The sequence below is a fragment of the Facklamia miroungae genome (assembly GCF_012396555.1).
Classification (GTDB): Bacteria; Bacillota; Bacilli; order Lactobacillales; family Aerococcaceae; genus Facklamia; species Facklamia miroungae.
Map to the genome: position 1 here is coordinate 1 of NZ_JAAXPS010000011.1, position 47,661 is coordinate 47,661.

Annotated in this window: 42 protein-coding genes and 1 pseudogene; 38 read left to right on the top strand and 5 right to left on the bottom strand. The window is 34.9% G+C overall.

Going from position 1 to position 47,661, the window contains the following annotated elements; translation table 11 throughout:
• Nucleotides 1-57: 57 nt before the first annotated feature.
• The 6 genes from HF969_RS10210 (at nt 58) to HF969_RS09770 (ending at nt 2,751) form a co-directional block, all read left to right on the top strand.
• The gene (locus HF969_RS10210) at nt 58-180 is read left to right on the top strand and encodes a hypothetical protein (RefSeq protein WP_425591399.1); all 123 of its coding nucleotides are present in this window, start codon (nt 58-60) and stop codon (nt 178-180) included.
• Between the two features lie 271 nt (nt 181-451).
• Nucleotides 452-877, top strand: coding sequence for an NUDIX hydrolase (locus tag HF969_RS08495; protein ID WP_342706702.1), 426 nt, complete (start codon nt 452-454; stop codon nt 875-877).
• A 255-nt stretch (nt 878-1,132) separates the two neighbouring features.
• Nucleotides 1,133-1,222, top strand: coding sequence for a hypothetical protein (locus HF969_RS09965; protein WP_245694860.1), 90 nt, complete (start codon nt 1,133-1,135; stop codon nt 1,220-1,222).
• Between the two features lie 107 nt (nt 1,223-1,329).
• The gene (locus HF969_RS08505) at nt 1,330-1,785 is read left to right on the top strand and encodes a cupin domain-containing protein (RefSeq protein WP_342706704.1); all 456 of its coding nucleotides are present in this window, start codon (nt 1,330-1,332) and stop codon (nt 1,783-1,785) included.
• Nucleotides 1,786-1,976: 191 nt separating this feature from the next.
• Complete coding sequence (locus HF969_RS09765; protein ID WP_210727918.1) at nt 1,977-2,423, top strand: nucleotidyltransferase domain-containing protein; 447 nt, start codon at nt 1,977-1,979, stop codon at nt 2,421-2,423.
• Nucleotides 2,407-2,751 carry a DUF4111 domain-containing protein gene (locus HF969_RS09770; protein ID WP_210727919.1) on the top strand — a complete coding sequence of 115 codons (345 nt, stop codon included), beginning with the start codon at nt 2,407-2,409 and terminating at the stop codon, nt 2,749-2,751. The genes HF969_RS09765 and HF969_RS09770 overlap by 17 nt, the downstream gene beginning before the upstream one ends.
• A 474-nt stretch (nt 2,752-3,225) precedes the next feature.
• On the opposite strand, the pseudogene HF969_RS08515 reads toward HF969_RS09770, so the two are convergent.
• Nucleotides 3,226-4,196 (bottom strand): annotated as a pseudogene (locus HF969_RS08515) (IS30 family transposase).
• A 287-nt stretch (nt 4,197-4,483) separates the two neighbouring features.
• On the opposite strand from HF969_RS08515, the gene HF969_RS08520 reads away from it, so the two are divergent.
• From HF969_RS08520 to HF969_RS08560, 9 genes are all read left to right on the top strand, one after another.
• Nucleotides 4,484-5,161 carry a GMP synthase (glutamine-hydrolyzing) gene (locus HF969_RS08520; protein ID WP_245694859.1) on the top strand — a complete coding sequence of 226 codons (678 nt, stop codon included), beginning with the start codon at nt 4,484-4,486 and terminating at the stop codon, nt 5,159-5,161.
• Between the two features lie 128 nt (nt 5,162-5,289).
• Nucleotides 5,290-6,693 (top strand): HEPN domain-containing protein, encoded by a 1,404-nt coding sequence (locus HF969_RS08525; RefSeq protein WP_143406574.1) that lies wholly within the window; start codon nt 5,290-5,292, stop codon nt 6,691-6,693.
• 245 nt (nt 6,694-6,938) lie between these two features.
• On the top strand, nt 6,939-7,973 hold the full coding sequence (locus HF969_RS08530; RefSeq protein WP_090290398.1) for a phosphate/phosphite/phosphonate ABC transporter substrate-binding protein: 1,035 nt from the start codon (nt 6,939-6,941) through the stop codon (nt 7,971-7,973).
• Between the two features lie 83 nt (nt 7,974-8,056).
• A complete protein-coding gene (gene phnC, locus HF969_RS08535; protein ID WP_090290399.1) occupies nt 8,057-8,824 on the top strand; it encodes a phosphonate ABC transporter ATP-binding protein in 768 nt (255 codons plus the stop codon).
• Nucleotides 8,817-9,641 (top strand): phosphonate ABC transporter, permease protein PhnE, encoded by an 825-nt coding sequence (gene phnE, locus HF969_RS08540; protein ID WP_090290400.1) that lies wholly within the window; start codon nt 8,817-8,819, stop codon nt 9,639-9,641. Before phnC ends, phnE (HF969_RS08540) begins: the two co-directional genes overlap by 8 nt.
• Before the next feature lie 9 nt (nt 9,642-9,650).
• Nucleotides 9,651-10,460 carry a phosphonate ABC transporter, permease protein PhnE gene (gene phnE, locus HF969_RS08545; protein ID WP_090290401.1) on the top strand — a complete coding sequence of 270 codons (810 nt, stop codon included), beginning with the start codon at nt 9,651-9,653 and terminating at the stop codon, nt 10,458-10,460.
• Between the two features lie 318 nt (nt 10,461-10,778).
• Nucleotides 10,779-11,276 carry an HD domain-containing protein gene (locus tag HF969_RS08550; RefSeq protein ID WP_090290402.1) on the top strand — a complete coding sequence of 166 codons (498 nt, stop codon included), beginning with the start codon at nt 10,779-10,781 and terminating at the stop codon, nt 11,274-11,276.
• Between the two features lie 358 nt (nt 11,277-11,634).
• Nucleotides 11,635-12,831: an SIR2 family protein gene (locus HF969_RS08555; RefSeq protein WP_090290403.1), complete on the top strand. Its 1,197-nt coding sequence runs from the start codon at nt 11,635-11,637 to the stop codon at nt 12,829-12,831.
• Complete coding sequence (locus tag HF969_RS08560) at nt 12,821-14,698, top strand: ATP-binding protein (RefSeq protein ID WP_168427199.1); 1,878 nt, start codon at nt 12,821-12,823, stop codon at nt 14,696-14,698. Before HF969_RS08555 ends, HF969_RS08560 begins: the two co-directional genes overlap by 11 nt.
• A 1,000-nt stretch (nt 14,699-15,698) precedes the next feature.
• Here HF969_RS08560 and HF969_RS08565 read toward each other — a convergent pair.
• Complete coding sequence (locus HF969_RS08565; protein ID WP_168427200.1) at nt 15,699-16,625, bottom strand: HNH endonuclease; 927 nt, start codon at nt 16,623-16,625, stop codon at nt 15,699-15,701.
• Complete coding sequence (locus HF969_RS08570; protein WP_090290406.1) at nt 16,609-18,192, bottom strand: AAA family ATPase; 1,584 nt, start codon at nt 18,190-18,192, stop codon at nt 16,609-16,611. The genes HF969_RS08565 and HF969_RS08570 overlap by 17 nt, the downstream gene beginning before the upstream one ends.
• A gap of 1,737 nt (nt 18,193-19,929) precedes the next feature.
• On the opposite strand from HF969_RS08570, the gene HF969_RS08575 reads away from it, so the two are divergent.
• From HF969_RS08575 to HF969_RS08595, 5 genes are all read left to right on the top strand, one after another.
• Nucleotides 19,930-20,562: a GntR family transcriptional regulator gene (locus HF969_RS08575; protein ID WP_090290407.1), complete on the top strand. Its 633-nt coding sequence runs from the start codon at nt 19,930-19,932 to the stop codon at nt 20,560-20,562.
• 267 nt (nt 20,563-20,829) lie between these two features.
• A complete protein-coding gene (locus HF969_RS08580) occupies nt 20,830-21,201 on the top strand; it encodes a GrdX family protein (protein WP_090290408.1) in 372 nt (123 codons plus the stop codon).
• 12 nt (nt 21,202-21,213) lie between these two features.
• The gene (locus HF969_RS08585; protein ID WP_090290409.1) at nt 21,214-22,500 is read left to right on the top strand and encodes a glycine/sarcosine/betaine reductase component B subunit; all 1,287 of its coding nucleotides are present in this window, start codon (nt 21,214-21,216) and stop codon (nt 22,498-22,500) included.
• A 16-nt stretch (nt 22,501-22,516) separates the two neighbouring features.
• Nucleotides 22,517-23,812, top strand: a complete 1,296-nt coding sequence (locus HF969_RS08590) for a glycine/betaine/sarcosine/D-proline family reductase selenoprotein B (RefSeq protein ID WP_090290410.1) — start codon at nt 22,517-22,519, stop codon at nt 23,810-23,812.
• Between the two features lie 145 nt (nt 23,813-23,957).
• On the top strand, nt 23,958-25,052 hold the full coding sequence (locus tag HF969_RS08595; RefSeq protein ID WP_090290411.1) for a YkvI family membrane protein: 1,095 nt from the start codon (nt 23,958-23,960) through the stop codon (nt 25,050-25,052).
• Between the two features lie 149 nt (nt 25,053-25,201).
• On the opposite strand, the gene HF969_RS08600 is transcribed toward HF969_RS08595, so the two are convergent.
• The gene (locus HF969_RS08600; RefSeq protein ID WP_090290412.1) at nt 25,202-25,789 is read right to left on the bottom strand and encodes a TetR/AcrR family transcriptional regulator C-terminal domain-containing protein; all 588 of its coding nucleotides are present in this window, start codon (nt 25,787-25,789) and stop codon (nt 25,202-25,204) included.
• A 173-nt stretch (nt 25,790-25,962) separates the two neighbouring features.
• On the opposite strand from HF969_RS08600, the gene HF969_RS08605 reads away from it, so the two are divergent.
• Both HF969_RS08605 and HF969_RS08610 read left to right on the top strand, forming a co-directional pair.
• Nucleotides 25,963-28,026, top strand: coding sequence for an efflux RND transporter permease subunit (locus HF969_RS08605; RefSeq protein WP_090290413.1), 2,064 nt, complete (start codon nt 25,963-25,965; stop codon nt 28,024-28,026).
• 2 nt (nt 28,027-28,028) lie between these two features.
• On the top strand, nt 28,029-30,029 hold the full coding sequence (locus HF969_RS08610) for a coiled-coil domain-containing protein (RefSeq protein ID WP_090290414.1): 2,001 nt from the start codon (nt 28,029-28,031) through the stop codon (nt 30,027-30,029).
• A gap of 175 nt (nt 30,030-30,204) precedes the next feature.
• Here HF969_RS08610 and HF969_RS08615 read toward each other — a convergent pair whose 3' ends face one another.
• A complete protein-coding gene (locus HF969_RS08615; RefSeq protein ID WP_090290415.1) occupies nt 30,205-30,801 on the bottom strand; it encodes a hypothetical protein in 597 nt (198 codons plus the stop codon).
• Nucleotides 30,802-30,980: 179 nt separating this feature from the next.
• Here HF969_RS08615 and HF969_RS08620 point away from each other — a divergent pair, with 179 nt between their 5' ends.
• From HF969_RS08620 to HF969_RS10080, 16 genes are all read left to right on the top strand, one after another.
• On the top strand, nt 30,981-31,316 hold the full coding sequence (locus HF969_RS08620) for a response regulator (RefSeq protein WP_090290416.1): 336 nt from the start codon (nt 30,981-30,983) through the stop codon (nt 31,314-31,316).
• Nucleotides 31,267-31,710, top strand: coding sequence for a LytR/AlgR family response regulator transcription factor (locus HF969_RS08625; protein WP_090290417.1), 444 nt, complete (start codon nt 31,267-31,269; stop codon nt 31,708-31,710). The genes HF969_RS08620 and HF969_RS08625 overlap by 50 nt, the downstream gene beginning before the upstream one ends.
• Nucleotides 31,703-32,413 (top strand): sensor histidine kinase, encoded by a 711-nt coding sequence (locus HF969_RS08630; protein WP_090290418.1) that lies wholly within the window; start codon nt 31,703-31,705, stop codon nt 32,411-32,413. Before HF969_RS08625 ends, HF969_RS08630 begins: the two co-directional genes overlap by 8 nt.
• Before the next feature lie 86 nt (nt 32,414-32,499).
• Nucleotides 32,500-34,329, top strand: a complete 1,830-nt coding sequence (locus tag HF969_RS10140) for an ABC transporter ATP-binding protein (protein ID WP_143406575.1) — start codon at nt 32,500-32,502, stop codon at nt 34,327-34,329.
• Nucleotides 34,329-36,143 carry an ABC transporter ATP-binding protein gene (locus HF969_RS08640; RefSeq protein ID WP_090290420.1) on the top strand — a complete coding sequence of 605 codons (1,815 nt, stop codon included), beginning with the start codon at nt 34,329-34,331 and terminating at the stop codon, nt 36,141-36,143. The genes HF969_RS10140 and HF969_RS08640 overlap by 1 nt, the downstream gene beginning before the upstream one ends.
• Before the next feature lie 166 nt (nt 36,144-36,309).
• Nucleotides 36,310-37,203, top strand: a complete 894-nt coding sequence (locus HF969_RS08645; RefSeq protein WP_090290421.1) for an SDR family oxidoreductase — start codon at nt 36,310-36,312, stop codon at nt 37,201-37,203.
• Between the two features lie 204 nt (nt 37,204-37,407).
• A complete protein-coding gene (locus tag HF969_RS08650; protein WP_090290422.1) occupies nt 37,408-38,856 on the top strand; it encodes an ABC transporter substrate-binding protein/permease in 1,449 nt (482 codons plus the stop codon).
• Nucleotides 38,856-39,584, top strand: a complete 729-nt coding sequence (locus tag HF969_RS08655; RefSeq protein ID WP_090290423.1) for an amino acid ABC transporter ATP-binding protein — start codon at nt 38,856-38,858, stop codon at nt 39,582-39,584. Before HF969_RS08650 ends, HF969_RS08655 begins: the two co-directional genes overlap by 1 nt.
• A gap of 104 nt (nt 39,585-39,688) precedes the next feature.
• Nucleotides 39,689-40,267 (top strand): uracil-DNA glycosylase family protein, encoded by a 579-nt coding sequence (locus HF969_RS08660; RefSeq protein ID WP_090290424.1) that lies wholly within the window; start codon nt 39,689-39,691, stop codon nt 40,265-40,267.
• A gap of 30 nt (nt 40,268-40,297) precedes the next feature.
• Entirely contained in the window at nt 40,298-41,065 is a 768-nt protein-coding gene (locus HF969_RS08665; protein WP_090290425.1) for a nucleoside phosphorylase, read from the top strand.
• A 73-nt stretch (nt 41,066-41,138) separates the two neighbouring features.
• Entirely contained in the window at nt 41,139-41,516 is a 378-nt protein-coding gene (locus HF969_RS08670) for a hypothetical protein (protein ID WP_090290426.1), read from the top strand.
• A gap of 386 nt (nt 41,517-41,902) precedes the next feature.
• The gene (locus tag HF969_RS08675) at nt 41,903-44,011 is read left to right on the top strand and encodes a M28 family peptidase (RefSeq protein ID WP_090290427.1); all 2,109 of its coding nucleotides are present in this window, start codon (nt 41,903-41,905) and stop codon (nt 44,009-44,011) included.
• A gap of 213 nt (nt 44,012-44,224) precedes the next feature.
• Nucleotides 44,225-45,565, top strand: coding sequence for a type I glutamate--ammonia ligase (gene glnA / locus HF969_RS08680; RefSeq protein WP_090290428.1), 1,341 nt, complete (start codon nt 44,225-44,227; stop codon nt 45,563-45,565).
• A gap of 116 nt (nt 45,566-45,681) precedes the next feature.
• Nucleotides 45,682-46,128, top strand: a complete 447-nt coding sequence (locus HF969_RS08685) for a GNAT family N-acetyltransferase (RefSeq protein WP_090290429.1) — start codon at nt 45,682-45,684, stop codon at nt 46,126-46,128.
• A gap of 60 nt (nt 46,129-46,188) precedes the next feature.
• Complete coding sequence (locus HF969_RS08690; protein WP_090290430.1) at nt 46,189-47,004, top strand: hypothetical protein; 816 nt, start codon at nt 46,189-46,191, stop codon at nt 47,002-47,004.
• A gap of 132 nt (nt 47,005-47,136) precedes the next feature.
• The coding region (locus HF969_RS10080) for a LysM peptidoglycan-binding domain-containing protein (protein ID WP_168427202.1) at nt 47,137-47,661 on the top strand (525 nt) is incomplete at its 3' end.

Consider the following 47,661-nt stretch of genomic DNA (forward strand, 5'->3'; position numbering starts at 1 on the left):
GGAAACTGTTTGGACAATTCTCCGATGGAGAACTTTTTCGGGCTACTAAAACAAGAAATGTATTATGGAGAACCGCTGACTAGTTATAAGAAACTAAAGAATAAGATCAATCAATATATTCACCACTTAAATATAAACTCCAATTTTTGGGGTTCACATCAATTCCTAACGACTTTTTAATTAATTAATCAACTATTTTTTATGTTAAAATAATGAAAAAATGTTAGGGAAAATAATGAATAAATCAGCAAAAAAAAGGTTAGAAACTTTAGAAATGATAGGTCATCTACCCAAAGAAAAAAAGATAAATTTTAAAAATTACAAATTTAACATTAAAAAGATAAGAAAGATTTTGAACAGTTTTCAGAAAAAATAAAGCGTGAAATTGGGGGATGCAGTTTTTATAAGTGAAAGTTATTTGATAAAAGAGATATTGAAGGAGATTTAAAAAATGGAGAATAAATATTCAGTAAGTAATCATTTTGGTGTGTATGGTACTGTTACCGATAATGGAAAGATTTTATGCATACATAAAAATGCAGGGCCTTATAAGAATAGATATGATTTACCGGGGGGAAGTCAAGAAAATTGGGAAGGATTAACAGAAACATTATCTCGAGAATTTGTTGAAGAGACGGGATATACAATTAAAAAATATTCGAATCCAAGAGTTTATGATACTTTCGTTCGAGAAAAGGGAAATTTAAATGTTGTCCATCACATTATGGTTTTTTATGATGTTGAGCTAGATAATAACATCGAAAAACAAGATTTACCTTCGTGTTTTTTAGATGGATTTAATGACTCTGATGGTATTGCTCGGGTACCTTTCGAAAACTTTAATGAAGCAAATTCTTCTCCGCTTCTTATAAATTAAAAAAAGAATATGAAGGCAGGATGGAAATTGATAAGTCTCAATTTTTTGATTGGCATGTAATTGAAAAAAAGATAGAAAGCTAGATGATATTTAATTAAATTAAAGTGAAGAATTTGTATAGAGAATTTAAAAAGGGTCTCAAGACCTTATTACTGCTTTAAAAGGTATAAATTTTAGTGTTTTTAAACGAGAGATTTTGGCTTATTAGGACCGAATGGTGCGGCGAAAACAACCACAATTAAAATTCTATCAAAAATTTTGCTTCCTTCTGATGGGAATGTTGAAATAGTTGGAAACAGTGTTTATGATGCAGAAAAATTAGAGAATCAATCAATTGTGTTTTAGATGGAGAGAGAATTTTATACTGGCGCTTATCAGCTAGAGATAATTTATATGTTAAAATAATGAAAAAATGATAGGGGATTAATATGAATCGATCAGTAAAAGAATGAATAGAAACTTTAGAAATGGAGGCTCATCCGGAAGGTGGCTATTTTCGTGAAGTTGAAAAATCAGAGAGCAAGATAGAGGTAGATGGAAAAGAACGCGCACTTTACACTAGTATTTATTTTCTGTTGGAAAAAGGGGACCCATCACATTTTCACCCACTAATTGCTGATGAGATATGGTACTACCACTACGGACAATCATTAACAGTTCATATGATTTCACTAGAAGGTGTTTATTCTCAAGTCACTTTAGGATTAGATGTTGCGAAGGGGCACGTGTTACAATATCGTGTGCCTAAAGTGACCATATTCGGTTCTACTGTTGAAGAGGGGTTTTCACTTGTATCCTGCATGGTTTCTCCAGACTTTGAATATGATGATTTTGAGTTATTTACATACAATGAACTCATCGAGCAATACCCAGAGCATGAAGAAATAATCAGAGTATTAAGCAAATAATAGATTAAGACCAACAGCATAGCTCATTCTCTTAGAAAAAAGTTCAGTAATTGTTTAAGTTTCTTACATTCGAATAAAAAATAAGACCCTAGCGTGGAGACACAACATAATAGGTCTTTTTAACTAAATAAATTATATTAAAATAAAGGGTGATAAAATAAAAGAAAGTTAAATTTTGAAGGAGGGTTAACATGTTTTCATTACAAATAAGTGAATTGCTTAAAGAATTTATTGAACAATCCAGAAATATCTTGAACGACAATTTAGTTAGCGTGTATTTACATGGATCCGCCGTTATGGGTTGTTTTAATAATCAGAAAAGTGACATAGACCTAATTGTTGTAGTCAATCAACCACTAGTAAATAGTGTAAAAAAAGAATACATGGACATGGTTATAAAATATAACGATTTAGCACCTGAAAAAGGGATAGAAACTAGCATAATCCTCAGAAAGTTTTGTGATCCATTTATTTATCCAACACCATATGATTTGCATTTTTCCAAAATACATTTAGAACGATATAAAGCCAACCCATATAAATATGTTCTTAATATGAATGGTGAAGATATAGATCTTGTAGCCCATATTACGATACTCAAAAAAAGGGGTATTTGTTTGTATGGACTTCCTATTTAAAGAAGTGTTTGCGGATGTGCCAAGCTGTTATTATTTAGATTCTATATGGAAAGATGTTGCTAATTCTAAAGATAACATAACAAAAGATGCGATGTATTATACCTTAAACCTAGTGAGAATTTTGGCTTATATAGAAGAAAAACTTGTTCTTTCTAAAAAAGAAGGTGGAGAATGGGCTATAAAGCACTTGCCAGTTGAATATCACAGATTAATTAAAGATGCCTTATGTGAGTATTCTAAAAATGAAACTATTATCTATGATAAAGTTGTTTCTAAGCGTTTTGCTAAATATGCAATAACAAAGATTCAAAAATCATTAACTAGATAAATTTTGTGTGTTGATAGTTAGCAATCAATCCGAATAGATAGAGAATTTATACCTATAATGTTTGATGTTATCTCATAAATTTTCTTGTGGAAGTGGTAACTTTCTAAAAGAAACTTATATTTCTCTTTGTAGACTAGAAAATGGAATTCCTAGAGATTTTATGGGAACTAGAGGGAAATGGGAAAAATGCACAATCCTATTAATGTTTCTATTAATTAGTTTTATGGAATTGAAATCATTGATTTTGCTGTTTCACTATCAAAAGTTATTTCCTGTTAGAGATTGTTGTCAAGATTTTTTACGGAAAGAAAAAGTATCTTCTTAGTTTTGGAAAATAGTATTTAAAAAGAATTCATTTGTCAAATTAAGCTAGAAATCTCAATCTATTAAATAGCTTTGCTTGGCTAGTAATAATTACTCAGTATTGATTTTGGGGTCAAGGTGGAAAGCATAGCGAACCTTGACGCCGAAATCTTACACTGAGACAATATCTGAGCCATGCATAGCTTGAGATACATGTTCTAAAAACACCTCCAAGGGTGTCCGATAATTGAGAGATTTCCTTGGAATTCTATTTCTACGGTGACTGACGGCTTGTATAAATTCCTCATCCAGTTCATTAAAGTCTGTTTGCTTAGGGAGTCCGTCCCGTCTCAATAAACCATTGGAATGTTCATTAAGTCCCCGCTGAGAGGGTGTACCTGGATCCGCAAAATAGATATCAATATCATGGGGATTACTGATTTCTTTCCACATTGAGAATTCTTTACCACAATCAAAGATGATTGATTTGAATAGGTATCGTGGTACCTCCTGTAGCCACTCATCCAACCGCTTAAGAATATCTTCGGCTTTTCTTCCCTCTGGTTGGAGAGAAATAATACATTTTGATAGCGTTTCAACTAAGGTAATTACACATGACTTGTGATTCTTTCCAACGATGGTATCCCCTTCAAGATGGCCAAATTCTTGCTTATAATTCGGATGATCTTTCTCCCTATCCTTTATCCCATGGCGAAAAGCTTGTTTGCCTCGCTTTTCCTGATGGTGATTTGGCTTACGCTTTCCTTGCATAGGTAAGTCTTCAACGTTAAATCGATCATCATCTTTTATTAAACGGTAGAGGGTTTTGATGGAGCAGGGTATATCAGACTCACCCCGGCCGATAATCGTGTCTGGTGTCAACCTAAGGTTAATTTATCCTTAATTTCTTGGATATGTTGGGTAGATAGTTTAACTTTTTTGCGCCCACAATTCGCTTTATTCTGTTTATAGCGGGCATAGTAGCTGATAGCACTACCGCCTGCTTTCAAGAAGTTAACTACATTATAGATTGTTTGTAGAGCACGCTGAAGGTGCTTTGCGATGTCTGAAACTTTGTGTCCTTGATGATAATAAGTCTCTATCCAAACGAGCTCATCTCTGGTAAGATGGGTGTAGGCCACTTTTGGTCACTTCTTTGTTATTTTGTAGGAATTTAACAAATTGAGTGTACCAAAAATGGTTTTATTTTTCATTGTAGCTTAATTTTACAATTCAGGAAAGTTTATGTAAAATTAAACTAGCAAGTTGTTCTGCTTCATTTCGTCAGTGATAATTGAGTTATCAAATATTTGAAGTTAACAGCTGTGAAGAAAAAATTTAGTTTATTAGTAGTCCTTTCTCTATTGGTATCTGTTTTTTTAACGTATTTACTGTAAGTGCTCAGGAAGAAACAACTGAAATTGAGAAATTGAAAGTTGCTTTTGTTCCATCACGTGATTCTGAAGAAAAGCGAATGATTATCGGTAATGAATTTATTGAAGTGTTTGCTGAAGAGGCACGTAAATTAGAAGGCGTGGACTTCTTAGCTCAAGGAACCATCTGGCCCGATATTTTAGAAAGTGAAGACGGCATCAAGGCCCACCACAATGCCGGTGGTTTACCAGAAGATATGAATTTTGAATTAGAAGAACCTGTACGGATTCTCTTCAAGGATGAAGTGCGTATTGTAGGAGAAACTTTGGGACTCCCTCACGCTATGGTTTACCGTCAACCATTCCATGGAACAGGCTTAGGTGTTCGTTGTTTAGGGGAGATTACCCGTGATCGTTTAGAAGCAGTCAGAGAATCCGATGCTATTCTACGTGAAGAATTTGCCAAGAACGGTTTGGCTGAAAAAGTATGGCAATACTTTACCGTGGTTCCTGATTTCAAATCAACTGGTATCAAAGACGGTAAACGTACTTATGACTGGCCAGTCATTGTGCGTGCAGTCAATACCAAAGATGCCATGACAGCAACTGTTGAAAATATTCCTTTCGACTTAATGCAAAAAATTGTTGACCGTATTACCCATGAAGTGCCAGGAGTCAGTCGTGTGCTTTATGACTTCACACCAAAACCAACAGGAAGGATTGAGTGGGAATAATTGTATCCAGCACAAACCTTTATTTTTAAAGGTTTGTTTTTTTTTGAGTCAATATTGACTCAAAATTCTCATGATTCTATAATTAATTTTAGTAGGAAATTTGAAAGAGGTAATTTTATGGAAATTAAATGGTATATAGAATGAATACAAATACTCTTTTAGACAAATTTGAAATGGATGTTTATTGGAAGATAGATGAAGTGGATATATATGGTAAATTATTTTATGAAATTGAAAAAATTTATGTAGAATTTCCAAATGCTGATTTAGAATTTGATAGAAAGTTTCCGAACTTAGTGGGAAATTCTATTAATAAAATTATTTCACTAGTTGATTGTAGAGTTTATCAAACTAAACGGGGTAATAATTGTTTTTCAAAGCTAAGTGCTAAACTTATGATAATTGACTCAAATCCTTATTTTTCTATTGAAGAAGTAGCTTTTAATGAAATTTACTTTTCTTTCAACTATCTACCCGCATTTATTAATAAAAAAGCAATTAAATATGAAGATGGGAGTTTTATAAAAAGTACGGAAATAGAACAAAAAATTATTTGTATCAAAACAATTCAAGCTAAATTAAAGGAGCATATTTCCCCTAGAATATCTTCAAAAATTACCCTTTCAGAGGGGCTTGTAAATCGATTATCTACAGATTATGCATACAAATTAATTTATGATGAATTAAAGTTATGGAAAAATATAAAAAAAGATTTAGACATGTTGAAACAATTATTCACTTTATTTTTTGGTTTTTCGATTAGTTACTCTTATTTTTATTTTTTAAGCGATTCAAAAGATTTGTTAGGAAAAAGAGTTCCTTCAATTGGAAGAATTTACTTCCCCCAATCTGTAAAAACAATAAGTATGAATTACCCACATACTAATTACAACTATGATTTACTATTAGAGAATATCGAAAACATAGTAAATACATATTATGAAAATTATGAAGATTTAAAAACTTCAATATTAAATATGAATGCCAATATAGATTTCAAAAATCTAGTTGAAACTCAATACTTCGATGCCATAACTAGTTTAGAATCATTCCATAACAAATACATGGTGTCTAATAGAAAATTAAATGAAGACTTTTCCAAAAATTATGAAGGGCTTAAAAAATTTATTAAAGATAACTTTAACGAGCCTGATAGCAAAAGACTATTTAGTAGTTTATCGCACATCAAAGAGAAAAATTTTAAAGAGAAAATCGTGGATATTTTGAAAAATATTCCAAATGAACTAACTGACTTAATTGATTTCAGTAGTTTTAACTATGAAGAAGATAATATAGGGAATTTTATAAATGACTGTAAGAAAACACGTAATCACCATGCTCACGGAAATTATGATGATAAGCCAGGGGTTTTCAAAGGGGAACTATTACTTAAAGCTACAAAGATATTAAATATTATCAATGAATATAACCTGATGAACAAAATCAATGTTCCTAATGATGTAATAATAAGTGGTATATTAGCAAACAAAAATTATAGTAATGTATTAAATAGAAAAAATAAGTTTTTATAATTAAATACATATATTATGAAAAAAATTTTTTAATAAAAATTTCTGATAATGTACATATCATTTTGTAAACCGTAAGAAATTGTAGAATATTTATATAATATTTTACTCAATATTTTGAATTTAATAAACTATTCTTATACTAAGTTCATTTCTTTGTAAAGTTTATGTAAAATTGAACGAGCAAGTTGCTCTGTTTTATTTAGTCAGTTATAATTGATCTATCAAATATTTGGAGGGAAACGTCCGTGAAGAAAAAGTTTAGTCTATTAGTAGTCCTATCTCTATTGGCAAGTGTTTTTTTGAATGTATTTACTGTAAATGCCCAAGAAGAAGCAGTTGAAATTGAGACGTTAAAAGTTGCCTTTGTTCCATCTCGTGATCCAGAAGAAATTATTACGACAACCGAGCCTTTAAAACAGCTCTTAATTGATGAGTTAGCTAAAGAAGGATTCAGTGTTAAGAATGTCGAAATTACTGTAGGAACATCTTATGAAGCAGTCGGCGAGGGTATGGCTGCAGGAACAATTGATGTTGGTTTAATTCCCGGTGGAACTTATGTCTTATTCGAAGACGATGTGGACGTAATTCTTACATCTACTCGTCAAGGTCTATCTAAAGATTCTGAGAATCCAGCAGACTGGAATGACGGTCAAGCAACAGAATTAATTGAAGATCAAGTTTCTTACTACAAAGGCTTAATTATTGCAGGACCTTCTGAAAAAGGTCAAGAATTAGCCGAGAAAGTAAACAATGGGGAAGAATTAACATGGGAAGACGTAGATTCTGCTAAGTGGTCAGTGATGTCATCCTCTTCTTCGTCAGGCTACATTTACCCTTCCATTTGGTTAGGAAAACAATTTGACGGTAAACAAATTTCTGATTTATCAAATGTTGTTCAAGCAGATTCATATCCTTCTTCTATTGCTCGTTTAGCATCAGAACAAGTAGACGTAGTGGTTGGTTTTGCTGACTTACGCCGTGATAATGAGGAAGCATGGATGAAAGATATGGGACGCGAAGCGAGCATTTGGGAAGAAACAAATGTGATTGGAGTTACTCCAAATGTATACAATGATACTGTTTCTGTAAGTAAGACTTCAGAAATAATGACAGACGAATTAAAAACAGCCCTTCAAAATGCTTTCATTAATATTGCTGAAACTGAAGAAGGTAAAGAAGTAATTGCTATCTACAGTCACGAAGGCTATAAACCAGCAAAAGCTGAAGATTATGAAACAGAACGCGAAGCACAAAAGATTTTACGCGAACAAGGTGAATAATAAATACAGTTCAATCGATTAAAGTACAACACCCACTTGATGGTGGGTGTTTCTTTGGTTGAAAGAGTAAAAAGGAGAACGCTATGATCAAATTTGAACAGGTCTATAAGAGATATCCGAAGGGTGTTTTGGCATTACAAGATATTAATTTAGAGATTGATCAAGGAGAATTCGTCGGAATTATCGGTTTATCGGGTGCAGGAAAATCAACACTCATCCGAACCGTTAATAAGATGCATTCTATTTCAGAAGGCAAATTAACGGTTGATGGAGTGGATGTCAACGGTTTAAAAGGTAAAAGCTTACGTCAATTTCGCCGTAAGATAGGGATGATCTTTCAGTCCTTTAACTTAGTGACTCGGGCAAAAGTCATCACCAATGTCTTATCAGCTTTTGTGCCTGATTTACCTTTTTGGCGCGTCTTGATCGGTTTTTACAAGAAGGAAGAAGAATTAAAAGCCTTGGAAGCTTTAGACCGGGTAGGAATTCTTGACAAGGCATATACGCGAGTAGACCACCTATCGGGTGGTCAACAGCAGCGGGTGGCACTTGCTAGGACTTTGGCTCAAGATCCGCGGATCATTCTAGCCGATGAACCTGTTGCTTCTTTGGACCCTGTCACTGCTGCTGTGGTGATGCGAGATTTTCAAAACATTAATAAGACTGATAACATCACTGTCATCATTAATATTCACCATGTGGAATTGGCTCTTGAATATTGTGATCGTATTATTGGCATCAGAGAAGGAGCGATTGTTTATGATGGGCCTTCAAATGAAGTCACCCAAGAAGTCCTCGATCATATTTATAAAGGACAGAGTATAGAAGAGGAACGTGGGGCCAATGAATAATCAACTACTTTCATTTATGCGATCGAAAGAAATAGTTCTATCAAATGGTAAGAAGGTCTATAAGAAACGTTCATATACCCTGTTAATTGTATTATTGATTGCTTTATTGATTTATTTGTCAGCTAAAATGACTGGGTTTGATCTCCAAGTATTAATAAAGCGTGGAGAAGAATTCTTCGTTATCTTAAAACGGATGGTGCCACCTAATACGGCCTATTTTAACGAGGTAATACCTCCGCTGCTCGATACGATTAAAATGTCTGTACTGGGCACATTTATTGGTGCGCTTTTGGCAATCCCTTATGCCATGTGGTCTGCCACCAACTTAACCAGAAATCACTGGATAACCAGTCTTTTGAAGTTATTGTTGAGTCTAATCAGAACCTTACCAACATTAGTGACCGCTCTGATTTTGACTTATATTTTTGGGTTGGGGACTTTTGCTGGAACCCTAGCGATTGCTCTATTCACCTTTTCTTTTGTAACTAAACAACTTTATGAGGCAATTGAAACAGCGGACATGTCGCCCTATGAAGCCATGGAAGCTTTAGGAGCGAATAAATTGTATAGTTTTCTTGGAGCGATAAAACCTCAAGTGCTTCCGAGTTATTTATCAGTGGTCTTGTATACTTTCGAAGGAAATGTCCGCCACGCTGCTATTTTGGGTTATGTTGGAGCAGGAGGAATCGGTATTATTCTTGATGAGAATTTAGGTTGGCGAGAATATCAGAATGTCGGAATGATCCTGCTTTGTCTGTTCTTAACGGTAGTGGTTATTGAAAGTACTAGTCGCTATCTAAGAACAAGGTTAACTTAGGAGGTAGTCATGGTAGATAAAATTAATCAAATGTATGAAACCAAAGATACTCAGCGTTGGCAAGCACTTGCTTGGACTCTGTTAGTAGCGGGACTGGTTATCTGGTCTGCTTCAACCATCAATGAGGTTGGGATAGCTAAGCGGGGCATAACTTTTGCTCTGAGTATTATAAAAGGAATTGTTAATCCGGACCGGGAACTATTATTCAACATGACGAAACAGTCTGTTCCCTATTTATTATTAGAGACGATGGCGATTGCCTTTTTAGGGACTCTGGTCGGAGCAGTTTTCTCATTTCCTCTTTCCTTTTTAGCATCGAGTAAAGTGGTTCCGGTACCGGTTGTAGTGATTACCCGTTTTTTGGTGATGGCGATTCGAACCATTCCAGCCTTTGTCTATGGTCTAATGTTTATTCGAGTGACTGGTCCAGGACCTTTTGCAGGCGTTATGACGATCTCAGTTACTTCCATTGGTATGTTAACCAAGTTATTTAGTGAAGCCATTGACGATATGGACAAGTCCATCTTGGAAGCGCTAGATGCAGCTGGCTGCAATACTTTCGAGAAGATTCGTTGCGGTATTATTCCACAATTATGGTCCAGTCTGATATCAACGATTATTTTTCGTTTTGATATGAATTTGCGGGATGCTTCTATTCTTGGTCTGGTAGGAGGGGGAGGAATTGGTGCACCCCTTAAATTTGCCATGTCCTCCAACCGTTGGTCGCAAGTAGGAGCCATTCTAGTAGGACTCGTTGTGCTCATCCTGGTAGTTGAATTTTCTTCTTCGTCTATCCGTAAACGGTTGACAAATGGTTAAGTAGAAGATAAAACGCGGACTTAGGTATTTAATTAGCTTAATATCGGACTGAACTAAATAATAGTACAAAACTTAAAAACACTCCCATTGGATTCATGTAAAATGAATATGATGGGAGTATTTTTGTATTAAAAGAGTCTTTAATTCAGATGAAGCGAAACTTATGTAAATATTCCGTTTAAAATCATAGGTTTTAATTATATAATTAAGAAAACTGCCGAAACTTATCCAAAAGAGCAAGTAAGAAAATAAGTAACGAAAGAAATTAGAATTCATTTGGGAGGAAGTGCGTTTCTATTATAAAAGATAATGAGTTGAATGAAGCACTACTATTTACTGCAGATTACTTTATCCGAAGTAATCATAATCAAGGAAAACCTACTTTTTTTACATTCGATAAGAGTTGCTCAACTTGCTCTCAAAATGAATTATGAGAGAGAAATTGTTATTGCTGCTGCATTGCATGATCTTATAGAGGACACAGATTGTACAATTTTAGATATTCAAAAGAAATGGGGATCATTTATTTCTAAAATAGTGGATTCATTGACAGTTAAGAATAATGAAATGACTAAATTAGAAGCATTTCAAGATTCTCTAGAAAGAGCAATCATAGTAGGAAAAGAAGCGTTAACCGTTAGAGTTTTAGATGTTATCGATAATATGGATTATTTTGATCTTGCTGATGAAGAAGATAAAAAATATCTTCGAGAAAAGTATAGTTGTTTGTATGAAGTCTGTAAAAGAGAAATACCAAAAGAAGCATCTTTTCTATATTTTCAGGATCAGTTGCAAAGAATGTTTTTTAAACATTAGCAATAACTTTTAATGAAGTATTAGTTATCAGTTATTTGACATTGAGAATACTATATAGCGTTTCTATAGCTGTATTAATAATTGGAATAATTGTAATAAAAGTAAGCTGAGATGGTGGATATTAATCGACTTTGCAATATATGACTGAAAAATTTTTTGAGGGTTAGGTCTTGGTGTCGTGAATAACTTAGACTGTTTAATTGATGAAGTGCTTAAAAAGTAAAATACTAATGATAGATATAATTAACACAGCAGATTTAGAATTTAAAAAAATTTTTCAAAGCAGCAGATAAATTAAGGGGAAATATAGATGCTGCTGAATGTATGAAAAATTATAGACGATAAAAAGGAGAATTTCATGGGAATGAAAAATAGATTTGAAAATGAGCAAGAAAACACTCTAGATGTTTTTACTCCTGATAAATTTGATAAATTGATAAGAGGAAAAAGCATAAATTTTTTAATTGGAGCTGGAGCAAGTACGCCTATGTATCCCACTTTAAGCTTTGGAGAGGGTTACCCAACATTTGAAGATTTGATAAGCCACAAAGATTTAGAACATTACACGAGAATCTTTATGTATACATATTATTTTAAAAAATGGATAAAACCAATGGGGTTAGATCGCACGAATTTTTATGAGAAGTATGGAAAATGCAAAACTTTAGAAAGCTACCGAAGGTTTATTTCGTTGCTTTATAGCTTCTTGTTGAATGAAAGTAATGAATTACCTAAAAGGATAAATATTTTTACTACAAACTATGATTTAGTTTTTGAAAGAATTTTTGATGAGTTTTTAATAGAAAGACCATTAATTTATTTTAATGATGGATCGAGAGGGTTCTTTAAAAAATATATTAGTAATAAAAATTTTTATATGAATGTTACTCATAGTGGATATAATGATAATTTTAGAAGAGAAGTTCCAACAATTAATTTATTTAAGTTACATGGATCTATGTCATGGACTGTAGATGAAGATATAAGTAAACAAGACAGAATTTTTGTAGAGGAAAACAATCAATATTTAAAAGATCTAAAGAATTCTGTTAAAGATATTAATATTTCACTTGAAGATATTGAGCAAACTGTTAATAACTGTCTTTCTCAAGATATAGATCTTTTAGTTAGTAATCTTAATAAGCTAGTAGGTCAGTTAAACTTAACTAATGAATCCTTAGAAAGGTTTTATGAAGACTACTCTAATTTATCGATTATTAACCCAGATAAATATAAGTTTTCAAAAACTGTATTAGAACAACATTACTATCAATTAATTCGCTCTTTTAGCTATGAATTAGAGAAGAAAAATTCTATTTTAATTGTTTTCGGATTTTCCTTTGCAGATGAACATATTAAAGATGTTTTTGAAAGGTCTTTACTTAACCCAGACTTATTGGTCTTTGTGATTTCTTTTTCAGCTTCTGGTCAAATAGAATTAAAAGAGAAATTCAAAGGATATAACAATATTATTTTCTTGCCAGAGAACTTTAGTGAATATCAAGGAGATTTTGAGTATTTGCTTTATTTATTAGGTGATAATGATGAAAAATAACTATGTTATTGGGAATGTAATTTCAGTTAACGGACTAAAAATAAACATATTAATGAATGAACAATCAAACCTAGAATCGTTTCACTATGATGGGAACATTTACGATGGGATATCGGTTGGCAGTTATATAGGGATAATAAGGGGTTCAAATAAAATTATTTGTAGAGTAGATCGTGAGTTTTTAGAAGATAAATATAGAGAACCTTCTATACATGAGTTTTCTAGAGAAAGATTTGAGCGAGTAGTAGAAGTTAGCTTAATTGGAAATATGTACAGAGGAAATTTTGAGTTTGGTATTAAAAGATTTCCAATGATTTTCAATGAGGCAGTTCTTCTAACTGAACTAGAAATAAAGGATATACTCCAAAAAGATGCTTCAAAATCTAATCATAGAATGTCAATAGGTAAAAGTGTAAATAACGATATAGCAATAGAAATTGCGTGGGATAAATTATTTAACACACATGTTGGAATCTTTGGGAACACTGGTAGCGGTAAATCAAATACACTTGCAAAAGTATACACAGAACTTTTTAATAAACAATGTTATGAAATAATTGATAATTTTGGAGGAAAAAGTAAGTTTGTAGTTCTTGATTTTAATGGAGAATATGTGAAAAATGGGATATTGTCTAATAAAAAGAAGGTGTTAAATCTATCAACTCGTAGCAATAGAGGAGATAAAATTAAACTTAGATCAAATGTATTTTGGAATATTGAAAACTTATCTATTTTGTACTCAGCGACAGAAAAAACTCAGCAACCATTTTTAAAGAATGCAATTAACTACTACTTGGATAAAAATAGTTATAATATAACGGCAGAAAAGATTATTACAGGAATGGGAAGTGCTTTCTACAATGTTTTCTACCAAAATAATAATAAAGAATTATTAAACTTGCTTAATAAATCATTGGAAATTATTGATTTCAATCCAAAAGATAATTATTTTGATGGCGATAAACCACTTGATTTATCATGGCTCAATTCATCATGGCATTCAACAAACAAAACATATTATATTAATAATCGTTATTTCAACAATAGAGATAATGTTCCAAGATCAGATATTTCTAGTAAAAGAGATGATTTTGAAAAAGCACTTTCTACTAAAGTTGTGTTCTCAAGGATTGAAAACCTATCTTCGACACAAAAACTTAAAATAGCTACAAATACTTATTTAATATATTCTTTGGCTTTTGGTAAGGTAAATTTTGAATTTATCAATCCTCTAATTTCTAGAATTGACTCAAGATCTAATTTTATAGAAAAGACTATAGAGATAACAGATGACAATGTAGATGAGGATTATTTAACGGTTATTAGTCTGAGGAAATGTAATTCTGAGGCAAAAAAGATGATTCCTTTATTAATCGCTAAACAATTATATGAAGCACATAAAGTTAATGATGAAGATTTTGAAATTAAGTCTACAGTTCACTTAATTATTGATGAAGCCCATAATATTTTATCTTCTCAATCTGCTCGTGAGGCTGAAGGATGGAAGGATTATAGGTTAGAAGTGTTTGAAGAAATTATTAAAGAGGGGAGAAAGTTTGGATTTTATTTAACCTTAGCGAGTCAAAGGCCAGCAGATATATCACCAACTATAATGTCTCAGTTACATAATTATTTTATACACAGATTAGTTAATGATCAAGATTTAAGGATGATTGAAAACACTGTTAGTTCATTAGATGAAACATCTAGAAAACAAATACCATCTTTAGCATCTGGGCAATGTGTAATTACAGGCACAAGTTTCGATTTGCCTTTATTAATACAGGTTGAAAAATTATCAGAAGAAATTTCTCCAACTAGCGAAAATGCAAACTTAATAAAACTATGGTTGGCGAGAGAAGAATAGATTAGATATAAAGTTATATACAAACATCTAATGAACTATAGATTTAAAAGAAGCTATTATCTTTTTTAAGTAAAAGAATCTTATTGATGGAGCATGGAAGTGGAGTTACAGAAAAAAACTAAACCGTTGTTAATAAAAAATATATACAGATTGAAATTCCGTGAAATGTTTTTTGTGCCTATTATATTTTTTATAATAAGACTGGGAGTATGATTTTTAAAAGAAGAGTAGCGTAACATCATCTTTAAAGATTTCCAGGTTTAACTTCGATGAAATGAATAGAAGTGGATTCTAAAATTTATAAAAGTTGATGTAAAACTTATTAAGTTTTGTTATTTTAGGTTTTTGTAATTAATCAAAGTTATTTTTTATATTTTGGTAATCTTTTAGGAGTTAATATAAAATGGAGAGTTAATCACCTTAGATCATCTCTTATACAATAAGATTATCGAATATTTTAGCCAAATAAAATGTTTGTTGCTAAAAAAGTATTGAATTCGTTAAAGTCAAGATATTAGTGTCATTGATTTTCAAGTTAAAATCTTCGATGGCTAATCATAAGAAAGTTTATAAGAAAAAATGTTTTTATTTATATCTTAATTTAATGCATTCGTTATTAGACAATATAAGAGCACGATATTTTGGAGATTGACTAACTGTGTTTTTGTTTATACTACTCTATTAGAAGAGGGAAAATTGATAATTTAGAATATCAGATCAAAAAGAGATACCGAATTATTTGAAAGTTGATGAGGGATGTGAGCTTATTTACTGAAGCATTTATGAGTAACAAAATTTAGAATTTCCGAATGATTATATCAGTAAAATATGTAAGATCCGAAATGATTCGAATCTTACATATTTTAAAAATGATGATAATTATCTATTATGGAATCCAACAAATAAATCTCTCGTTAATTCAATTATAGATACCAAATAGTGCTAAATACTGCGAGTCATATGAATATTCCACATTTAAATAACCAAATATATCGTAAGATTAATGCGTTATTTTAAATAATTGTTCCATATCATTTGTGCTTAGATCATCAAAGGTATTAGCTAGCTCTTTTAAAAATAAGATTTGATATGAATTTTTTGTATGATTTGAAAGTTGATATTCTTTTATTTTTTCTTCTATGTGTTGAATAACTCTGCCCTTACCATCAACATTATTTAATGAACAATAATAGTTAGTCCATGTATTGATATATTTATAAAATAATAGAGTGCTCCAATCCTGATATCTGCTTTTTAAATGAAATATTTTTATGGTATTTTTAATACGGATTGATTCAATGTTGTTGGATTGTAAAATAAAAGGATTCACTTCAAATGTTACAACTAATGTGTTGTCTCTGATTTCAATATAACACTTAAACCAATCTATCTTGTTATAATCGTGATAGTAAGGGTGAATAACCTGTAATGACTTTTCACCTTTATATTGATTACATCTATGACATGAAGGTATTAAGTTGTTAGGTGTAATAGAATAGATAGGGTATTTCTTTTTTGGGAAAAAATGGTCTATTTCATCTGCATCCTTTTTTTCACAGTAAGGACACCTACCTATCATTGCTAACGATAATATTGATTTATATTCTTTATTTACTTTTTGAAACCTATTATATAAATAAGATATGTCATTTGCATCCAAAATAATGGTAGATTCTGTTTCACCTGTTATATCATTAATTTTACTTGTGACAAATTCTTTATCATCACACAAAAAATCATGAGTGTCCTCAACAAGACAAGAGTCATAATTGTTTTCTTCAGATATGAATTTGGAATATAAATTTAATAAATATGGTTTAATCAAAATAGCATTATTTTCATCTAAATTTTTCATTTTTTTCATAGGAGTTACTAAACCATCATAAAAGGATTGTATATTAAATTTCGGCTTAGTCAAAACATTCATCGGATCCATCCTCCAAATTTCTATCTCTTGATACTATCTTTGAGTAAAGGATACTTTTTCCTTCATCACCTAAATGATCATTGAATAGTTTTAAAGATTCTGATATGCTTAATTTCTTTTTTACTACGGTATCAATTATTTGATAAAAACCCGAATCTTCGATTTCCAAATTAAAGACTTCCTCAGTTAATAAGCTAATATTAGAACCAAAAGTTTCCAAATTTGGTCTCTTAATAATTTGATTCTCATAGTTCCCTTCCAATATATAAGTGCAATTTTTTGGGGTCTCTTGAAGAATAATTGGAGAATGAGTGACTAAAATAGAGAATCCATTTACCTTTACCAGCAAATCAGATAAACTTCTGATAAAACTACCTAATAAAGGTGGATGTAAATGAAGTTCAGGCTCATCAATAAGTAATAAAGTTTTTTCTTCAGCAAATTCGACAAGCTTTGTTATTATCAACAATACAATTTTATGACCTGAACTCAGTTCATTAAAAAATTCTTCCGCAATTTTTTTAAAATCTTTCTCATTTTTATCTGTATATTCTTTAAAAAGAGTTCTTACACGTTTCATTCTAAATAGTGGATCTGAATCCAATAACTTTATCGTACGTGCCCACAAGATGGGCTTAGATTCAAAACAGTATAATAAACTTTTATGAAACATATCTTCGTGAGAAATCTCCTCAAAACGATTGATCTCTGTATCTAAAATGTCCATTTTCTTCGAATATATCGTTAAAATTTCATGCTTTACTTTGTCTTTTAACCCACTTTGTGTCAATCTTTCGATGGATTGATAGATTTCATTCCCCTCAAACCCACTAAAATTCACATATATTACTTTCGAAATGTAGTTTTCATCAACTTTAGTATATAATCCTTCAGAATTAGTATAAGTATCAACTGATTGCGATTTAATATTGATATTCTTAGAATTTTTGGTTAATAACTCTATAAATAATTCTTTTAGTAAAAATGATTTTCCAACACTATTTCTTCCAATAATTGAATGAATATTAGAAGGTGGAAAAGTATCGGGCTGTACTGAGAATTCCATTGAATTATTATTATGGTTAAACTCCAATAAATACTCACTTTTTTCAACAGTCCCTAAAGCTAATCGTCTAAATCGACCTAAAATTGTATTAGTTGGAATATCACGAGATAAAGATTTCTTAAATACTTCAGTATCTTTTGCTATTTTATATATATTTTTATCAAAACTTATATCGTTTAGTGCAAATAGGACAGCTTCTCTAATATTTTTAAAGTCTTCGTTAAATTGTATATAGTAATTTTCATCAGTACCTAGAGAAAAATATTCCTTTGAAAGATTCTTAAAATTAGGTTCTAATTTAGGTGTTTTCCCTTCCATATTTGAACTTCCTATTTTCACAGCACCGATAGCCTTTTCGCTGTCTGTTTCACTTCTCTTATAGTATAGTAGAAATTTTGTTTCATATTGGAACCAATCGTCCCAATTGCTTTTAATTAAATAACATCCTTTTTGCTTTTTCTCGGCAATATCATTTAAGCTATTGATTACATAAAATTCCATTAAATTTCCTCCCAAAAATTCTTATCAAAACAACTCTTCTAAATATTATACATTAAAAAATTGTTAAGCTATCTTGGTAAATAATTTTCTTTTCTTTTTCTCTTTTTTTATCACATTTAGGAGAAAGATATATATATTAATACTTCTTGACTTGGGGTCTTTAAAATCTACTGGTTTTAAAAGTAATTAAATTGAAATTGACTTGATAAACTCTTTCTATCATTTAATTAACAAAAATTTAATCAAAACATACAGTTGTTCTCTCTTGTCATATATGAACTCGCTTGATTTAGTGAGGTTAGAAGAAAAACTATCATGGCTTCATTATAAAAATGTTTCTAGAATTAAGAGATTTAGAAAATTATATTGACTTTTTTCGAAAATGCATTGAGTATTAAGGAATACTTTAGTACCACTTTAAATTCGAACAAGGATTTAGGCGCGTTTTTTGTCATTTTTTTTAAAGTTAGAAATTACTTATTAAATGATAAAGAAATAAGAGCTTTGTCCATTCTAAGACGATTTTACCTTAGTTTAAAACGTTTGGTTCCAAAGAAATAGACGACAATAGTACCTAAAACAACATACAATATTACAAATAGAAGAAAGCCGAATACTAGCTTTTGAATATACAAAGATAATCTAACCATACTAAAATACAAAATATAGAGGACAAAATTGAGAATTCCAGTATAGACAGTTTTTTTCACCTTCATTTGATTGGTAAAGGGTTGAAACATATAATAATCAAAAAGAAAATGAAAGGTCATAAAGACATACCCACTTATTAAACTGATGACCATAACTAAAACGCTTTGACTATCGAATATATCCCAATGATAACAGGTGAATAATAGACCGATCAAAGTGACAATGAAGGGTAGACTATTTTACTCAAGCAACTTCTTAGTTCTAAAAATACTAGAAGAGGTTATACTTTATTTCGCTCGATTAAAATTAAACCTTAACAGTTTACGGTCCATAGAGTAAAAGCTTGTTTTAGTAAAGAACTTACCTAAATACATTCTTCTAGCAAGCAGTAATAATACTAATGGAATAAATTGTAAGATCGTTTTAACATCTGCAGGAGAGATGGCAATAAAGTATTTTAAGGCATTAAACATAAGAAGGACGATGACAATAATGGTTAATCGAATCAGGATTTTCTTTTTAAAACCGAACCGATTCGGTTATAAAAAATCTTATTAATATAGATAATTCTCTGATCATTGGAATAGTCAGTCTTCCCAACTCGGATTTCTTTGTCTTCCACTTTTGCGGCTGGCTATCCATTTCATCAACGAATTGTTGGTACTCAAGTAAATCGCTTATATTCAAAGATTTAAAAACAAACTGCTCGAGATAAGAAGTTTTTAAAGTAAAAATAATGGTTAGAACGAGCATTAAAAGACTAGGGGTTAAAAAGATGATTGAGAAAAATAAGTAATAGCTAAAATCTAAATCTACCAAAGTACCGGCTAATGCGAAAAAAAATCCAACTTCACAAGAAAAAAACTATGAATGAAATAATCGAAAGAAAAGACAATATAAGAAATAATAGTTTAAATAATTTATTAAATTTGCTTTTCAAAATAAAGTTGAGTGATAACGTAAATATAGCCTAGGAGATTATACATAACTAAACATTATTTGATTTTCCTCAAAGATTGAGGTTATAATAGGTGGGGTTTACGTATAACGTTAAACAAAATGACTTGAGCAAAGAGGTGAAGAAGAGTGGATCAGAAAAATTTAAGTATCTATAATCAATTGAAGCGTCGCATCATTGAGTTTGAATATAAACCCGGAAAAATACTCAATGAAGTCGATCTAGCTGAGGAATTTGGCGTTAGCCGTTCACCGATTCGATCAGCCTTGCAAGAGCTAGAGCGGGATGCACTCATTAATATTGTGCCAAGGTTTGGAGCACAAGTGGCTCCTATCGATTTTCGTAATATTAAGGGGCTCTTTGATGTTACGAAGCAACTAGATCCCTATGCTACCCGCCAAGCGGTGAAAAGGATCACTCCCTCACAATTGGCAGAGTTAAAGCAAATTATTAAAAACCTAGAATCTTTTTCTACTACAGCAAGCTATCAAGAAGCTATTAATGAAGATGAACGATTCCATCAGATTATTTTTCAAGCTTGTGACAATCGATGGTTAAAAGAAACACTAGCCCATCTTCATTTACACACTGAAAGATTATGGCATTATTGTAATGATTACTTTGACGATATGACTATCTTTACTAGAACCTTCCGTAAAATTGTACAAGCGATTGAGGATCAGGATGAAGATGCAGCTGAACACTATGCTTACGAACATATTGAAGATTTTCTTTCTCGAATTAAAGAAGCTCTTTTCTAAGAGCGTTTTGAAATCACAAAAACAGATAAATTTTTCGCATTAAATATAGTTAAAATCCTTAATGTCTTTTTGATAAGACCTTAAGGTTTTTTTATTTAATTATTTATTTGAAAATAAAAATAAAATTTTACCTGTATACAATTGACATCCAGATGAAAAACAGTTAGTATATCAGTGAGGTGATGAGATGGTTCCAACACACATTTTATTATTGGATGTAAGCGTTAGCATTGGCTTTGGGAAAATTAAAAAGGTAGAGGTGGTGATATGATTTTAACCAATAATTTAACGGTTAATGAAAGCGGTAACAAGATTTTAGTTGAAGGTGACCAATTAGATGTGTTGAAAAAGGCACGTGACTTTATTCATAAAGGACATTATTTAATTACATCTCCTTTAGCCGCCAGTGGTCGGATGCACTTTTCTCCCGTACGGTCGATCTTGATATCAGATAAACCAGAAGGAGATAACACTCAGTCTCTTTTAGCAATTGAAAATAGCATAGAACTGTTACAAAATTCTTTAGCCATGCATACCGTGGATTACAAGAATAAGGAAGATTACGAATTTATTGATTATGAGCTTCTAAAAGTAGCTCTTCATGAAGTAAATGAGTTGGAGAATCGTTTTAACAAATAGGAGGGAATCAATTTGAAACTAGAAAGACGTAAGGTGAAGATTAGTGATGTTGTTTTTGGCGATAAAAATGAAGTGGTAGGCGAACAACTCGTTTTAAACCGTGAAGAATTAGTTAATTATATTAAGGGTTTGGACAATATTAAAGAGGTCTCTGTCGATATCGCTAAACCAGGCGAAAAGACACGCATTATTCCGGTAAAAGATGTCATTGAACCACGGGTGAAAGTAGAAGGAGTGCCTGGATTTGCAGGAGTGACTTCACAGACTGGACAGCTTGGTAATGGAGCTTATAACGTTTTAGAAGGCGTTGCTATCGTTACGATTGGAGATATTGTCGGCTTCCAAGAAGGTGTGATTGATATGTGGGGAGAGGGTGCCAAGTGGACACCGTTCTCTAAGACGCTTAATTTAGTGGTGGATCTATCGGTAGTCGATGGATTAACAGCGCATGAACATGAATTAGCAGTTCGAATGGCAGGTCTTTTAATCGCAGAATATGTGGGACAGTTTGCAAAAGACGCTCCTGTCTATGAAACCGAGACGTTCGAAGTTGGATCAAACCCAGAAGAATCAGCCAAATACCCAGATCTTCCTAAGGTAGTTTATGCTGAGATGCTCATTACGCAAGGACTTCTTCATGATTCTTATATTTATGGAGTGGATGCTAAAAACATTATCCCAACACTCCTTCATCCGCTCGAAGAACTGGATGGAGCAGTCGTTTCAGGCAACTGTGTGGCGGCTTGCGATAAGATTACGACTTATCAGCATCAAACCAATCCTGTTATCTTAGAACTTTTGAAAAAACACGGTAAAGAAATTAATTTCCTTGGTGTGGTTATGGTTCCTGAATTAACAACCTTAGAAGGAAAATTCAGATCGTGTGATTTCACTGCTAAGTTATGCAAGCAGTTAGGGGCAGATGGTGTGATTGTATCGGAAGAAGGATATGGAAATCCAGACTCTGATTTAGTCATGATTGCTGAACGTTTAGAAAAACAAGGTATAAAAGCTGTTCTAATTACCGATGAGTGCTCGGGTTGGGATGGAGCGAGTCAACCACTCGCGGATTCCAAACCAGAAGCTAAAGCTGTGATTTCAACAGGAAACGTTTCTCACGTCGTAACCTTACCTAAAGCGGACCGCATTCTGGGAGATCCAGAAGCGATTGCGAACTTAGCAGGCGGATGGGCTGGAGCCTATGACGCTGAAACCGGTGTTATGAAGTGTGAATTAAACGCTGTGATTGGTGCCACTTCAGAGATCGGATATCATAATTTGATGGTCACTGAGTATTAGAACGAGGAGGAAGACAATGGAAAAAAGAATCTTATATTATTTGAATCAGTTTTTTGGCCAAATTGGTGGAGAAGACAATGCTGACTTTGCTCCCGTTTTAAAGGAAGGGACAGTCGGTCCTGCCGTAGGATTTGAAAAGGAGTTGGGCGATGCAGGTAAAGTGGTCGCGACTTTTATTTGCGGCGATAACTATATCAATGAAAATAATGAAGCAGCTTTAGCAGAATTTAAGAAAGCAATGGATGAGGTCAAACCAGATTTAGTAGTTGTCGGACCTTCCTTTAATGCGGGCCGCTATGGGGTGGCTTCATCGTTAATTGCCCAATTCGTGGTGGATAAATACGATATTCCTGTAGTATCAGGTATGTATGAAGAAAACCCAGGTCTTGAAATTACCAGACTAAAAGCATATACCATTCCAACTGGCAATAGTGCAATTGATATGCGATCTGCCTTACCTAAAATGGCTGCGGTTGCTAAAAAAATATTAGCCGGTGAGCAAATTATTCCTGAGGAAGATGGGATCTTCAAGCAAGGCAAGCGTATTACAGGCTTTTCTGATAAAATTGGTGCCGTTCGTGCGGTAGAGATGTTGATGAAGCGTTTGAACAATGAAGAATATGAAACTGAAATGCCAATGCCTACCTTTGATTTAGTGGAACCAGCCCCTCCAATTAAGGACTTAACTAAAGCCACAATTGCTTTAGTAACAACGGGCGGGATTGTACCGGTAGGAAATCCCGATCGGATTCAATCTGCCTCAGCCCAAAAATGGGGTAAATACAATATTGAAGGTCATGATAACCTTACAGGCGACTTCATCACTATCCATGGTGGATTTGATCCTATCTATTGTAATGAATCACCAGACCGTGTTCTTCCATTAGAGTCTCTAAGAATCATGGAAAAAGAAGGCAAAATTGGTAAGGTTCATGACACTTTCTATACGACAACGGGAACCGGAACAGCCGTTGGTAATGCCATAATATTCGGTAAAGAAATAGGAAAAGAACTTAAGGAAGCGGGAGTTGATGGGGTAATTCTTACCAGTACTTGAGGAACTTGTACACGTTGCGGAGCAACGATCGTTAAAGAAATCGAACGTTTTGGTATTCCAATTGTTCATATGGCTACAATTATTACCATTTCTCAATCTGTGGGAGCAAACCGAATTGTTCCTACAGTAGCAATTCCTCACCCTACAGGAGATCCATCCATGGAACGCGAAGATGAAGAGAAATTACGCATGAAGATGGTTGAACGTGCTGTAAATGCATTGAGTCAACCTGTAACAGAAGTTACCGTATTCTAAATCCTCAAGGAATCAATGAATCGAAATTAAAATAATAGGAGCAGTCCAGATCGAATAGCTTTATAACTGTTCTATGGACTGCTTTTTTTAAAACTTACTTCTTCAGAATGACAAGATGTTCGAAAGTAGAAAAGAGGGGGAAATCATGGAAAAAACTAAAATGAACATTTGGACGATTCTAGGATTTACAGGCGCGTGTATCGCCTTTTACATTGGCGCTGGATTTGCGACAATGCAAGAAGTAATGCAATATGAGGCTTCCTATGGCTCACGCTTTTGGATTGTCATAGCTGTTGCGGCAATCATTTATATCTATACGAATTTATCCTTTGCGACAAATGGTAATCGCTTGAAACTTGAAAGAGGAGGCGATATTTACCAACATTATACCGGTAAGTACATAGGTGCCTTCTTTGACTATTTTTCTGCCTTTTTCTGTTATATGTGTTTTATCGTTATGTGTGGAGGGGCGAATGCTACGGCTGCTCAACAATGGGGATTACCAAACGGAGCAGGCGCATTGGTCTTGACCATCGCTGTAGTTGCTACAGCTGTCTTCGGATTAGACGGGATTATCAATGCGCTTAGTAAAATAGGTCCGATTATTATTATTCTTATTTTGATTGTATCAACCATCACTGCGATCACTGGCTTTCCAAACTTCAGCGAAAATGTAAGCGCAATTGATCGAGGCGTCTATGATTTGGTTCAAGTAGGAGGCGACAATCCATTCTTTTCAGGTGCCTCATACGGCGGATTCGTTATTCTGTGGTTTGCAGCTTTTCTATCAGAAATAGGTGCAAGAAATAAATTAAAAGAAGTAAACACGGGGATGCTTCTATCTACCTTATTCATTTTCGGGGCAGCAGCCATTTGTTGTATCGCTTTGATTAGCTACATTGGTGAAACTGGTAACGCTGATATTCCAGCATTGGTATTAGCCAATAAAGTGAACCCGGTATTTGCGCAAGCTTTTGCTGTTATTGTTTTTGCTGGAATCTATACCACGGCAGTTCCTCTGCTTTGGACAGGAGTAGGACGTGTTGCGACAGAGGGAACCTCACGCTATAAGATTTTAACTATTTTAGGTGGAGTTATAGGAATGGTGATCGCTATTTTCTTGCCTTATAAGGATCTTGTAAACATTCTTTATGGTTTAAATGGATACCTAGGATTTATTCTTATTGGCTTCATGATTGTTCATGATATTCGAACAAAAATGGGTTCAAAATTGGTTTAATAAATTATAATTTTATACTCTCTTTTGATCGATTTAAAAAGTCGACTGCGTGTAGTTGTTATTCAAATCAATTAAATAGACCGAATGGTTTGATTCACATTTAATACCCCTGAGATCAGTCCTATCTGACTTCAGGGGTATTTTAATAATTATTTGTTAGCAAAGTGTTCATGTGTCCTTTCAAGATCAGGGCGTATCCCTTCAAAGAGGGTAATGGAGATGTATTCAATATATTTTTCCTTATCGTTTTTGTCCTTGTTGTGGGTCCAATTAGTGAGTAAGGAAGCAAAGGAATCCGTGTAAAAATCAATGAGGAAGTCTTTATAGTCTTCAGGAATAACCATTTCTTTTGATATATCATCGACAATTTTGCGCATGTTTTCAATGAAGTTATTATAGAAAAATTTTTTCAACTCGTCTCTACCTAAGGCATTGATGGCAGAACTCACCACATGTTCATTTTCTTCCACATAATTTATGGCAAAGCGTACCACTTCATCGTACTCGGTTAAATAGTCATATTTTCGAACCGGCTCAATGGCCTCGTCTTCGAACATCCAATTAAGTAAATCATAAATATTAGTGAAGTGATAATAAAAGGTTTTGCGGTTGACGCCACAATCTTCGACAATTTCACGGATGGATATTTTATCAAGGGCTTTTTGATTCATTAGCTTTTTTAATGAAGCAGCTAATGCTCGCTTGGTCATTGTAGTCGTAATGCGTTCTTTTTCCATAGAAACCTCCTTGGATATTTAAACTTAAATAGATGGTCAAATATTTAAAAGTGTCTAATTATAGGCCAACTATCCTAATATTGGACATTGTCCAACTTCTATGACCTTAATATACTCTAAAAGTAGTCGTTTAGCAATCTTGTTTAACGACAATCTTTTTTTAAGGAGGAAGTATGGAAAAAGTATTTAGAAAGATATTGCAGCATGACAAACTTGTCTTGCTCTTTTTTATGATTGGTTGTGTAATAAGTCTTTTAAGTATGCCTAGAGTAAAAGTGGACTACGATATGAATGATTACCTTCCTTCAGACAGTCCATCTACTCAAGCCTTATCAATGATGGAGAAAGAATTTGAGGGTCAAGTACCTAATGCGCGTTTAATGTTAGAAAATTTATCGATCCCTCAAGCGCTAGAATTTAAGGATAAAATTAGTCAAATTAAAGGGGTCGATGAGGTCCTTTGGTTAGATGATACCGTTAATATTACGGAACCCTTGGAACAATATGACCAAGAGCTGGTTGAGGATTATTATAAAAATCAAAATGCATTGTATTCAATTACTATCGATGAAAGAGAGGGAATAGAAGCAGTTGATTCACTACGTGCCTTGATTGGAGATAGAGGATATTTAGAAGGAGCCGCGGTTAATACGGCGGTAGCAGCAGAATCAACGGTTGAAGAAATAGGCAAAATTATCAAGGTCACTATTCCAGTCGTCCTAGTTATTTTATTAATTACAACGAATTATTGGTTCGAACCTCTCATTATCTTATTAACGATTGGGGTATCGATTCTCTTAAACGCTGGTTCAAATCTGGTGTTTGGCACCATCTCCTTTGTAACCAATGGTGCTGGAAATATACTGTTATTGGCAGTATCACTCGACTATTCTGTCTTCTTACTCCATCGATTTGAGGAAAATCGACACCAAGGGATGGAAGCCAAGGAGGCGATGGTGAAAGCCTTCATTCAATCACGCGGTTCAATCGCTTCCAGTGGTTTGACCACTTTTATTAGTTTTTCTACATTGGCCTTAATGCAATTTAAAATTGGCCCCGATTTAGGAATAGCCTTGGCAAAGGGGATTTTAATTAGCTTACTCACCGTCTTTGTTTTATTACCAGTTTTGGTCATAAAAACCTATCGCTTAATGGAAAGAACCAAACATAAACCGCTTTTACCCAATTTTAGAAGACTAGGTAAGGGCGTTACCAAAACGATGGTTCCATTAGTGATTGTTTTTGCTATTTTGGTAGTTCCTTCCTTCTTAGCTCAAAAAGAAAATGATTATTATTATGGTGCTGAACATATATTCGGACCTGAGACAAAAGTCGGTCAAGATTCTGCGGAAATTAAGAAAAATTTCGGTCAATCCAACCGGATGGTTTTAATTGTACCCAAAGGTGAACAGACTAAAGAAATTGCTTTGAGTGCCCAATTGAAAAAAATCCCTGAGGTAAAGGATATCATTTCTTATGTAGATACCGTTGGGCCTGAAATTCCTAAAGAATTTTTAGATGCAGAGACCCTCAGCCTATTAGAGTCAGAAAACTACAGTCGAATGATTCTAACCGTCGATTCGGAATATGAAGGAAACGTTTCGTTTAACTTAGTTGAAAAAATACGTGAAGTGGCTGATAATTTTTACCCTAACCAAGCCCACTTGGCGGGTGAAAGTGCTAGTACTTATGACTTAATGGATACCATAACTAAAGACAATTTAAGCGTCAATTTGATCTCAACGGCAGCTGTTTTCATTGTTTTAGTTATTAGTTTCAAATCAATAATTATTCCATTTATCCTAGTTTTATCCATCGAAACAGCTGTTTGGATCAACTTAGCCATTCCTTATTTCACTAATCAGGTCCTCTTTTATTTTTCATATTTAATTGTCGGAGCGATTCAATTAGGTGCTACAGTAGATTATGCAATATTGATGGCAAGAAGGTATTTAGAAAACCGCGAAAGGCTAGAGAAGAAAGAAGCCATTATCGAGACCGTTTCTAACGTTACGGTTTCAATTATGACCTCTGGTTCTGCTATTGTTTTAGTGGGAACACTACTTGGTTACATAACCACTCACGGCATTTTAATGCAATTAGGAAAGCTCCTAGCTAAGGGGTCAATTTTATCTATTTTGATTGTCATGTTTGTCTTACCAGGTTTGCTTTATTTATTTGACAAGCCGATTGAAAAATTAACTTATGGGCTTAAATTTTTAAAGGAGGGACATTAAATATGAAAACTAAACTAATAAATAAATTATTAAGTGGCATAATCATCATGAGTATTTTGGGTACCAATTTACCAAATGTTTTGGCAAAGGAAGTGAACGGAGCCAAAGAGGAGGTTGTATATGGTCTGTTAAATCACGACGGGAGTATCAATCAAGCATATATAGTCAATATTTTCGATCAGGAAGGGGATATTACCGATTACGGTGACTATACTGAAGTTAGAAATATGACATCTGAGAACGAATTAAAGTTGGATGAGGGAAAGGTCCAATTTACGAATGGTAAAAACAAACTATATTATGAAGGAAAATTAAAAAAACAACAATTACCATGGGCTATTGCGATTAAGTATTTACTCAATCAGCACGAAGTAACCGCTCAAGAGTTGGTAGGTCAATCAGGCGATTTGGAAATACAATTAACGATTCAAGAAAACGAACAAGTGGATCCTTTCTTTTTTAATAATTATGGTCTGCAAGCTACGTTACTTTTTGATACTGAAAAAGTAAAAGATATCCAAGCGAAAGAAGCAACCATCGCCAACGTTGGAAAAAATAAACAATTAACCTATACCGTTTTACCCAAACAAGGTGCCAATCTTTCCATCAAGGCTAAAGTAGAAAATTTTGAAATGGAGCCGATCGCTATTAATGGTATCAATATCAATTTAGGCTTCGATTTGGAAGATGCCAAGTTGCTTGAAAAAATTGAAGAATTACAAAGTGGTGTTAAACAAATCGATGAAGGGGCCGGCGAATTAAAAGAGGGAGCTTGGCAATTAAGTGAAGGGTCTGGTCAATTAGCTAGTGGTAGTCAGCGTTTAGAAGAAGGAGCTGTTAGAGTCAATAACGGAATTGCTACGTTAAAAACAGGGATTGAGCAAATGCATGCCGGATTAGAGGAGCTCGATAGTCATTCCGAAGAATTGAGACAAGGCTCTGATCAATTTAAAGCATTAATTAATGCATCAAATGATCAATTAAGCTTGCTATCAGAAAAGTTAGGTAAACTGCAACAATTAAACCAAGCGTCGATCGAAATTCAAGCGGGAATCGAAGAGTTAAATAGTGGCATTACTCAATTGAATCAAAGTGTAGGCTACCAACAATATATAACAGCTTTGGGACAGAATGGTCTAGACATTCAGCAATTGCAAGCAGGCAATAATAATGGAATGCAAGCCGTAAACAATTTAAACCAAGCCCTATCCAATGTCGCTTCTCAAATCAGGGCATCAGAAATTGAGAATAAGGAAGAGCTAGCTGCTCAGCTTGATCAAATCATTGCTCAGACACAAGCCGCGAATTTAGAACAAGTCTTTACGGGTAATAACGCGATGATTGATGCCACAGCCCAATATTTAGAGACGGTTTCTAGCTCAACCACACAACTACAAGCAGGCAGTCAAGATTTGAATACTGCTTATTCAGACTTTCACACAGCCATTCAAGAAATGGTAAGTACCTCTGATGAGTTAACAGCTGAATTACCTAAATTAAGTGGCAGTGTGGAAGACTTGGCTGCTAAATATACTCAATTTGATCAAGGACTCGATGATTATACGGGATCTCTTGGAAAACTTGTGGTCAGTCATCAAGCAATCTTAAACGGCATTAGAAGTTTAAGTGAGGGCAGCGCCTCATTATTGGAAGGTAGTTCTTCATTAGACGCTAATTTGAATCAACTAGTCAATGCTTCTAATGATTTATATGAAGGAAGCGATAAATTAAAACAAGGTTCTAACGAGTTTAAGAATAAAACAGCCGGCTTAGATCAGGAAGTAGAGCAAGAAATTGATGCGACTCTTTCTGAACTGACAGGGAATGCCAATCAACCGATTTCTTACGCTTCAAGCAAGAACGGCAAAATCAAGTCCGTCCAGTTTGTCTTAAAGACAGAAAAAATACAAGCAGACCAAGAAGAGCCAGAACTTGAGCGGGAAGAACCTCAACCCTCAGTCTGGGAAAAAATAAAAGATTTATTCCAAAAGAAAGAGGATTAAATAATTTGTAAAACAGTTATAGTTGTTGAATAATTACTAGACCAAAAGCAAAACAGTTCGAATAATCGCTTGAAGGGGGAGCTAAGAAGAGGCTATCTGACAAAGATTTAATATAAAAAATGCTAAACTATAAAAGAAGCTAGACTAAAGTGTCTAGCTTCTTTTATAGGAGTGACTATTTTTTCTTAGCATTCAGATCAATTGAACCGACCAAATAAGACCGGCAATCTTTGTTGTCATTTAACTTTAAGATTGCATTATGTTCGAAGGGTTCGTTAAAGTCATACAGAAAATCGTTATTTTTAGTTTTGTAAATATTTAAACCATACAGGAGAAAGAAAGGGTTGGGCTGCAAACTCTCACCTTCAACCATCATTGTAAATAAAATTAAATGAATAAATATGTAGGCGAATACAGAAGGCCAAGTGAATGACTGAATAATATAAACCGTCGTCACATTTGAAATCAAAAAAGAAACAGGCTGACCATTAATATCGGTGATTTTATCTTTGGTAAAGTCTTCTTCATCATATTGGTTTTGCTGGGTATAGGTTTTACGTGCATATTTCTTTTTCAAATTAGTATAGAGCCATCTACTTAAAAGACCCAAAACGAATAGGACTGCGAGAACGATCAATAAAATATGAAAATGATTGAGATTGTACTGATCAAAGTTACTATAGAGTATTTTTAGAGTAAACAAAATGATCGACAGGGACATGGAGCTCAAATAATAGATAATTTGATAAAGCCTAGGTAAGTCTTTTAACATACTATTCCTTTCTTTTGCCTTAGTTATATACATATTTAGTAAACCATAATTGTTAACGAAAACAGAATGATATGCTTAAATTAAACCGATGACTCATTTAATTTTAAAATTTGTAATCGTTTTTAATATTTTTATGATTATTTGCTATAATAAGAGAAAATTGACGATGGAGGGTAGTTATGCGTACCATTCAGATAGTTGTAGCAGATGATGAAGCTATTCAACGAAAAAACATGGCGCTGATGATTGAAACAGCTTGTCAAAAACTTCATATCAAGCCCATAATTACTTGTCATGAGTCAGCCGAAAGTTTTTTATTTGATCTCGAAGACCACCAAGAATGGCAAATCGCTTTTCTTGATATTGAAATGGCTGAAATTAACGGAATGGAGTTAGCCCATCAATTGAAAACAAAAAGCTCCCTATTTAAAAATTGTCTTTGCCACGGCTTATGCGGAATATGCTGTGGAAGGCTACCAAGTAGATGCCTTAGATTTTCTTTTAAAGCCCATTAACGCTTCAGCGATTGAGAGAGTACTTTCTAAATACCTGCTTATTCAACCGAAGTTTGAAAGTTTTCTGATTGTTGAAGACCATATGGGAAAGCAACATGTCTTGGAGCTAGATGATTTGATCCTGGTTGAGGTTAATAAACGCGAATTGCGGTTAGTTTTAGCAGACCAAGACCTCTTAATACCTGGAACATTAGCTCGTTTTAAAGAAAGCTTAGACCAACGTTTTGTAGCACCGCATCGTTCTTATTTAGTTAACCTTAATCATGTCGAAAGTATGGGTAAAGAAGAGGTCATTCTTTCATCGGGAGTAAAGGTGCCTCTTTCGCGTCGCTCAGCTAAGTCTATTCAAAAGGCTTTTATCGATCATTATAAAGGAAGTGCCTTTTATGATTAAAGCGTTAGGAAGCTTAATGTTTTTCGCATTATTGCTCAGTCTGTGGTACATCTACCGTTTAAGGTTAGATTTGCGTTTTCATCAAATTCAGCAAAAGGAATTGGATGATTATGCGTTAGAAGTCGAGTCAATCTACCGGCAAATGCGAGGCATTCGTCATGATTACCGCAATCACCTTCAAGTCATGCAGGCCTATCTAGCCAGTCAAGACTATCTAGCCTTGGATCAGTACCTGCAAGAACTAACTAATGAAATGAATCAAGTCGATACGATCATTCGAACGGGTAACACTTTAATTGATGCCTTGGTCAATACCAAGTTGACTCGGGCTCAAGCAAATGGGGTCGAGGTTCATGCAAGTGCTATCGCACCGAAGGAATTGATAATAAGTTCGAATGATTTAGCGATCATTTTGGGGAATTTATTAAATAATGCTCTGGAAGCGACGCTTAATGGGAAGCATCACGAGCCCCCTTTTATTCGCTTATATATTGCCCCCTTAAAAAACACTTTTTATATCAGCGTTCAAAATTCCATGGCACAAAGGCCGAGACAAAACTTTTTATCTTTGAAAGCTCCTAACCGCCAAGGTTTTGGTTTAAAAAGGATTGATACTGCAGTCAGTAAAAATCAAGGCCTCGTCAACAGACAGTGGGAAGAAGGGGTTTTTGCGACAGAAGTTACCTTGCCATTGCAAAAATAACCGCTCATGCCAAAATATTAACCATTGATGCACTTTCTGCTTAGAAGGTGCATTTTCCTTCTATAATAGTGTCAAGAAAAGGAGAGGTGATTGCAGTGAAAGACCGCATCAAAACTTTAAATTTTTTAGTCAAGCGTTTGTGGCAATTCGATAAATATTTTTACTTCTATTATTTCCTGGATATTGTATTAAAAATTGTTACGCCCCTTTATCAACTATTTGTATCTGTCCATCTCATCTCTTTATTGATGAAAGAAAATGCGCTCCTATCATTTTCTAAGCAGGTTTTGTTATTAATCGGAGGGTTAACTATTTTGGAAGCTTTAAAAGCCATCATGCTCTCTAATTTGGAAAGGCAAAGAGAAGTATTCAGGGTCAATATGATCAATGAGGTTTTTGAAGAACGAGCGAGCTTAGACTTTCCTCTTCTAGTCGGATCAGATGCCGCTAAACTTTTTGATAATACATCACGATGTTTAGATCATGGTGAGGAAGCGCTGAGTGGTATTATTTCTAACTTTGCTGAAGTGATGATTGCTTTACTATCAGTTTTAATCTATGTTAATTTTTTAGCCCAACTGTCTGGCATTTTTCTCTTATTACTCGTTGTGATGATCAGTGGGTTATTGGTGATCAAACATTTCCAAAATAATTTATTAAAGGCTAATCGTCCCCTTCATGTCATCAACAATACTAAGTTTAGCTATTTGAATACTACGATGGGAGATCAACGAGTGGCCAAAGATGTCCGACTCTATTCAATGGCTTCCTGGTTTAAGGAAATTTTCGATCAACTGTGGTCAGAATATGAAGCCATCGTGCGCCCGGAAAATAAATGGAGTCGGATTGAAGGACTCTTTGTTGTTTTGATGTTAGTGATCATGATGGGACTTGCTTATCATCAGAGTGTGCAAGAGATTAGGTCAGGTCAAATGGAACCGCAAAACTTTTTGATTTATGCGAGCTTGGTGACCATGATGGCAAGTAGTTTAACAAATTTAATTAATACAAGTGCGACGTTTTTCTTACAAAATGAGAAGTTAGTTGCCATGTATCATTATTTTAATCAGGCACCTGTTTTTAGCCACCAAAATCATGAAGCAATGCCGCAAGAGATCAAAACAATTGAGTTTCGCAATGTGACCTATACCTATCCAAATGCTAACTACCCTATTATCAATAACTTCAATTTAAAGATCAATCCTCATGAAAAATTAGCCATCGTTGGTGAAAATGGAGCAGGAAAAACTACTTTAATTAAATTAATGCTCGGCTTATTAAAACCCGATCAAGGTGAAATATTAATTAATGGAATCAATCGGAATAAATTTGCCATTGAAGATTATTACCGATTGTTTGCCCCTGTTTTTCAAGATAATTATCTTTTTACTTTTACAATCAGAGACACTATCCTTCAAGGTTACGACTATGATGCGGTTCACTACCAAGAAGTGCTCGATCAAAGTGGTATGGCTAATGTGGTGACTAATCTGCCCCAGGGGGATCAAACTGCAATTGTTCGCGAAGTTGATAGTGAAGGAGTGCATTTATCCGGAGGACAACTACAAAAACTTAAATTAGCCCAAGCATTATATAAAGATGCCTTTGTTTTAGTGCTTGATGAACCTACAGCTGCTCTTGATCCGATTAGTGAGAGTGAAGTCTATCAGAATTATTTAACTTTTGCTAAAGGAAAAATAGCTCTGTTTATATCTCATCGCCTAGCCTCAACTCAATTTTGTGATCGCATTCTCTATTTGCGCAAGGGTCAAATCGAAGAAGAAGGGAGTCACGAAAGTTTAATGCAGAAACAAGGCGCTTATTACAAGATGTTTGAAACACAAGCTTATTATTACCGTGAGAAGATACCAGAAACTGAGAATGAAGAACATATCGAGCAAGGGGGGCTGATCTAATGACTAAGCGTGAATTATTTCTAAGAACATTTAAAGATGTCTGGCACTATGGTCAAGAAGGGTTCTTTTATAAGGCATTAATCAGTACTTTTTCCAGTGCCATTCCTTTCTTAAATTTCATTTATATTGCTCAAATTTTAACTCACTTAGCAGCCAAAGATTTCGACCATGTCTATCAACTAATTATTCAATATCTTATTCTCTTTTTAATTTTAAATACTCTGGTCCATTGTTTAAAACCAATTGTCGACAAAAAACATCAAGCCGTACTGCGTAAAATGACAGCTTTACCTAATGAAAAATTATTAGTCATGAATTTTCACTATGCGGATGAGGCGACTATTAAAGAAAAAATTCACCAAATAAACCGCGATCAACTTCAAAACAATTCGAGTTTCAAAGTAATCTATCATAATACTTATCTATTAATAGAAGCCCTTATTCAAATAGCTTTTGCTCTTATCCTTTTAGCTCCCTTGTGGCAAGCGGAAAGCTTTTATCCCTTAAATTGGCTCCATCCCTATATATTGAATAGTATCCTAATTATAATTATTTTTGTTGTGATCATCCTTCAAACAATCTTATCTCAAAAAACGATGCAAGGTATGGACAAATTATCAGGTTGGTTAATAAAAATCAACAATACCTTCAATTATTTGGCTTTGAACTTGGGTGAAGTAGAAGCTGGTAAAGAAATAAGGCTCTATCATTTGCAAGGTAAGATCAAGCAACACATTAATCAGTTTATGAATCAGTTTGATACATTTGAAAAGGTCTACTTTGGCGGCTTTGGTAAGGTTCGTTTGGTCAATAGTATTGGTTCACAACTTATAACCGGGTCAATTTATTTATTAATAGGAGCCCGCGTTATTCTAGGTAACTTACCTGTCGGATCGGTCGTACAGATGATTGGGGGGATTAACCAATTGATGACCTCCTTAGTTAAAGCCATGGCTTTTCTAAATATTTTCGCCCAAACAGCCCCGATGGAACGGTTTTACGAGTTAATGGACTTGCCCGATGAGGAAGCAAAGGGATCCATTCCAATTGAAAAAAGATTAGATAATAATTATCAATTGTCTGTTAAAAATCTTTCCTTTACTTTTCCAGGTGCTAAAGAAGCAACTTTACATAATATTAGTGAAGATTTTGAAGTGGGAAAACATTACGCAATTGTTGGAGAGAATGGTTCAGGCAAGACAACATTTATAAAGGTTATGATGCGACTTTATGAACCTAGTCAAGGAAAAGTTATGCTGAATAAAATTGATGCAGATAAATATTCTCTAAAAGAGTTTTATCAATTATTCTCAGTTGTCTTTCAAGATTTTCGTTTATTAGGTCTTTCTATGGCCGAAAATATCGCGGTTCAACCCAATTATGACCCTCATCAAATAAATGAAGCGCTTGATGAATTAGGATTGAAAAATTTTGTAGATTCACTTGACAAAGGAATCAAGTCATATTTGGGAACGGAATATGATCCTGAGGGGGTCAATGTTTCAGGGGGACAGGCTCAAAAAATTGCCATGGCCCGTGCTATTTATAAAGATGCTCCGGTTTTTATTCTAGACGAACCGACGGCAGCCTTAGACCCCGTTGCTGAGTTTGAAATTTACCAAAAATTTGCGCAAATTGTTAAAAATAAAACGGCTTTTTATATTTCCCACCGTCTGTCTTCTTGCCGTTTTTGTGATGAAATCCTAGTGTTTGATCAAGGACGTATCGTCCAAAGAGGCAGTCATGAAAGCTTGGTTAAGCAAGAAGGAAAATATAAAGATCTGTGGCAAGCACAAGCACAGTACTATCAGTAATTAATAAAGACATCTCAAAAATAAGAGATGTCTTTATTTGTATACTTTCAGTCTTAATTGTTTGACTTAGACTGCATTTTTTCAGGATAATTGACCTATAAACGAGTTGTAAGATTCTTATTCTCTTATCTCATTTTTCAGACAAAAATCTATTTTAGAAAGGAAGATATCTATGACGCACTTAAAAGATCCGAGAAAAATGTATAATACTGATCCCTTGCCAGATCAAGAACAATCAACCCCTGCGATTCAAAACAAAATGATACCACAACCTGATTGTGGCGAAAAAAATTATGTTGGGAATCAACAACTGAAAGGGAGAAAAGCGCTGATTACTGGCGGCGATTCTGGCATTGGACGCGCTGCAGCCATTGCTTATGCTCGTGAAGGGGCCGATGTGGCCATTCAATTTTTCCCTGGTGAAGAAGCGGATGCTCAACAAGTTAAAGCATTGATTGAAAAAGAAGGCCAGAAAGCCTTATTACTCCCAGTCGATTTAAGAGCCAACCAAGCAGCGACCGAAATAGTAAATCAAACGATTGAAGCTTTTGGTGCACTTGATATTCTTGTTTTAAATGCTGCTCAACAGATTGCGCAAAGTAGTCTTCAAAATTTAAGTATTCGCCAAGTAGAAGATACATTTAAAGTCAATGTCATAAGTATGTATGAGACCCTTAAGGCGGCAGAAGAGTATTTGAAGCCAGGAAGTGCTGTCATAATGACAACTTCTGTGCAAGCTACTGATCCTTCCACTCATTTGATGGATTATGCGGCCACTAAAGCAGCCAGCAGTAATCTGATTGTTTCAATGGCCCAATACTTTGGCGAAAAGGGTGTACGAGTTAATGGGGTAGCTCCCGGTCCAATATGGACACCCCTTCAATTAGATAATGGTCAACTGGAGGGAGAAATTCCAGCCTTTGGTCAATCTAGTCTTATGGGTAGACCCGGACAACCGGTCGAATTAGCACCTGTCTATGTCTTCTTAGCCTCAGATAAAGCCAGCTATGTAACTTCACAAATTTATGGAGTGACAGGAGGGAAACCGATTAACTTATAAAATGAATCGAATGATAATTTACGATGCATATAGGGGTCTTCTATATGCATCGTTGGTTTTTTCACTTAGTAAATCAAGCGCATTATATAGGGTTTGAATAGGAATTCATTCACTAGTTATCGTCTTTAAATTATAGTTTAATAGAGCAAATCTTTTGATATTAAAAACATTTGCCTTTATCATTAAGGAATAAGGAGTGAAACTATGAAAATCATTGACAATCAATTTATTAAAAAAATTATGTTTTTAGTACTGACGCTATCTTCCTTGATGTCAGGCAGAGCCTTAATATATGCTCAAGAAGAAAACAACAAGGATACCTATTCGATCATTACCTCTTCCGATTATGCACCTTTTGAGTTTACAGACAATGAAGGCAATCTAGTCGGAATCGATATTGAAATACTTGAGGCGATAGCTGAGGAAGAAGGGTTTGCGATCGACTACAAAATCATGCCTTTCTCATCTGGATTACAAGCGCTAGAGAGTAATCAAGCAGACGGTATGATTGCAGCGATGGGAATTACCGAAGAACGAGAAAAATCTTTTGACTTCTCAGACCCGTACTTTGAAGTGGGTTCGATGTTTGCAGTTAAAAAAGGATCAAACATTGAAACCCTAGAAGAACTCAAAGGTAAGAATGTGGCCACTAAGATTGGTTCGCAAGGAGCAGATATTGCAGAGCGCTTGCAAGACCAGTATGGATATACGATTACGACCTTTGAAGATTCCGTCAATATGTATCAAAATGTTATTGCAGGTAATAGTCAAGCGGTGATTGAGGACTACCCTGTGATGGCTTATGCTGCAAAAACAGGTGCCGTAGATTTAGAACTTATTGGAGAAGAAATTGACAAAATGCCTTTAGGCTTTGCTGTTAATAAAGGACAAAACGCAGAACTACTAGAAAAATTTAATAATGGATTAGCTAAGCTTAAAGAATCAGGGAAATACCAAACAATTCTTGACCAATATGTTGGCGATCAAGTGGAAGCCATGGATAATTCCTTTATTGGTCAATTCGTAGCGAATTTTCCAGCATTGATGAAAGGTCTAGGTAAAACGGTCTTAGTGACCTTTATTTCCTTAATTATTGCCTTTATCCTAGGGATCATTTTAGGTCTATTTAATACTTCAACCAATGTTATTTTAAAGGGAATTTCTAGTCTTTATATTGATATTATGCGTGGATTACCTCTTTTAGTTTTGGCTTTCTTTATCTATTTTGGTTTGCCTCAAATGACCGGTGTTAAATTCACCACGATGATGGCAGGCGTTTTAACGCTAGGCTTAAATGCGGCTGCTTATATCGCTGAAATTGTCCGTGGAGGGATTCAGTCGATTGCTATTGGTCAAATGGAAGCTGGACGGTCTCTAGGACTAACCCGTCGGACCACTTTACGTAAAATTATCCTACCGCAAGCATTAAAGATTATGATTCCATCCTTTGTGAACCAATTTATTATTACTTTAAAGGATACCTCAGTCTTATCAGTGATCGGTCTCGTCGAGTTGACTCAAACTGGTCGGATTATTATCGCCAGAACCTACCAATCCGGATCGATGTGGTTAATTGTCGGAACCATCTATGTGGTGATAATTACCATCCTAAGTAAGCTATCTAATCGTCTTGAGAAGGAGTTGAACGTCTAATGTCAATTATCGAAGTAAAGGGATTAAAAAAATCATTTGGTAAAAACCAAGTCTTAAAATCAATCGATATGACTGTTGATAAAGGAGAAGTTGTATGTATTATCGGTCCTTCGGGATCAGGTAAATCCACCTTATTAAGGTGTTTAAACCGGTTAGAAAAAATTAACGGTGGATCAGTAGTGATCGACGGCGTCGATATCACTTCGCCTGATAGTGATATCAATGAAGCACGCCAGCATATCGGAATGGTCTTTCAACACTTTAATTTATTTCCTCATCTGTCAATTCTTGAAAACATCACTTTGGCACCCGTTGAACTGGGTAAAATGACCCAAGAAGAAGCGGATGAAGAAGCTAAACGCTTGTTAGAAATTGTCGGAATGTCCGAAAAGGCAGAGGCCTACCCGAATTCTCTTTCAGGCGGACAGAAACAACGAATTGCGATTGCTAGAGCTTTAGCCATGAAACCCAATGTCATGCTCTTTGATGAACCCACCTCGGCTTTAGACCCAGAGATGGTAGGGGACGTTTTACAAGTCATGCAAGATTTAGCAAATGATGGAATGACCATGGTTGTGGTTACACATGAGATGGGGTTTGCCCGTGAAGTGTCAGACCGAGTGATCTTTATGGAAGAAGGGTATGTGATTGAAGATGCCGATCCCGATCAAATCTTTAATCATCCTGCGGAAGCAAGAACCAAAGAGTTCTTGGATAAAGTTTTATAATAAAAAAGGACTCAGTCTAATTTTAGGCTGAGTTTTTAATTGTATATAACTAGTATATTAAGATGTGTACCGTCTTGAAAAAAAATGAATAGGAAGATTTAAATATGCAAACGTTAGACCAAATTCACCAAAAAATTATTGCAGACCCTATGAATCAAGCGTATAGTAATAAAGGTGTTCTGCCCCTTTATAAAGCTTCGCAAGAAGCTCGGCTAGTTATTGTCGGGCAGGCTCCCGGCCGAAAAGCTGAGTTCAGCCAACTCTTTTGGAATGATCCCAGTGGAGACCGTTTACGGGATTGGATGGGAGTGAGCCGTGAAGTGTTTTATCAATCAGACAGAATCGCCCATTTGCCGATGGATTTCTATTATCCGGGTAAGGCTAAATCGGGAGACCAACCACCTCGAAAGGGTTTTGCCGAAAAATGGCATCCTTTATTATTAGATCAGATGCCTCAAATAGAAAGCATCATCTTAATTGGTGCGTATGCCCAAGGTTATTACTTAAAGGATCAGCGTAAGCGAAACTTAACAGAGACAGTCAGAAATTACCAAGCGTACCTGCCAAGGTATTTTCCCTTAGTTCATCCTTCACCACTGAATGGACGATGGTTAAAGAAAAATCCATGGTTTGAGGAAGAGGTCATTCCGCAATTTCGTCGACTCATTCAACGGCATATCTAAACGATATATTTAAAAGTAAGGAGTTTCAGCATGACTATTCAGAAAAATCCCATACCTATTCTAGAATTTGATCCAAATCCTATAGCAGTGATTGCGCCTGACCATGAACAATTGGCTATTCAATTGCCGAAAAAGGCTGTTTTTGCTTTCCTAGAAAATGTCACCGAAGAATATGCGATCAAACATCATGCTAAACAAGTTGCTGAGTATTCTTCTGTTACAAAAACGTATCCCATCTATGTAACGGACTATCAAGGTCACCAAGTATGTCTGGTCCAAGCTCCTGTTGGTGCGGCAGCAGCTACGGCTATTTTAGAATTTTTAATTGCTTATGGGGTGGAAGAAGTTATAAGTGCGGGCTGCTGTGGGGCTTTAGAAGATATAGCAGAAAACACTTTTTTAATTCCCTTTAAAGCCTTGCGAGACGAGGGAACTTCCTATCATTATAAAGAAGCTACTCGTTTTGTTGAAATGAATCGTCGAGCTTTAAAAGCGATTGAACGGGCCCTATCCTACCACCAACTCCCCTATCAAGAGGTGACCACTTGGACAACCGATGGTTTCTACCGTGAAACGAAAGACATGGTGGCTTATCGCAAGGAAGAAGGTTGTGCAGTAGTTGAGATGGAATGTGCTGCTTTGGCTGCGTGTGCCGAAATGCGCAATATCATCTGGGGGCAAATTTTATTTACTGCCGATACCTTGGTCAACCTCGATCAGTACGATACTCGTAGTTGGGGAGAAGATTCCTTTGAAGATGCTCTCATTCTTTGTCTCGATGCTGTTATAAATATTTGATGAAATATACTTTCACCTTTTTCAGACTTACTTTAGCTTGTGATATAATTGAACTAAATAGAGGAGGAATAATATGCAAGTAACGATTAGACGGAATGTTTATTTTATGGGTGGATTAATGCCCCTAACGATTTATCAAAATGGTCAAGCAATTGGTAAGATAGATACAAACGAGACAAAGGCTTTTGAGGTGGTAGAAGGTTCGACCCTTGTTGCCAAACAGTTAGGCGTTAGAAGTAATCCAGTTGAAGTTCAAACCGGCGACCATTTAGAAATTTCAGGCAAGCCATGGTTGGGTATCATACAAATTCTAGCTTTGCTTAGCTTGTTTTTTGTTTCTGCAATCCCAAGTTACAACCTACGTATCATTAGCTATTTGATACTTCCTCTCATTTATTTTTCGTCTCTTTTCTTAATTGAAAATTATAAGTTGGAGAAAAAAGAAAAATAAAGCTTGTAATTTTAAAATAAATTGTTAAAATTAACTCGATTTACTAAGAAGCCTAACTTCGACCTAATCACTAAGACCTTTACCCATTCATTTATTGGCCATACGGACAGCCAGGGTAACCGCCGACTTAGCGATAAATTTATCGTGTTGTTACAGTCTCTTTATGGGACTGTATGTTTCTATGAGGAAACTCATAAGCATTAGTTCATGATTTGTCATGAATGATCAACATGAGCAGTAAGCGTAAGTATTTACTGTTTGGGCTCGAACAAAGACTCCTTATTATCTAGGTATTTGTTTGTTGATCATCTGACACCCGTAAAGGTGTCTTTTTTGTTGTCTGCTGCATTCGGATCTTTCAAAACAAATATTTAGGAGGAAAAATAATGAAATTACTAAAAAAATTGAGCTGCTTAGGACTGGCTCTATCCTTATTTCCCTTACCCATGGTAGTTGCAGAGGCGTCAAATCCTCTTCAAAAGGCAGAGGAGGCCTATTTATCAGCGGTCGATGCTGACTACGGTTATCAAGTAGCTAATCAATTGGCTGAGTTTAAATCCAATGAACAATTAGGCTACCGTATGGCGGGTTCTCAAGCGGAACACGAAGCGGGTCAGTACTTAGCTCAAGAAATGGAAAAGATTGGCTTAAGTCAAGTGACATCTGATGCTTTTTCTGTAGATGCATGGACCTTTGAAAAGGCTGAAATGACTTTTGCTAATGTCAAAGGACAAGAGGTGACAGCTGTTTTGGCAGGTTACCAAGTCAATTTTGATACCCAGGGTCTCAAAGACTTTCCTATCGTTTATCTTAATAAAGGGACAGCAAGTGATTATCAAGAAGCAGAAGCCAAAGGTAAATTCGTCTTAATTGATATTAATCAAATGGAAGAGTGGTGGGTGAATTATCCTGCTTATGAAGCGAAACTGCAAGGAGCGGCAGGGGTGATTGTTATCCAAGAAGCTGGTTTTGGAGAAGTTTCTGATGAGTCATTAAACGCTAATGATATTTGTGGACCGGCTGATGCTCCCATTTTATCAATCAGTAAAAAAGACGGTGAACAATTAAAAGCAGCCTTGGCAGCTAATAATAATGAAATGATTGTTTCACTCGATGTGAAATCAACTGTTGAATTAGATGGTCAAGCCTATAACATCTCAGGTAGGATTGAAGGTAAGGATAAGGATGCTTATATCCTATACTCCGCTCATTATGATGCCTATTTTGATGGGTTTCAAGATGATTCCGCTGCAATTGGTTTGTTATTAGGTATCGCAAAAGCCATGGTGGATTCAGGCTATCAACCTGAAAAAACGATCATTTTCAATGCGTTAGCAGCTGAAGAGTGGGGTGTTAGCAACTCACGTTATGACTGGTCAACGGGTGCCTTTAACCAAATTTTCCGCTTACATCCGGAATGGCAAGGTAAAGCAGTGGCTAATATTAACTTCGAGTTACCAGCTATGGGCCACAATGATTCCGACCAGATCGGATCTGTTTATGAAATGGAAGCATTTATTAAAGAATTTGCTAAAGGTAAGGATTTTCCTAAAGACTTGTATCCAGAAGGTATTGAGGTTATTTCACCTAATACAACCTGGGCAGATGACTGGTCGTTTTCAATTGCTGGCGTACCTTCCATCCGCAATCGATTTGAATCGGATTTCCGCAATACCCATTATCATACTCAATTTGATAATAAAGAAACCTATAATCAACAAGCTTTCGAACACCACCACAATTTATATGGCTTATTAGGTATGGCGATTGACCATCAAGCGGTGGCCCCTATTGACTTAACTCAGCCTTTAAAGCTATTAAAAGAAACGATTGCTGAAGAGTCTTTCAAATCGGTAAACCTTGATTCGAATCTTTTAAGAGAAGCCGTTGATCAAGTTTTGCCCTTAGCAAAAGCATTGAACGAAGAAATTCAAACGCTTAATGCAAACTATTTAGCTGCGCTAGAGGCCGGGCAGGTGGATCAAGCAGATGAAATTTATGCCGATTCGAGAGCATTAAATGAGAAAGTACTTGCAGCCTATCGTTTCATTCAAGATGCTTTTGTGCGCTTGACGTGGGAAGATGAACAAAAATATCCGCATGAATTAATTACAAATAATTTAATAGCTTTAAAAGCCTCTATTCAATCCTTAGAAAAGAGTGAAGGGCAAGTTGCTTTGGATGAGAGTTTATATTTGGTGGATAACAACTGGTATGCTTATGATTTTTCTAGGGAAACCTATGATTATTTCACCAATTATGTCTTGGACCAAAGTGATGACCGTTTAATGTGGGGGGCAGGTCGCATCGTCAGTCATGTGGACTTATTTGATACCATTGCCTCTGTAAAGCAAAAAGTGATAAATGAAAATCCGGATTACAAAGAGGAGATTACTGTCTTAGAAAAGCATGTGAAAGATCAAGAAAAACTCTTGAAAGATGTGGTTGAAGAAGAAATCAGCCAACTACAACAACTCCAAGCCCTTTTAAAATAAAGCCAAGCATTTTAAAGCACTTTGAATGGAAAGTCTTCCGTTAGAGTGCTTTTTTATCTTTAAAATTAAAATACTGATTGAGTGGTGGACCTTAAAAGAAAATATACTATTTTTCTGAACGTTCGGAAATATAAATGAGAAAAATTGGGGTAATTGTAAGTGTGTGAGCAAAATAAGATTATAATAAAGCTATTCTAAATTCAGGAGGCAATTATGTCACAAAACAAATGGACACGCACTACAATTTTACAAGATATTAAAGAACAAAACGTACAGTTTATTCGCTTAATGTTTACCGATATAATGGGTAAAATTAAAAACGTAGAAATTCCTGTCTCTCAAATCGAAAAAGCACTGGATGGGAAGATGACTTTCGATGGTTCTTCCATTGATGGATTTGTTCGCATTGAAGAAAGTGATATGTATTTAGTGCCTGATTATGATTCTTGGTTGGTATATAACTGGAAAGAAGGAACAGGCAATGTTGCGTCACTCATTTGTGATGTGGAAACAGCCAATCGACACCCCTTCTCAGGAGATCCTCGGACTAATTTAAAAAGAGTGCTTGAGAAGATGGAAAGCTTAGGTTTCACCTCGTTTAACTTAGGACCTGAACCCGAATTTTATCTTTTTAAGAATGATGAATTTGGCAATCCGACCATGGAACTAAATGATCAAGGCGGTTATTTCGATCTTGCTCCGATCGATTCTGCTGAAAATACTCGGCGTGATATTGTGCTGGAATTAGAATCATTAGGTTTTGAAATTGAGGCCAGTCACCATGAATGTGGACCTGGACAGCATGAAATCGATTGGAAGTATTCAGACGCTTTAACAGCTTGTGATAACATTCAAATTTTTAAATTAATTGTCCGCTCAGTGGCTCATCGTCATAATATGCACGCATCCTTTATGCCAAAACCGGTCTATGGTTTAGCTGGATCAGGAATGCACTTTAATTTGTCTTTATTTACCGAGGAAGGGAATGCCTTTTATGATCCAGAAGGCAAGGACGAACTTTCAGACATCGCCTATAATTTTATTGGAGGATTGATGAAATATGCTCCTGCTTATACGGCAATAGTTAATCCGACTGTTAATTCCTATAAACGTTTAGTGAGTGGCTATGAAGCGCCAGTTTATATTGCTTGGTCTGGTCAAAATCGTTCACCATTGATCCGAATACCAGCAGCTCGCGGTAACTCCACTCGCATTGAAGTGCGAAGTGTCGATCCTTCTGCCAATCCTTATCTCGCCTTAGCGGCATTATTAACAGCAGGTCTAAAAGGGATCGAAGAAAACATAACGCCTCCAGCAGAAGTCCGTGAAAATATTTATGAAATGGAACAAGAAAAAAGGATGCTCAAAGGCATCTACCAATTACCAGCTAGTCTAAAGGAAGCTGTGAGCGAATTGAAAAGCAGTCCAGTCATCTTAGAAAGTTTGGGAGATCATATCGCCAAAAACTTTATCAGAGAAAAAACGCTCGAATACGAATGTTATATGAAGAATGTCTCCCAGTGGGAAATTGACCGGTATTTTGAGACGTATTAGTTATAAATATGTAATATAAATCGAGACTATGCATCCTTGATTGCTTAGTCTCTTTTTTATTGATAAAATGAGCCTATATTTAAAAAGCGAGTCACTTAAAAATTAGGAGAGTATCTATGGCATGGAAAATTAAAGCTTTTAATGAATTAACAACGACGGAACTTTATCGAATTCTTCAACTGCGTTGTCAAGTTTTTATCGTGGAGCAGGAGTGTCCTTATTTAGATATAGATTATCTTGATATTGACGCAAATCATCTGTTTCTTGAAGAAGATGACGAAATCATTGCGTATTGTCGCTTATTGGATCCGGGTGTTACCTTCCAAGAAGCTTCGATTGGTCGGGTTCTGGTGCGTGAAGACCACCGTAAGAAGGGTTTGTCTCATCAGATGATGCTTAAAGCCATCGCTTTCCACTTTGATCAAAAAGATTATCCATCAATTACGCTCTCAGGTCAGACTTATTTGCTTGAATTTTATAAGGGGTTAGGCTTTGAAGTCGTTGGTTCACCCTACCTAGAAGATAATATTGAACACATCGATTTACAATTAAATCGAAAATAAACGATCAATTACACATTTAAGTGCTAAGCACTAAAAATAAAAATTAAGGACGGATTAATTATGAAGAAAATATTTTTAACACTTATTTCTGTTACCCTACTTTTACCACTATTTAACAAGGCCTATGCAGAAGAAAAGCAGACGACTGTCGAAGCAAGTAGCGAGTATGTATCCAAAAAAGAAGACCAGGCCATTTCTGATTATTTATCCCAGTCATATCTTGAAGCCAAAATGGAAGTGAATGATCAAATTGAAGCTTTTAAACAAAAATACAGAGACTACCGCCAAACAGAAGAGTATAAAAAATTATTAAAAGAAGACCCTGAAATCGAAAAATTTACAAGCTATATGTCTGTAGTGCTTAACCAATTAAATAGTCAAGTGGATCAAACTTATTTAGTTTACCTTCAACCTTATCAAGAAAAATTAGCCAAAATAGAACAAGATTTTGAACTGAATCAATTGAAGCTCACAGATGAAGTAGCTAAATTCGTATCAGACTATTCATTAACTGAGCCTGAAAAAGTGAAAGGAAAAGAGTACAGTCAAGAAGAGCTATTTACTCATTGGAAAAATTATGCCTATTATACACAAACGATCGACTTAGGGAAAACAATGGAAGAATTGTACCAGAAGCATTTTAAAGACTTAGCATCATTACCTGCTGACCAACAAAATTATGCGTCTAATCGGGATGAGATTCAAAAAATGTTCCAAGAATTTATCGACCAGTTAGAATTTGCTAAGCAAATCAAAGCAAGTGACTTAGCTAAAATTGAAGAAGCCGAAACATCATTGAAAGAAAAGCTAGAGCAACTTAGTCAAGTATCTGTGGAAGAAGCTGTCAAGAATCAACAACTATTTGAAAAAGAATAAGAAGCTAAAAAGTCAGTCTTTACTGGCTTTTTTTATTACAAATATTACGTTTAAGTAATTATCAATAATTTTAAGTAATTATATGCTATAATCTTTATGTCAAGTTTACTGAAAGAATAAAGGAGAACAATAATGAGACACAAAACCATTAAGACAAGCCTATTGTCTATATCGATGTCGGTTTTAGCAACAGTAGCAGTCACTCATTTAAATAGTGTCCCAAGTGTCTATGCACAAGAAAGCAATTACTCGATCGGTACCTACACCGTTAAAGCTGGTGATGGTGTTTATCGCATTGCAATGAATCATGGCATGACCATGGAAGATTTGAAACAATTGAATGGGTTGACTAGCAACTTAATTCATCCTGGTGATATTTTAAAAGTCTATCTTAAAGAGAATACGGCAACTGAAAACCAGCCTGTTAAAGAAGAGTCAGAATCTCAAGCTTCAAACAATGCGTCTACCCCTGTAGATGATCAGACTGAAGTTCCTAGTCAACCGACTACACCAAGTAAACCAACAACGAACAAGACCTATACCGTCCGACCAGGCGATTGGTTAGGTAAGATTGCTGGTCAATACGGTATCACTGTTAATCAATTGAAGGCTTGGAACAATTTATCCAGCGACCTGATTCATCCAGGTAATGTTCTA

Bases quoted from the DNA above. Each gene is read 5' to 3' on its own strand.
- HF969_RS10210 (WP_425591399.1), top strand. From the start codon at position 58: ATGTATTATGGAGAACCGCTGACTAGTTATAAGAAACTAAAGAATAAG.
- HF969_RS08495 (WP_342706702.1), top strand. From the start codon at position 452: ATGGAGAATAAATATTCAGTAAGTAATCATTTTGGTGTGTATGGTACT.
- HF969_RS09765 (WP_210727918.1), top strand. From the start codon at position 1,977: ATGTTTTCATTACAAATAAGTGAATTGCTTAAAGAATTTATTGAACAA.
- HF969_RS09770 (WP_210727919.1), top strand. From the start codon at position 2,407: ATGGACTTCCTATTTAAAGAAGTGTTTGCGGATGTGCCAAGCTGTTAT.
- HF969_RS08525 (WP_143406574.1), top strand. From the start codon at position 5,290: ATGGTATATAGAATGAATACAAATACTCTTTTAGACAAATTTGAAATG.
- phnC (WP_090290399.1), top strand. From the start codon at position 8,057: ATGATCAAATTTGAACAGGTCTATAAGAGATATCCGAAGGGTGTTTTG.
- phnE (WP_090290400.1), top strand. From the start codon at position 8,817: ATGAATAATCAACTACTTTCATTTATGCGATCGAAAGAAATAGTTCTA.
- phnE (WP_090290401.1), top strand. From the start codon at position 9,651: ATGGTAGATAAAATTAATCAAATGTATGAAACCAAAGATACTCAGCGT.
- HF969_RS08550 (WP_090290402.1), top strand. From the start codon at position 10,779: ATGAAGCACTACTATTTACTGCAGATTACTTTATCCGAAGTAATCATA.
- HF969_RS08555 (WP_090290403.1), top strand. From the start codon at position 11,635: ATGGGAATGAAAAATAGATTTGAAAATGAGCAAGAAAACACTCTAGAT.
- HF969_RS08560 (WP_168427199.1), top strand. From the start codon at position 12,821: ATGAAAAATAACTATGTTATTGGGAATGTAATTTCAGTTAACGGACTA.
- HF969_RS08565 (WP_168427200.1), bottom strand. From the start codon at position 16,625: ATGAATGTTTTGACTAAGCCGAAATTTAATATACAATCCTTTTATGAT.
- HF969_RS08570 (WP_090290406.1), bottom strand. From the start codon at position 18,192: ATGGAATTTTATGTAATCAATAGCTTAAATGATATTGCCGAGAAAAAG.
- HF969_RS08580 (WP_090290408.1), top strand. From the start codon at position 20,830: ATGATTTTAACCAATAATTTAACGGTTAATGAAAGCGGTAACAAGATT.
- HF969_RS08595 (WP_090290411.1), top strand. From the start codon at position 23,958: ATGGAAAAAACTAAAATGAACATTTGGACGATTCTAGGATTTACAGGC.
- HF969_RS08600 (WP_090290412.1), bottom strand. From the start codon at position 25,789: ATGGAAAAAGAACGCATTACGACTACAATGACCAAGCGAGCATTAGCT.
- HF969_RS08605 (WP_090290413.1), top strand. From the start codon at position 25,963: ATGGAAAAAGTATTTAGAAAGATATTGCAGCATGACAAACTTGTCTTG.
- HF969_RS08610 (WP_090290414.1), top strand. From the start codon at position 28,029: ATGAAAACTAAACTAATAAATAAATTATTAAGTGGCATAATCATCATG.
- HF969_RS08615 (WP_090290415.1), bottom strand. From the start codon at position 30,801: ATGTTAAAAGACTTACCTAGGCTTTATCAAATTATCTATTATTTGAGC.
- HF969_RS08620 (WP_090290416.1), top strand. From the start codon at position 30,981: ATGCGTACCATTCAGATAGTTGTAGCAGATGATGAAGCTATTCAACGA.
- HF969_RS08630 (WP_090290418.1), top strand. From the start codon at position 31,703: ATGATTAAAGCGTTAGGAAGCTTAATGTTTTTCGCATTATTGCTCAGT.
- HF969_RS08640 (WP_090290420.1), top strand. From the start codon at position 34,329: ATGACTAAGCGTGAATTATTTCTAAGAACATTTAAAGATGTCTGGCAC.
- HF969_RS08650 (WP_090290422.1), top strand. From the start codon at position 37,408: ATGAAAATCATTGACAATCAATTTATTAAAAAAATTATGTTTTTAGTA.
- HF969_RS08655 (WP_090290423.1), top strand. From the start codon at position 38,856: ATGTCAATTATCGAAGTAAAGGGATTAAAAAAATCATTTGGTAAAAAC.
- HF969_RS08660 (WP_090290424.1), top strand. From the start codon at position 39,689: ATGCAAACGTTAGACCAAATTCACCAAAAAATTATTGCAGACCCTATG.
- HF969_RS08665 (WP_090290425.1), top strand. From the start codon at position 40,298: ATGACTATTCAGAAAAATCCCATACCTATTCTAGAATTTGATCCAAAT.
- HF969_RS08670 (WP_090290426.1), top strand. From the start codon at position 41,139: ATGCAAGTAACGATTAGACGGAATGTTTATTTTATGGGTGGATTAATG.
- HF969_RS08675 (WP_090290427.1), top strand. From the start codon at position 41,903: ATGAAATTACTAAAAAAATTGAGCTGCTTAGGACTGGCTCTATCCTTA.
- glnA (WP_090290428.1), top strand. From the start codon at position 44,225: ATGTCACAAAACAAATGGACACGCACTACAATTTTACAAGATATTAAA.
- HF969_RS08685 (WP_090290429.1), top strand. From the start codon at position 45,682: ATGGCATGGAAAATTAAAGCTTTTAATGAATTAACAACGACGGAACTT.
- HF969_RS08690 (WP_090290430.1), top strand. From the start codon at position 46,189: ATGAAGAAAATATTTTTAACACTTATTTCTGTTACCCTACTTTTACCA.